Source organism: Salinimonas marina (assembly GCF_015644725.1).
Lineage (GTDB): Bacteria > Pseudomonadota > Gammaproteobacteria > Enterobacterales > Alteromonadaceae > Alteromonas.
In genome coordinates this window covers 3,429,829-3,487,499 of sequence record NZ_CP064795.1, presented here as the reverse complement: position 1 = coordinate 3,487,499, position 57,671 = coordinate 3,429,829, and the positions used below count along the sequence as shown (strand labels likewise).

The 57,671-nt window shown below is 49.8% G+C and carries 53 protein-coding genes (2 of these 53 only partly in view); 33 read left to right on the top strand and 20 right to left on the bottom strand.

The annotated features are described in order from the left end of the window. The 3 genes in view from IT774_RS15665 to arsB are tightly spaced (at most 14 nt apart) and all read left to right on the top strand, a layout consistent with a single transcriptional unit that may run on beyond the window. Positions 1–125, top strand: partial view of a metalloregulator ArsR/SmtB family transcription factor gene (locus IT774_RS15665; RefSeq protein WP_195810597.1) — the end only. Its footprint begins 220 nt before the window's first position; 125 of the gene's 345 nt are visible here — the last part of the coding sequence; its start codon lies off the left edge, out of view; the stop codon is at positions 123–125. Continuing rightward, positions 122–592, top strand: coding sequence for an arsenate reductase ArsC (locus IT774_RS15660; RefSeq protein ID WP_195810596.1), 471 nt, complete (start codon positions 122–124; stop codon positions 590–592). The genes IT774_RS15665 and IT774_RS15660 overlap by 4 nt, the downstream gene beginning before the upstream one ends. A 14-nt stretch (positions 593–606) precedes the next feature. Continuing rightward, entirely contained in the window at positions 607–1,620 is a 1,014-nt protein-coding gene (arsB, locus tag IT774_RS15655; protein ID WP_195810595.1) for an ACR3 family arsenite efflux transporter, read from the top strand. 53 nt (positions 1,621–1,673) lie between these two features. Here the strand turns inward: arsB and IT774_RS15650 are convergent, their stop codons facing one another. Next, the gene (locus IT774_RS15650) at positions 1,674–2,246 is read right to left on the bottom strand and encodes a flavodoxin family protein (protein WP_195810594.1); all 573 of its coding nucleotides are present in this window, start codon (positions 2,244–2,246) and stop codon (positions 1,674–1,676) included. Between the two features lie 228 nt (positions 2,247–2,474). Between IT774_RS15650 and IT774_RS15645 the strand changes: the two genes are divergently transcribed. Further along, positions 2,475–4,970: a PKD domain-containing protein gene (locus IT774_RS15645; RefSeq protein WP_195810593.1), complete on the top strand. Its 2,496-nt coding sequence runs from the start codon at positions 2,475–2,477 to the stop codon at positions 4,968–4,970. 52 nt (positions 4,971–5,022) lie between these two features. Here the strand turns inward: IT774_RS15645 and gpmA are convergent, their stop codons facing one another. After that, positions 5,023–5,775 carry a 2,3-diphosphoglycerate-dependent phosphoglycerate mutase gene (gene gpmA, locus IT774_RS15640; protein WP_195810592.1) on the bottom strand — a complete coding sequence of 251 codons (753 nt, stop codon included), beginning with the start codon at positions 5,773–5,775 and terminating at the stop codon, positions 5,023–5,025. A gap of 452 nt (positions 5,776–6,227) precedes the next feature. Continuing rightward, the gene (locus IT774_RS15635; RefSeq protein ID WP_195810591.1) at positions 6,228–7,280 is read right to left on the bottom strand and encodes an alpha/beta fold hydrolase; all 1,053 of its coding nucleotides are present in this window, start codon (positions 7,278–7,280) and stop codon (positions 6,228–6,230) included. 194 nt (positions 7,281–7,474) lie between these two features. On the opposite strand from IT774_RS15635, the gene IT774_RS15630 reads away from it, so the two are divergent. Then, positions 7,475–8,095: a flavin reductase family protein gene (locus tag IT774_RS15630; RefSeq protein ID WP_195810590.1), complete on the top strand. Its 621-nt coding sequence runs from the start codon at positions 7,475–7,477 to the stop codon at positions 8,093–8,095. A 48-nt stretch (positions 8,096–8,143) separates the two neighbouring features. Here the strand turns inward: IT774_RS15630 and IT774_RS15625 are convergent, their stop codons facing one another. After that, positions 8,144–8,626, bottom strand: coding sequence for a DUF2721 domain-containing protein (locus tag IT774_RS15625; RefSeq protein WP_195810589.1), 483 nt, complete (start codon positions 8,624–8,626; stop codon positions 8,144–8,146). 456 nt (positions 8,627–9,082) lie between these two features. On the opposite strand from IT774_RS15625, the gene IT774_RS15620 reads away from it, so the two are divergent. Both IT774_RS15620 and IT774_RS15615 read left to right on the top strand, forming a co-directional pair. Next, the gene (locus IT774_RS15620; RefSeq protein ID WP_195810588.1) at positions 9,083–10,375 is read left to right on the top strand and encodes an NAD(P)/FAD-dependent oxidoreductase; all 1,293 of its coding nucleotides are present in this window, start codon (positions 9,083–9,085) and stop codon (positions 10,373–10,375) included. A 151-nt stretch (positions 10,376–10,526) separates the two neighbouring features. Next, on the top strand, positions 10,527–10,952 hold the full coding sequence (locus tag IT774_RS15615) for a hypothetical protein (RefSeq protein ID WP_195810587.1): 426 nt from the start codon (positions 10,527–10,529) through the stop codon (positions 10,950–10,952). 57 nt (positions 10,953–11,009) lie between these two features. Here the strand turns inward: IT774_RS15615 and IT774_RS15610 are convergent, their stop codons facing one another. Together IT774_RS15610 and IT774_RS15605 are read right to left on the bottom strand one after the other, a co-directional pair. Continuing rightward, a complete protein-coding gene (locus IT774_RS15610) occupies positions 11,010–11,525 on the bottom strand; it encodes a GNAT family N-acetyltransferase (protein ID WP_195810586.1) in 516 nt (171 codons plus the stop codon). Positions 11,526–11,558: 33 nt separating this feature from the next. Next, entirely contained in the window at positions 11,559–12,347 is a 789-nt protein-coding gene (locus IT774_RS15605; RefSeq protein ID WP_195810585.1) for a siderophore-interacting protein, read from the bottom strand. A 955-nt stretch (positions 12,348–13,302) separates the two neighbouring features. Here IT774_RS15605 and IT774_RS15600 point away from each other — a divergent pair. Together IT774_RS15600 and IT774_RS15595 are read left to right on the top strand one after the other, a co-directional pair. After that, positions 13,303–14,556: a sensor domain-containing phosphodiesterase gene (locus IT774_RS15600; RefSeq protein ID WP_195810584.1), complete on the top strand. Its 1,254-nt coding sequence runs from the start codon at positions 13,303–13,305 to the stop codon at positions 14,554–14,556. A gap of 104 nt (positions 14,557–14,660) precedes the next feature. Continuing rightward, positions 14,661–15,143 (top strand): hypothetical protein, encoded by a 483-nt coding sequence (locus IT774_RS15595; protein ID WP_195810583.1) that lies wholly within the window; start codon positions 14,661–14,663, stop codon positions 15,141–15,143. A 49-nt stretch (positions 15,144–15,192) separates the two neighbouring features. Here the strand turns inward: IT774_RS15595 and IT774_RS15590 are convergent, their stop codons facing one another. Continuing rightward, complete coding sequence (locus tag IT774_RS15590; RefSeq protein ID WP_195810582.1) at positions 15,193–16,377, bottom strand: MFS transporter; 1,185 nt, start codon at positions 16,375–16,377, stop codon at positions 15,193–15,195. On the opposite strand from IT774_RS15590, the gene IT774_RS17060 reads away from it, so the two are divergent. The 4 genes from IT774_RS17060 to IT774_RS17825 all read left to right on the top strand — a co-directional run bounded on the left by IT774_RS17060 (position 16,376) and on the right by IT774_RS17825 (position 19,791). Beyond that, entirely contained in the window at positions 16,376–16,636 is a 261-nt protein-coding gene (locus tag IT774_RS17060) for a hypothetical protein (protein WP_218958924.1), read from the top strand. The genes IT774_RS15590 and IT774_RS17060 overlap by 2 nt on opposite strands. A 743-nt stretch (positions 16,637–17,379) precedes the next feature. Further along, positions 17,380–17,541, top strand: a complete 162-nt coding sequence (locus IT774_RS15585; RefSeq protein WP_195810581.1) for a hypothetical protein — start codon at positions 17,380–17,382, stop codon at positions 17,539–17,541. Between the two features lie 81 nt (positions 17,542–17,622). Next, positions 17,623–18,237 carry a hypothetical protein gene (locus tag IT774_RS15580; protein WP_195810580.1) on the top strand — a complete coding sequence of 205 codons (615 nt, stop codon included), beginning with the start codon at positions 17,623–17,625 and terminating at the stop codon, positions 18,235–18,237. Between the two features lie 459 nt (positions 18,238–18,696). Then, positions 18,697–19,791 (top strand): methyl-accepting chemotaxis protein, encoded by a 1,095-nt coding sequence (locus tag IT774_RS17825; RefSeq protein ID WP_195810579.1) that lies wholly within the window; start codon positions 18,697–18,699, stop codon positions 19,789–19,791. A gap of 1,332 nt (positions 19,792–21,123) precedes the next feature. Here IT774_RS17825 and IT774_RS15570 read toward each other — a convergent pair. From IT774_RS15570 to IT774_RS15550, 5 genes are all read right to left on the bottom strand, one after another. Beyond that, positions 21,124–22,458 carry an ABC transporter permease gene (locus tag IT774_RS15570; RefSeq protein WP_195810578.1) on the bottom strand — a complete coding sequence of 445 codons (1,335 nt, stop codon included), beginning with the start codon at positions 22,456–22,458 and terminating at the stop codon, positions 21,124–21,126. Then, a complete protein-coding gene (locus IT774_RS15565) occupies positions 22,452–23,099 on the bottom strand; it encodes an ATP-binding cassette domain-containing protein (RefSeq protein ID WP_195810577.1) in 648 nt (215 codons plus the stop codon). Before IT774_RS15565 ends, IT774_RS15570 begins: the two co-directional genes overlap by 7 nt. Before the next feature lie 170 nt (positions 23,100–23,269). Beyond that, a complete protein-coding gene (locus tag IT774_RS15560) occupies positions 23,270–23,557 on the bottom strand; it encodes a YebG family protein (protein ID WP_195810576.1) in 288 nt (95 codons plus the stop codon). Between the two features lie 140 nt (positions 23,558–23,697). After that, complete coding sequence (locus IT774_RS15555) at positions 23,698–24,966, bottom strand: Y-family DNA polymerase (protein WP_195810575.1); 1,269 nt, start codon at positions 24,964–24,966, stop codon at positions 23,698–23,700. Continuing rightward, a complete protein-coding gene (locus IT774_RS15550) occupies positions 24,963–25,367 on the bottom strand; it encodes a LexA family protein (RefSeq protein ID WP_195810574.1) in 405 nt (134 codons plus the stop codon). The genes IT774_RS15555 and IT774_RS15550 overlap by 4 nt, the downstream gene beginning before the upstream one ends. Before the next feature lie 238 nt (positions 25,368–25,605). Here IT774_RS15550 and IT774_RS15545 point away from each other — a divergent pair, with 238 nt between their 5' ends. Beyond that, a complete protein-coding gene (locus IT774_RS15545) occupies positions 25,606–26,115 on the top strand; it encodes an HAD family hydrolase (protein WP_195810573.1) in 510 nt (169 codons plus the stop codon). 304 nt (positions 26,116–26,419) lie between these two features. After that, on the top strand, positions 26,420–30,385 hold the full coding sequence (locus IT774_RS15540; RefSeq protein WP_195810572.1) for a helix-turn-helix domain-containing protein: 3,966 nt from the start codon (positions 26,420–26,422) through the stop codon (positions 30,383–30,385). Here IT774_RS15540 and IT774_RS15535 read toward each other — a convergent pair. Next, complete coding sequence (locus tag IT774_RS15535; protein ID WP_195810571.1) at positions 30,382–30,957, bottom strand: hypothetical protein; 576 nt, start codon at positions 30,955–30,957, stop codon at positions 30,382–30,384. The genes IT774_RS15540 and IT774_RS15535 overlap by 4 nt on opposite strands. A 332-nt stretch (positions 30,958–31,289) precedes the next feature. On the opposite strand from IT774_RS15535, the gene IT774_RS15530 reads away from it, so the two are divergent. After that, positions 31,290–32,024: a sugar-binding protein gene (locus IT774_RS15530; RefSeq protein ID WP_195810570.1), complete on the top strand. Its 735-nt coding sequence runs from the start codon at positions 31,290–31,292 to the stop codon at positions 32,022–32,024. A 9-nt stretch (positions 32,025–32,033) separates the two neighbouring features. Here IT774_RS15530 and IT774_RS15525 read toward each other — a convergent pair whose 3' ends face one another. Both IT774_RS15525 and IT774_RS15520 read right to left on the bottom strand, forming a co-directional pair. Further along, positions 32,034–33,725, bottom strand: a complete 1,692-nt coding sequence (locus IT774_RS15525) for a potassium/proton antiporter (protein WP_195810569.1) — start codon at positions 33,723–33,725, stop codon at positions 32,034–32,036. 312 nt (positions 33,726–34,037) lie between these two features. Continuing rightward, complete coding sequence (locus IT774_RS15520) at positions 34,038–36,254, bottom strand: ATPase, T2SS/T4P/T4SS family (RefSeq protein ID WP_195810568.1); 2,217 nt, start codon at positions 36,252–36,254, stop codon at positions 34,038–34,040. Positions 36,255–36,961: 707 nt separating this feature from the next. On the opposite strand from IT774_RS15520, the gene rpsJ reads away from it, so the two are divergent. From rpsJ to waaA, 13 genes are all read left to right on the top strand, one after another. Then, positions 36,962–37,273, top strand: a complete 312-nt coding sequence (gene rpsJ, locus IT774_RS15515; protein ID WP_006012796.1) for a 30S ribosomal protein S10 — start codon at positions 36,962–36,964, stop codon at positions 37,271–37,273. A gap of 18 nt (positions 37,274–37,291) precedes the next feature. Then, positions 37,292–37,930, top strand: coding sequence for a 50S ribosomal protein L3 (gene rplC / locus IT774_RS15510; protein ID WP_195810567.1), 639 nt, complete (start codon positions 37,292–37,294; stop codon positions 37,928–37,930). Between the two features lie 18 nt (positions 37,931–37,948). Beyond that, on the top strand, positions 37,949–38,554 hold the full coding sequence (gene rplD, locus IT774_RS15505) for a 50S ribosomal protein L4 (protein WP_195810566.1): 606 nt from the start codon (positions 37,949–37,951) through the stop codon (positions 38,552–38,554). Beyond that, entirely contained in the window at positions 38,551–38,850 is a 300-nt protein-coding gene (gene rplW, locus IT774_RS15500; protein WP_195810565.1) for a 50S ribosomal protein L23, read from the top strand. Before rplD ends, rplW begins: the two co-directional genes overlap by 4 nt. 14 nt (positions 38,851–38,864) lie before the next feature. Further along, entirely contained in the window at positions 38,865–39,689 is an 825-nt protein-coding gene (gene rplB / locus IT774_RS15495; protein ID WP_195810564.1) for a 50S ribosomal protein L2, read from the top strand. A 14-nt stretch (positions 39,690–39,703) separates the two neighbouring features. Beyond that, positions 39,704–39,979: a 30S ribosomal protein S19 gene (gene rpsS, locus IT774_RS15490; protein ID WP_013785731.1), complete on the top strand. Its 276-nt coding sequence runs from the start codon at positions 39,704–39,706 to the stop codon at positions 39,977–39,979. 11 nt (positions 39,980–39,990) lie between these two features. After that, the gene (gene rplV, locus IT774_RS15485; protein WP_195810563.1) at positions 39,991–40,323 is read left to right on the top strand and encodes a 50S ribosomal protein L22; all 333 of its coding nucleotides are present in this window, start codon (positions 39,991–39,993) and stop codon (positions 40,321–40,323) included. 9 nt (positions 40,324–40,332) lie between these two features. Then, positions 40,333–41,034 carry a 30S ribosomal protein S3 gene (gene rpsC / locus IT774_RS15480; RefSeq protein ID WP_195810562.1) on the top strand — a complete coding sequence of 234 codons (702 nt, stop codon included), beginning with the start codon at positions 40,333–40,335 and terminating at the stop codon, positions 41,032–41,034. A gap of 2 nt (positions 41,035–41,036) precedes the next feature. Beyond that, entirely contained in the window at positions 41,037–41,450 is a 414-nt protein-coding gene (gene rplP, locus IT774_RS15475; RefSeq protein WP_195810561.1) for a 50S ribosomal protein L16, read from the top strand. After that, on the top strand, positions 41,450–41,641 hold the full coding sequence (gene rpmC / locus IT774_RS15470; protein ID WP_108565740.1) for a 50S ribosomal protein L29: 192 nt from the start codon (positions 41,450–41,452) through the stop codon (positions 41,639–41,641). Before rplP ends, rpmC begins: the two co-directional genes overlap by 1 nt. Further along, complete coding sequence (gene rpsQ, locus IT774_RS15465; protein WP_195810560.1) at positions 41,641–41,898, top strand: 30S ribosomal protein S17; 258 nt, start codon at positions 41,641–41,643, stop codon at positions 41,896–41,898. Before rpmC ends, rpsQ begins: the two co-directional genes overlap by 1 nt. A gap of 677 nt (positions 41,899–42,575) precedes the next feature. Continuing rightward, positions 42,576–43,331, top strand: coding sequence for a flocculation-associated PEP-CTERM protein PepA (pepA, locus tag IT774_RS15460; RefSeq protein ID WP_195810559.1), 756 nt, complete (start codon positions 42,576–42,578; stop codon positions 43,329–43,331). Between the two features lie 543 nt (positions 43,332–43,874). Then, on the top strand, positions 43,875–45,176 hold the full coding sequence (gene waaA / locus IT774_RS15455; protein ID WP_232365022.1) for a lipid IV(A) 3-deoxy-D-manno-octulosonic acid transferase: 1,302 nt from the start codon (positions 43,875–43,877) through the stop codon (positions 45,174–45,176). Positions 45,177–45,429: 253 nt separating this feature from the next. Here waaA and IT774_RS15450 read toward each other — a convergent pair whose 3' ends face one another. After that, positions 45,430–47,229, bottom strand: coding sequence for a cation:proton antiporter (locus IT774_RS15450; protein ID WP_195810557.1), 1,800 nt, complete (start codon positions 47,227–47,229; stop codon positions 45,430–45,432). Between the two features lie 231 nt (positions 47,230–47,460). On the opposite strand from IT774_RS15450, the gene IT774_RS15445 reads away from it, so the two are divergent. Further along, positions 47,461–48,327, top strand: a complete 867-nt coding sequence (locus IT774_RS15445) for an SdiA-regulated/phytase-like domain-containing protein (RefSeq protein WP_195810556.1) — start codon at positions 47,461–47,463, stop codon at positions 48,325–48,327. Between the two features lie 15 nt (positions 48,328–48,342). On the opposite strand, the gene IT774_RS15440 is transcribed toward IT774_RS15445, so the two are convergent. Further along, positions 48,343–50,262, bottom strand: a complete 1,920-nt coding sequence (locus IT774_RS15440) for a methyl-accepting chemotaxis protein (protein WP_195810555.1) — start codon at positions 50,260–50,262, stop codon at positions 48,343–48,345. A gap of 320 nt (positions 50,263–50,582) precedes the next feature. Beyond that, positions 50,583–52,766, bottom strand: a complete 2,184-nt coding sequence (locus IT774_RS15435) for a M3 family metallopeptidase (RefSeq protein WP_195810554.1) — start codon at positions 52,764–52,766, stop codon at positions 50,583–50,585. Between the two features lie 261 nt (positions 52,767–53,027). Between IT774_RS15435 and IT774_RS15430 the strand changes: the two genes are divergently transcribed. Then, the gene (locus IT774_RS15430; RefSeq protein ID WP_232365021.1) at positions 53,028–53,558 is read left to right on the top strand and encodes a YgjV family protein; all 531 of its coding nucleotides are present in this window, start codon (positions 53,028–53,030) and stop codon (positions 53,556–53,558) included. 26 nt (positions 53,559–53,584) lie between these two features. Here the strand turns inward: IT774_RS15430 and purU are convergent, their stop codons facing one another. Next, positions 53,585–54,439 (bottom strand): formyltetrahydrofolate deformylase, encoded by an 855-nt coding sequence (purU, locus tag IT774_RS15425; protein ID WP_195810553.1) that lies wholly within the window; start codon positions 54,437–54,439, stop codon positions 53,585–53,587. Between the two features lie 67 nt (positions 54,440–54,506). After that, positions 54,507–55,151: an RNA 2',3'-cyclic phosphodiesterase gene (gene thpR / locus IT774_RS15420; RefSeq protein ID WP_232365020.1), complete on the bottom strand. Its 645-nt coding sequence runs from the start codon at positions 55,149–55,151 to the stop codon at positions 54,507–54,509. A 101-nt stretch (positions 55,152–55,252) separates the two neighbouring features. Between thpR and IT774_RS15415 the strand changes: the two genes are divergently transcribed. Both IT774_RS15415 and IT774_RS15410 read left to right on the top strand, forming a co-directional pair. Continuing rightward, complete coding sequence (locus IT774_RS15415; protein WP_195810552.1) at positions 55,253–56,338, top strand: DEAD/DEAH box helicase; 1,086 nt, start codon at positions 55,253–55,255, stop codon at positions 56,336–56,338. Further along, positions 56,314–57,671 carry the 5' portion of an ATP-dependent helicase C-terminal domain-containing protein gene (locus IT774_RS15410; RefSeq protein ID WP_195810551.1) on the top strand. The gene runs 76 nt beyond the window's last position, so the window shows 1,358 of its 1,434 coding nt (coding positions 1–1,358); the start codon lies at positions 56,314–56,316; its stop codon lies off the right edge, out of view. Before IT774_RS15415 ends, IT774_RS15410 begins: the two co-directional genes overlap by 25 nt.

Genomic DNA, 57,671 nt, shown 5'->3' with positions numbered 1-57,671 from the left:
TTCCAGCATGGGAAAAACAAATTTTAACCACCACGGTAGAGCACCATCCGGTGTATCTGCAGGAAGCTGAATCTAATCTGGCGGCAGACGCGCAAGCGCGCTGCGTAACTCGGGAGAACCCATGAAAATTTTATTTATCTGTACGCATAACCGGTGTCGCAGCATTTTGAGCGAAGCGATATTCAACCAGCTTGGCAAAACCCATATTGAGGCAAGAAGCGCCGGCAGTCAGCCGGCGGGTGAAGTGCATCCGGCGACCTTGAAGCATTTGAAAAAGGCGGGTTACCACACCGAGGGCCTGAAAAGTGAGTCCTGGGATGATTACGAAGCGTTCGCGCCGGATGTGGTGGTGACCGTGTGTGACTCGGCCGCCGGAGAATCCTGTCCGGTTTATTTTGGGAAAACCCTGAAGGTACATTGGGGCCTGGCAGATCCTTCCAAAATACAGGACAGCGAAGAGGCGCAAAGTAAGGCCTTTGAAAACGTCATCAGAGAAATTGAGGCTCGCGCCCAAGCGATTAATCAGTTTGCGGTAGCAAATTTGGATGGTGACGCGTTACGGGTAGCGTTAAACAAACTGGGTGCAAACTAACTTTTAGGATTTTTATGGGATTTTTTGAGCGTTATTTATCGCTGTGGGTGGCTTTGTGTATTGTAGTAGGCGTCATCGCAGGCAGTCTGGCGCCGGAGGTGTTCACCGCCATTGCTTCTTTGGAAGTGGCCCATGTTAATTTAGTTGTAGCCGTACTTATCTGGCTGATGATTTACCCGATGATGATTCAGGTTGATTTTGGGGCAATGAAAGATGTGGGCAAACGGCCTAAGGGGCTGGCCCTGACGCTGGTGATCAACTGGCTGGTTAAACCTTTTACCATGGCGCTGCTGGGCTGGCTGTTCTTTAAAGGAATCTTTGCTGACTGGGTCGACCCACAAACAGCCTCAGAATATATTGCCGGTATGATTATTCTGGGCGTGGCGCCCTGTACTGCCATGGTATTTGTGTGGAGCCACCTGACCAAAGGCGATGCCAATTACACCCTGGTGCAGGTATCGGTGAATGATGTCATTATGATTTTTGCCTTTGCCCCACTGGCCGGTTTACTGCTGGGGGTCTCCGATATCACCGTGCCCTGGAATACATTAGTACTGTCGGTGGTGTTATATGTGTTATTACCTCTGATAGCCGGCGCAATTACCCGTAAAATCATGTTGCGCAAAAGCGAAAAAGCCTTGAGCAATCTGATTGATAAGCTAAAACCCTTATCCATCACCGGGCTGCTGGCCACTTTGGTATTATTGTTTAGTTTTCAGGCCAATACGATTTTAGAAAAACCACAAAGTATTGTACTGATTGCCATTCCGCTGCTGATACAAACCTATGGCATCTTTGCCATCGCCTACTATTTTGCAAAGCGGATGGGGTTGTCCCACGATATCGCCGCTCCGGCCTGTATGATTAGTACCTCAAACTTTTTTGAGTTAGCGGTGGCGGTCGCAATTTCCCTGTTTGGTCTGCACTCAGGGGCCGCTCTGGCGACGGTGGTGGGCGTACTGGTCGAAGTGCCGGTGATGCTGTCACTGGTCTGGTTTGCCAACCGAACCCGACACTGGTTTGCGTAAAGCAGCCTGGTGCAGGTTGTCATTAATAAAAAGACGACCTGCACCCACTTTTTTTACCTGAGCCATTGCCGGGTGACTTCCACCACCCGGCGCGCATAAGCCGCGGCGGTGTCCAGGTCACCCTGACACGGCGCTTCTTCTGGCGAGGCATCGGCTGGAGCCTGAGCCATCAGTCCTTCAAAAGCCCCAATATAATTGATGTCATTACGGGTGGCATTTTGGGTATTCGCTGCCTGCATGCCCATATTGGCCCACACCATGCCGTGTTGGCAGGCCAGGGTGAAAAAATAATGCAGGGTAGAGTGCTTATCGCCATTCATGGCGGCGGAAATGGTCATCCCACCGGCCACCTTGTTACGCCAGGTGGCGTTTAACCAGCGCTCGCTGGTGTCATCAGCAAATTTTTTGAACTGCCACGGTGCCATGCCCATATAGGTGGGAGCACCAAAAATAATCGCATCAGCCTCATCCAGCAAGCTCCACTGACCCTCAGTGATATTGCCGCCATCATCAATGGTGACCAGCAATGGCTCCACCTCTTCGGACTCCTCCAGCTCATGATGAAAGGCCTCGGCCAGCTGCTGCGTATGCCCATACCCGCTGTAATACAACGTCACTATTTTCATAAAATACCTTGTGCGTGGATAGGCAGTAGATACGTGAAAAGTGCCAGTTTCCGGTCAATTTGTTGCGTTTTGTTACAAAAAGCAGCTAAATATAATCTCACGTATTATATTCGTAGCATGTTATATAAACATCCGGCGATTACCTGCCAACTCACCAACAATAATAATTTCAGCCGCAGACCAGGAGTTTTCCCGGCTGCAGGCTGGTACACAAAGAAGAAGAATATTTTGAAAGCACTCCCCTGGTTATTAGCCTCTGGCAGTCTGTTTCTTATTGGCTGCGGCGGCAGCGATGAAGACAATGGTGTTAAGGAGAATCTGCTCCCGCGTATCACCTTGCAAAGCAACAGCTCCGCAAAGGAAAACACCATTTTTACCCTTAGCGCCACTGCCACCGATCCCGACGGTACTATTAGCGCCTATGCCTGGCAAAGCGCTAACCCGGAGGTTGAGTTTATTCGCGGCCAGGATCAGGCCGAGGCGCAAGTGCGATTGCCCGCCGTTACTGAAGATAAAGAAGTGCTTTTTTCATTATCGGTCACTGACAATCAGGGTGAGTCGGCGATGGCCGAAAGTGTGATAACGGTGGTTCAGGTTGCGCCTGAAATAGCACCTATCCCAGCGCAAACCGCGGCAGAAAAATCTCAAGTTAGCATTGGCGCAGAGGTTATGCTGGAGTCGGGCACAATCAGCCAATACCAGTGGCGCCAGACCAGTGGCCCACAAGTGAGTCTGGGCGGCGCCGATACAGACACACTTGAGGTGACCTTGCCTGAAGTGGACAGTGCTCAAGCAGCGCTCTTTGAACTTCGGGTAACCGATGATGATGGAGATGAAGCCACCACCACAGCGCAAATTAATATCACTCAGTCTACCTTGTCGCTCACAGTGAACGGACTGGCCACGGATGCCCCGCTTGCCAACGCCAATATTGTAGTGATGCTCAATGGAGAAGACTACCTGGAGGCAGGCCCTACCGACAGCCAGGGCAACTTCGGGTTTGAGTTGGTGGTCGATGATTCCATGGCCGATGCGTTTGTTTCAATTCGCGCTAAAGGTACCGGCGATCAGGCCGCGGCCGGGCTGATTTCTTTGTTATCAAACTTTAATACGCTGATGGAAAAAAGTGGGGATGATGGCGTGTTAGATGCCAGTGAGGAAGCTGCTACCACGGTGTCCAATGTCACCACCGCTAAATATGCGTTATTGAAACGGGCAGCGGATACTCAAAATATCTTCACGGAAGAAGCCGTCAAAGTTTTCAGTGAGCAGGTGAATGCACAAGAGGTATTTACGCTGGCCACCGCCATCAAGGTGGCCATTGATAAGGCCAGCAGCGAGCAGACCCGGTTGCCAGCTGATATCGTCGATACCCTGGCACTTATTGAGGATGCTACCGCCACTGATGCGTTTGTCACGAGCGTCGTCCAAACCGTTGAGTTTGCTGAAGCCCGGCAGGAAATTATCGACGATCCCACCTTGTTTGCCACCACCGCCAGCTTTGATGAGGCCTTTGCCTTTTATCATTTGCCAGCGTCTGACTTACAAAGCTTTTCCCCGGTGCTGCATTTTTTTGCAAATGGCACCGGTCGCGAGGGTATAACAACATTTTCCTGGCTGGCGGATGGGGCCACCTTGCAGGTAACCTACGATGGCGAGTCCACCAGCACCTCGTATCCGCAACGAGAAATTGACGGTGTCTTAGTGCAGGTGCGAGAAGACCATGTGCCGGTGACGCGTCACTATACCCTGATAACAGAAAATGCCACCAGTCAGGATTATCTGGTGACCTACACCTCGGAGTATCAATACCCCGAGACGCCGCAGCTTGCCACTGAGCCCTACAGCAGCACCTCGGTGGTGACCGTAAAGCAACAACCCCAAGCCCTTGCGGTTGAGCCACCAGCCAAAGTTTATATCACGCTGCCTTCAACCTCAGGTCGTGGAAGTATGATCCTTCAGGATGATGAAGAAGCATTTGTGGTTTCTCGTTATGAAGCGTTCATCCTCAATCAGGATGGCACTGGGTTGGCGGAACTGACCAACCAGGCAATTCGCTGGAGTACAGCAGATGATGCCTTAGTTATTCAGGACTTTTCGGGCTCACATTTGCCCGCAGGGGCCCTGGTAGCGCAAGGGGTCGCTAAGCGCCGAGGACTCGATTTATTGGCTGTGTCTGTGGTGGAAGCGCCGAACACACGCCTGTATGAGTATGATGCGGTGGTTAAAGCCGTTATAGAACCGGACGAAATACGCTGGGAGGATGTGCAGATTCCCGGAACATATGGGTACGATACCATTCTGGGTGAATCACAGCTGGATGCATTTTGGATTGAGCTTACCGAAGAGGGGGCAGCTTATACTGTCTTTACTAACGATAATAATCAGGATGGCGTGTTAGAAGAAAGTGAGGTGCTTGTTTATGGAGGGAACTGGCTGCTTGATGAAACCAATCATCTTGTTATCAACCGGTATCTTGATGCCCAAACGCTAGGATCGGCGCCCGCCTGTGTCAGCTCGTCGGCTTCGTGTGTGCTGTACAATAAACGCACCTGGCAGTTACTTAATCAGCAGGACGATCTACTTACGGTTATTAATGTTCATGATTTCAATATCGGCATTAGAAGTGATCAGCCCCAGCCACGTGATGTCACTCAGGACATCCGGACTATTCAAAAGATCACTGAGGTGCCGTTTGACATCTCAGACATGATCGGACGCTAGCCGATACAAAAAAACCGCACAAAATTGTGCGGTTTTTTTATGCGTCTATTGGTTACTGGTTTTTGGCCGCGCCTTGCTGGGCGACGGCTTCTTCCATCTTTTTGATTTCGTCCGCATCGCCCAGATAGTTTTTCGAAATGGGCTTTAGATTTTCATCCAGCTCATACACCAACGGCACTCCGGTGGGGATATTCAGCTCCAGGACTTCCTCTTCGCTCATGCCATCCAGATATTTCACTAGAGCACGTAAACTGTTCCCATGGGCAGCAATAATAATCCGCTGACCGTTTTGAATACTGGGCCGGATCACATCATGCCAGTAGGGCAATACCCGCTCAATGGTCAGTTTGAGGCTCTCGGCTTTAGGCAAAATCGAGGCATCGATAGTGTTGTAACGCTTGTCGTTACCAGGGAAGTGCTCGCTGTTGTCATCCACTGCCGGCGGTGGCACATCAAAGCTACGACGCCAGATTTTCACCTGATCAGCACCATGTTTTTCGGCTGTTTCGGCTTTATCCAGACCTGTCAGCGCCCCGTAATGACGCTCATTCAGGCGCCAGTGACGCTGAACCGGCAAGTAATGCTGACCCATCTCTTCAAGCGCCAGATTCAGCGTTTTGATTGCGCGCAGCAGTACCGATGTATAAGCCAAATCAAATTCGAAACCTGCGTCTTTGAGTAGCTTGCCAGCATTGATGGCCTGAGCCACACCCGTCTCGGTCAGATCAACATCGTGCCAGCCCGTGAAACGGTTTTCCAGATTCCATTGGCTTTCACCATGGCGAATAAGTACCAGTTTATACATATAAAAGTTACCTTTAAGGCTAATTACTTAAAAAGTGAATGCGGTGCTGGTCGCGCAGACCAGTTGTATCCTGTGAGCCACATTATCATCCATTATCAGCCGCAAAAAATCCACCCGCTGACCATATAAGCTAACTGGTAAGAGGATTCAGGCTGATTGGCATACCTTGTGCTTGCCTTATACTTTAGTAAAGCAGCAACCCCATCACCACGATTTTTTACGACGAAGAAAAGGTAGCCGTATGTGTTTTAAAACCAATATAACCAAAACTCGTAAAAGCCCGCCCCGGCCAGTGACTGCCGCCGAACCCGAGGTCGGCGCAGCTAAACAGTATCGCTACAAGGTTCGTGGTACACGTACGCCCGCTCTGTTGAATAAGCCCAAGCGTATAGTGCATTAATGCTAAGGCCGGAGTTCCGGCCATGCTTATTGTTATCCGCGAGCAGTCTTGTCTAGGGCGTTGGCTTTTTTTCTGCCTTCGACGATTTGCGTGCGATGGCTTCTAAAAAGGGGCCTTTAAAACGATTAAAATTTTCAATATGGGGCAGATGGCCCAAATCCTTTAATTCAGTCAGTTGAATCTGAGGGTTGCGCGCCTGAACTTCTTCGCCCAGCTTGTCATACCGGCCAAACGCTCTTTCCACACCGTCTTTTTTACGGTCGCGACCTGGTCCGGTGCGATCACGATTACCAATAATCAAACTCACCGGCATCGACAGGTACTGTATTTCTTCAATCACCGGCTGGGTAAAAATCATGTCATAGGTTAATGCACTGACCTTCGCCAGGATGGGCCAGTCCGTACCCTGCACCCATCCCATCAGAAATTCAGCATGCTGAGCAAAGTCAGCATTCCACTGACCAGCATAATAATTTTCTTTCTGATACTGGATGATATCTTCCGGGGTGGTTTTCAGCTCGCGACGATAATGACTATCAATATCTTTATAGTGTTGATACACAAGGTAGTTTTCCAGTCCAATAGGGTTAACCAGTATCAGTCTTTGGGTAATGTTCTCGTGCAGCAGCGCAAACCGGGTGGCCAGCATGCCGCCCATGGAATGTCCCACCACTATTGTCTTTCGGATGCCCAATTTTTCCATAAGCTGGTGAGTATTGGTCGCCAGAGCGGCAAAGCTGTATTGATAATCCGTAGGTTTGGATGACTTACCAAACCCTATCTGGTCGGGCATCAACACCCCATAACCCTGGTCATGCAGCCACTGGGCGGTTTGCTGCCAGTACGCAGCTGTGAAATTTTTACCGTGTAACAAGGTGACCACCGGAAAATCTTCTTTGGCCGGCAAATACATATAGGCCATTTCCAAATCGCTGCCCTGGGCCTCAAAACGATAAGTTTTTACATCAAAGGGGTAGGTAACTCCGGTGAGCCTGCCGTCATACTTCAGGCTGTCAAAATCCTCCGCGGTGGGCGCGTCGGGGGCCGCGTTCGTCAGGCTGCTAATCAATAGCAACAGGCTGGCAGCAAAGCTTACTGTTTTCATTGTTGTTCTCGCTTTGTAGGTTAGTTCCAGTGACATACGCAAAATGCCGATAAGCGGCTCAAAGCATAACAAATTACCGGTGCAATGATGTGGCCGGCAAGCCTGGTCCGGCCGTTAAGGATTCTTCATTACCCATCTATTCTTTGTTCGCGTGCGTAGCTACCCTATCAAAAGTGAACCAGGTACGTGTTTTTATGTCTCGAGATTATCATTACTATGAACCCAAAAATGGCCACGGTCTGGCCCATGAACCTTTCAATGCCATTATTGCTCCACGTCCTATAGGCTGGATTTCAACGCGAAGCCGAGAGGGGCAGGTGAACCTGGCACCTTACAGCTTTTTCAATGCCTTTAACTACACACCACCGATTATTGGCTTTGCCAGTGTGGGCTACAAGGATACCGTAAAAAACATCGAAGAAACCGGTGAATTTTGCTGGAACCTGGTCAGTGAGCCGCTGATGGAATCAATGAACCAGACCAGCGCTAAGGTCGATGCGGATACCGATGAATTTGGTTTGAGCGGATTACGCAAAGGCAGGGCTAAACAGATCGCGGTACCTTTTGTGGCAGATAGTCCGGCGATTATGGAATGCCGCAAAACCCAAATTGTCCGGTTACAGGACAAAGAGGGCCAGCCGTGCGATAGCTGGATGGTGTTCGGAGAAGTGGTGGCGGTTCATTTGCATCCTGATACGCTTCAGGATGGCAGTTACCAGACCCTGGCCGGGCAGCCGGTATCCCGGGGCGGCGGCCCGGGCGATTACTTCACCATCAGTAAAGCTGATAAACGTATTATGCCGCGCCCCGACTAGTTAACCCTGCACTGCCGCGCGCTGGTGTTTGAGGTTAACAGGCAATCTTTACAGCGGTGGCGGTGGGCCGTGACGGTACTTTTGAGGCTTGTGAATGGTGCGCACAATATCTACCGCCCGGGTGGCCAGGCGCACTTCCACTAAAAACAAAATCAGTGCACAAATCAAAAATAGCATGGCGGCCACGAACAGCATCACGATGGGAAGCTTTAAATCAATTACCAACAAGGAGCCGGCAAAGAGTAACCCGATGACCAGACAAATCATCAAACCGGAGGCCACACAAAAACCGATGGCCCAGTTAGTCGCCCGTACCCGGCTCCACAATAGGATAATCTCTTGTTTTGAGCGCTCCACCAGCTGCGGGTCGGCCAGAGTTTGAATGCGTCGCTCGGCAACTCTGACCCGGTCAGAAATACGCCCCAGACGGCCTGACATAACACTAAGAAACCCGGCCACACCGGTCAGTAGAAATACCGGCGCAACGGCAAATTCAATAAGCTGAGAAAGACTGGGTATTAATGTATCCACTGCAAAACTCACGTTGTTTGTTGATATTTATTAGCGTTGCTATGCAAATGCTTCGCCGGTTTTTGATAAAAAAGTATTACCCTTCCCGACAGCGCATATACGGTACTCTGAGCATCCAGATAAATAGAATCACAGCAACAACTTACACCACTGACAGTCAGCGCCAACAAGCTCCGTTTTTCTGTCTTGGGTTGGGTACTGCACTCCCTGCGTCTAAGTTTAAATCCAAAACGAGTCTGACGCCCGACTTCGTTGTAGTTAATTTCCGTCACCAGGGTAGCCAAGGCCCTGCGGATTCACCACAATCTGAGGTATAATGAGCACCAACCAGTGTTATGGCGTACAAGCACCGACACCCTCTTAGATCATGGGTTAGCATAGTCTTACCAGCCATCAATATTAGCGGTCTGAAAACCTGGTATTGATGGCTGGAAGGATTACATTAAGGCACGTGATATGAAAAAAATTGTGGTAGTTGGCGGAGGCGCCGGCGGACTTGAACTGGTCACCCGGTTGAGCAAATCGTTGGGTAAATCCAAACAGGCTGAAATCATTCTTATCGACAAGTCCCGAACCCATGTCTGGAAGCCCTTGTTGCACGAAGTGGCGGCGGGGGTTATCGACAAAAACTCCGATGGCGTAGATTACCGCATGCATGCGGTTCGGCATCACTATCAGTTTCAGCTGGGCAATCTGAGTCAGATTAACCGCGACCAGAAAAAGCTGCTTCTCGACCCCTTATATGATGAGCATCAGCAGCTTATTTTGCCCGAGCGCGAAATTGACTATGATTATCTGGTCCTGGCCATGGGCAGTGTTTGTAATGATTTTGGCACGCCCGGCGTAAAAGAGTACTGCTACGCCCTGGACTCATTGCCGCAGGCCGAGAAATTTCATCGGGCGCTGTTGAATCAGCTGCTCAAAGTAAATCAATCCGCTGCCGATAAAAATCAGCTGCAGGTAAGTATTGTGGGGGCCGGGGCTACCGGCACCGAATTAGCCGCCCAGCTGCATCATGTTGCCAATTTGGCGCGCGCTTATGGCATGCCGGAAATGTCCTCTGACCGATTAAAGGTGACCATCCTGGAAGCCGGCGATCGTATTTTGCCAGCCTTACCAGAAAAAATAGCGCTATCAGCCCGTAAAGCACTGGTGAATCTGGGTATTGAAGTACGTGAATCGACGATGGTGGCTGAGGCGACACGAAAGGGGTTTATCACCAGTGAGGGCAATCATATTGATGCCGATTTGCTGGTGTGGTCGGCGGGCGTGAAAGCCCCGGACTTTCTGACCGAGATGGATATTTTTGAAACTAACCGCGCCAACCAGATTCTGGTGACGGCGGAGCTTCGCAGTACCGTGGATGACACCATTTTTGTGATAGGCGACTGTTGTGGTTTTAAACAGCCCGATGGCAGCTGGGTACCGCCCAGAGCACAATCGGCGCATCAGATGGCCAGCACCGCCGCGAAAAACCTGGAGGCGGTGTTTAATGATAAGCCGTTAACACAGTACGAATACAAAGATTATGGCTCGTTGGTCCATCTAAGCAAATACAGCACCGTGGGCAGTTTGATGGGTGGCTTGTCCAAAGGCAGCATGTTTGTAGAAGGACGGCTGGCTAAACTGGTGTATGTGTCGCTGTATAACAATCACCAGTTTACCGTTCATGGGTGGTTAAAAGGGATCGCTACCTTGTTCAGTCGTAAGCTTAGCAATATTGTCGGGCCTAAATTCAAATTACATTAAACCTGCCCACCGGTAGTTGAAAAAGGCGCAGCAGGCGCCTTTTTTTATCGGTAAAAGCCAGTGTTAACTTTTATTTTACAAATTGCGGCATTGTGGAACAAATTTCGCACAACCTGAGCTGGTATCCAAAACCTTAGAGGGCCAAAAACGTATGATACTAGCAAATAACCCCCCGGCAGTAGTGATGAAAGCCTTTACCTGGGCTTACGAAGAATTAGGTCTGACCAGCACCGAAGCTGCACAAATTCTGGGCATTAGCGAACGCGGCTTGCGTGAAACGGCACTGGTAGGCTTTGAAGTTGCTTCGGTTGAGTCGGAACTGCAAATCAGCTTTATTAAAATGTACCATTTACTCTATGCTATGTCAGATGGGGACAATGATGCGTTGCTGGATTGGTTCAATCATTATAATCCCCACCTGGATGTGGTCCCCAAACAAGCCTGTACTAACTTACCGGGCATCTGTTATGTCAGTGATTATCTGCAAAGCCTGCAAAGTGAACCTGCCACTCCGGTACCTTCAATGGTAACCAACTCGCCATTGGAGCAAAACGAACCGGAGATGGTGGCCAGATGAACGTTGGTATGAATTATTGATGGCAAGGGAGTTGCCGACTCTGGTGTTATGGGTCGCTTAAGACGTAGCCAGCTCGCTGTGAAATGCCGGTGGGTAAGTGACGGAGCCGCGTGGATAATGCCCGTCAAACGACAATGCCATGAAAAATCCCTGAGGAATCCCTGCATACGTCAGCGTACTGATATGCTTAAACCCGAACCGGGTATAATAAGCCGGGTCGCCCACCAATACACAGCCTTTCGCGCCAGATTCTTTTAACTGATGTAATGTACTTTCCATAAGTTTTGAACCGCCGCCATGCCCTTGTACTTTAGGCAAGACCGATACCGGCCCAATTCCATACCAGCCTTTGGCATTGTTACTGATGGCTACCGGACATACCGCAATATGGCCAATCAATTCACCATCCAGCTCCGCCACTTTTGATAATGACAAAGCCCCATCATGGCGTAATGTATCTACGATTTGCTGTTCATTTCCCTGTCCATGATTACTACTGGCAAAGGCCTGTTGAATAACTTCAAAAATAGCCGCTTCGTCTCCGGGCTGTTCGGGGCGTATGGTTAAAATCATGAGCGTAATTTCCTTTTATCAGTGTTGCGCCGCTTAACTGGCGGCCCGCAAAACATCTGCGGGCCCCTGATTATCATAGGCGGTAATAGACAACGCGTCGTCCGGAACCCCTAAACTTTGTTCAAGCCATTGGGACAGGGGCGCTACATCCTGCTCCCGGGCGCCAATCCAGGCAGCGGGTGAGCCAGCGGGATGAGGAATGTTTTGCAATAGCTGTGGCAGCGAGGCAAACCGGCCATTGTTCCAAACCACTTCCATATTCACCGGCTTGCTCAACAGGATATTTTCAGACATACCACTGTTGTTGATGGCTACTACACCCCGGGTGGCCGGGTGCAGCGCCTCCAGGTGATGGGCAATAGCGGGAATCGCCGGGACTTCACCCCCCAGCAACACCCAATCTGTACTGGCTTTTAAGGCGGGAGAAAACCATGGCCCTTTGATATGGATCTCTTCACCCAACTGAGCACGATTCGCCCACTGGCGTGCCGGTCCATCCGGTAGATGGCCGCCCAGCATCACATCAATGGTAACCAGCAACATGTTAGTGTCACAAAAGCGCACAGTAAACGGCCGCTCTAAGAGCGTTTCCTCCGCCCCTGCCGGGCGTTGCAAAGGTTTACCATCGGCTTCAAACAACAACCTGATACAGCCGCCCGGGCGCAGCATGGGTAACTGGCGCACTGCGGCGCCTCCCAGGGTAATCCGACGCACATGCTCGCTGACATGGGTAATTTTTTGTACCGTCAGACTAAAGCTTTGTGCCGTAGCAGTTTTAGGCTTTGACCCAAATAGTCTTTTCAGATGTTGCCAGTACGTCACCGAAGTACGCCTTATAAAAATAAATGTATATTTCTAATATGCCAGAATTGATCCAGCTTGAACGAATCTTCAACAGGCAATAACATTTTTTTCTGTTTACCAATTCAGGGTTGCTATGGCGGGGCTGCACATCCCTCGCCAACCCCCAGTTTTGTTGACGAAAGGCGCATCTTGAGAGCAACCAGCCGAGCCATATTAATAGCGGCCAGAAAAGCCTGCTTCCCGGCAATGAAAAAAATTCAGAGCACATAGTCTCAGTGGGTGATATCTCAAACTGGTGAAAATGTCGGCATCAGGCGACAGCAAAGAATATTGGCAACAAAATTATAGAACAAAACGCGGGGTGGGAAAGTGAAGCGATCAGATAAACAACGTATTGAAGCCGGGTTATCAAGCATAACCTGGTGAAAAGCAGATTTTTTGTTATTGAAACGGTCGGTGCATTTGCATCAGCCATAAAAAAACCGGGGCAAAAGCCCCGGTCAAAGAATTGGAATACACTTGGTTACTGAAAGCAAATGACTAGATCAGTGGGATAACCTTACCAAGACTCGTCGAACTAAACACTCTGGTTAGTTATAAACCGGTATGTGTTTAAATACCCAAAACTTTTTTAAAAGTGATAGCTTGCAGATATGGGCTATACCGCTTCGACAAAAGCACAAGATTTGGTTTGCTTTAGTCGACGCATTTACGCGGTGCAAAGCACCCATTGTTACATGTTAATAGCTTCCAGTGATGAAAAACCAGCATGTCTCTATGACACATTGGCACTGGCCAGCGCATGCTGCTAGTAAAAAACAGGCGCAGCGGCTAGGTGTGTGTGCCTGGTGATTATCTACGGTAAACCCTCATCACAGGGAGAGTTGTGTACAACCGGGGTGAGTGTCACCAAAATTTTTCTGGCTGCACTCGTTAAAAGCCACCTTGGAATGTTGATGCCAGAGACCACATAATGCAGCAGGATATAACCAACTTATTAGAGGGAATGGGTGCGGAGCAGTCAAGCAGCACGGTCGATTTGTCGATGCTGTTAGAAGCCATACGCCAGTTCCTGAACATGGATGTCGCGTTTACCTCGCGCTTTGCCCAGGGGCAACGCAAAGTGGAGCTGGTGAGCGCAAATGATGAAGTCAGCTTTTCACGTCCTTTGACTTCCGGCCTTACCGTGCCGCTGGAACAATCTTACTGTTTTAGCATTGTCAGCGGCGAACTGACGAATATTATTGCCGATACGGCCGGCAATGAAATTACCTGTTCTATGTCGCTAACCCACGAAATGGAAATTGGCGCCTTTATTGGCGTGCCGATTACGCTTCAAAATGGCGATACTTACGGTACCTTATGTTGTTATGACCAGGCACCAAACCCAACATTAAACCACCGGGATGTGGAGTTACTGCATATCATTGCCTCGTATGCAGGACAGGTTCTAGGTCGTAATCTGGCCACTCAGCAGCATAAAGATGAGTTGCGCTCGACGGTACGGGAAGTGATTGACAACAATCGAATCGAAGTCGTGTTTCAACCAATCTATGGCAAGCAAAGTAACTCTTATGAATATTATGAAGTCCTTGCGCGGTTTAATACCCAGCCGTATCGTCCCCCTAATGAATGGTTGGAGGATGCCGACTTTGTTGGGTTAGGTCTGGAAGTTGAAAGTGCCATTATAAAACAGGTGGTCACTCGCTTGCAGCTGGCTGGCGACCAGGACCTGGATCTTAAAGCCTCTATCAATGTGAGTCCGCGCATGGTGGAAAGTGGTTTGTTGCCCGGCCTGCTCACCGAGGTTAGCAGCGACCAGGTTCGAATTGAACTTACCGAACATGTCGGTGTGACTAACTACGAAACCTTTCGTTCGTATCTGAAGCCGCTGGTTCAGCGTGGTTTTAAAATCTGTATTGATGATGTCGGCGCCGGGTTCGCCAGTCTTAAACACATTCTGGAAATAGAACCGGATGTTATTAAGCTTGACCTTAGTCTGGCCAGCAACATTCACCTGGATCCCAAACGTCAGGCGCTGGTCACCGGCTTGCTGGCCTTCGCCCGCAGTTTTAATTGTGAAGTGGTGGCCGAGGGGGTTGAAACTGCCCAGGAGTTTCAGGCATTGAAAGCCCTTGGGGTAACCTTTTTCCAGGGCTGGTTTTTCTCCAGGCCGGTCAAATTTGAACAACTCGACAGCAATTTGGCGGTGGCGGCCGTAGTATAGAGGGTGGGTATTCAGTACTATGCGCTTGCTGAGTTTATAATCATCTATGGTCTTTGGCAAAATACCCGGCATAACGATGATGCAATAAAATCAATGTGGGGTTCATGTCAAAGTCTCTGGCGTCGGCGGCGCTGATATTGCTGGTCAGCGGGTGCACACAAAAACCTGATTACGACTTTATGCAAACCAATTTCAAAGAAAATCGCGCAACGTTTTCGATGTTGGCGGCTGTGGCCTGCGAAGTGGGTGAGCAAACCCCGGCCAATTCCCTGACCATTCAGCCAGACACAGATAAAACCCAGGCATTGGTTGAATTGGCTGCCACCGTTCATGTTGAACAGATTAACTATCGTGATGTAGAGGGTAAGTGCGCACTGGCGATGCCGGTATTTGACCATAACTCTTCAAAGCATCGCGAACATTTTGCCTATCGGTGTAATCTTAGCCGCCCGGTGGGGTTCGACCCTGACCGGCATGGTTATGAAGAGGCTATCGAACAAGTGCAAAATGGGATAAAACAAAAGGTCGTATTTGATATGCGGCTGGCCCGGCGCTGGTTTTTCTCATTTGTGTATCAGAAAAATTAGCCAATACCTATTGCAGCTTTTTCATCGTTAATCGCGTCCGGGACTGAATTCACGCAGCTCGCACTGGCAAACGCCACCACACCGCCAGCGTCGCCAGCCCCATCAGCAATGCCGCCGCTAAAAAGGGCAGCCTTTCATCAATGCCATACAACGCCGCCGATAGCGGTGGGCCGGTTATATACCCCATAGCGGGCGAAGCAGTGATCAGTCCGGTTACTTTGGCCTGACGTTCAGAGGCACAACGGGACGTGGCCACCGCGGCAATTGAGGGATAGGCCGCCCCAAAGCCAGCACCCATGAGCGCCATTCCCAGGTACAGGCTTACAGACCCTGGCTGAAGATACAATGTCAGATAACCCACAGCTGCCAGCGGCAGGGCGCTATAAATCAGAATGGGCGCGCTGAGCCAGCGCCGCTGTACCGCGCTAAACTGAATCACTAACGACAAAACAGCCATGACCATCATGGCCAACCCGGCCTGACGCGCAGCGCCTACCGCATCATATCCTTGTGTATCTATCAGATAAAACGCCAGGCTTTGCTGCATGATAGCCATACACCCGAATAAGCACACACAGCACCCTACCAGCAGCAGGGTACTGGATTTTACCGGCGCTGCGCTGCTATCCGGTTGCGAGTTGGCCGCCCTTCGCTGAGCAGGATCCAGTTCAGGCAATTTCCTGGCGACCAGCACTATGGCCAGCAGCGTAAACACAATGACAAAATAAAAAGGTGCCAGGATACCAGCTGCCACCAGTAACCCTGCCAGGGGCGGCCCCAATATCTGACCTAAATTGTTAGCGGAGGTGACTTTGCTAATGGAGGCCGCACGTTGTTCTGAGCCGCTGATGGCCACGACATAACCTACCACCGACGGCGGGGTCGCCGACATTACCGAGGACTGCAAACATCGACTGAGCAACAGGCCGGCAAAAAGCAGGGTGCCGGATAACCCGCTGTGCAAACCGGCCCACCAGATAGTAGCAAATACAAGGGTGCCCAGGGTGTAGCCACTTAACCCCAGTAGTAATAATTTTTTATAACCATACCGAAGGTTGTAGCGGCTCCAGATGTTCGCGCCAATGGCAAATACCAGCGCAGAAGAAGACATCATTATGGCCACCTGCATTTCTGACAACCCGGCCAGACGCCCCAGTGACGGTACCGTTGTTAAAAACACGCTCTGACCAATAGCCGTGGCCAGCAAGGCGCAAAATAATATGGGATAGATCATGAAAACCGAATTAATAGAAGATAAAGAAAATCAGGCAGTGCTGAATTTGCCTGTATCACACTCTGGCAGTTGTGGGTGGCAGTATACCATCGTTCACAAACAAAAACGGAGGGTAAAAAAAAACTCCCGCCAAATGACGGGAGAAATCAGAGGTATTGGTTGGGTCATAGGGGACCCGGGGGAGAATAACTGTCATACGACCTCGAATATTTATCCACCTGGAAAAATACCCATCGAATCAAGCACTGCGGTCAAATGATCGAGACTTCATTCGTGGTCAGATAGACTATGAATACCTGGGAAACACAAACCCGGTCACACAAACACTATCTAAAAAACAGTTACTTATAACAAAGCCAGTATCGTGCCATTATTTTTATTTTATTTAAGTGTATGAAAATTATGGTTTTATAGATTTTGAGGGCGGCATTGTTAATAAAAGGTGTCGCTGCCTGGAAAATTTTACCCACTATTACGTCGTATATTACATACACCGGCATACATTTCTTTCTATTTGCCTGAAATTTACATCACCTATATCAGCGGCATCGCCACCCCGGCCGAAAAATTATTTTTTTGAACCCCGATTGCGGAAGGGGCAGATAGGGTGAATGAAGCTAAGCAAAAAGCAGACGAAGGCCTGGCTTTAGCGGATGACGCTGGACGCGTTATTGTCGATATTCATCAGGGCGCATAGGAAGCAGTGGCGTCGTTCGGTCAGTTTACTCAGCAGTTAAATCAGTAAATGCCAGGCAGAAAAACCCGGCGCCAGTGATGGCCCCGAGGCGCCTGCTATAGGCGTATATTGGTGTCATTACCCCCCGCACTATTATTCGCGCTACTATCCGCGCTATTATCGCGCCTGTGCTGGGGCTGGCCTGGCCAGGAGGGCGGGTTAGCCGGGGTTTTCACAATACAGGCTGTTACATTTTTTCATACCGTATTTTGTAAAGAAATGCGCTATGCTTAATCATACAGGCAGAATAATTAAGGCGTCTTCTTATGGCCAGAGCAATCGTGCTAACCATTGTGGTGCTGGCGGCTATCGCCAGTTATGCTGCGGGCTTTCATACCGGTGTTTTCGTATTAATCGTGCTGGCGATGGCGCTGGAGTTAATCGTGTGGCTGAGTCTGCGTTATCCACGCAAACCCAACCAAAAATAACATCTGTTATTCACTGATACTTTTTATTTCCCGGGATATCTCGTATGGTTGTGGGACTAAGTATTCACGTACCCGCATGATATGTTTTCCAGATTTAACTTTTTACTCCTTGTTGTCCTACTCACTGCCTGTAGCAGTCAGTCTGCGCCATCGGCGTCATCTGCTTCCGTAAACGCCACCTCTGGCCCAGCTAAGTCGGGCTCGGCAACGCTTCAGTGTAAAGGCGTGGCCGATGCTTACTGCACCGCCCAAACCCAGCCCTGGTTTGTTAAGCTGGATGTCCTGAATAAACGGTTGGTGAGCAAAAATATCCCTCGCGTGGCTCAAAAGCATGCGCGCTGGAGCGCCTCATTAAAAACGTGTCTTGGTAAACCTGACCAGCAGGCATGCATAGAGCAACGTACTAAACAGCGTATAAGCTACCTTAAAATTCATCACAAGCTGCAACCCGTCTCACACTCCATGCATTTTAAATGTGCAGTATCGATGATTGAGGTGAAATGGTACGACACACCTACCAACGCCGTCTGGGTTAAATCCGAGTATGTTTCTCAGCTGATGTACAACATTCCAAGCAGCCAGGGTCTCAAATACGAAAACACCCGCAGTCGACTGTGGGTATATGATCAAAAAGCTATGATCTGGATTGCCCGGCATATGCCCCATCAGGAATGCCAGCGGGTGGCTGCGGACTAACCTGCTAACCCCATCGTTGGCGGTCACCAAGACGCAGAATTGTTTACGTGGGGGTGTCCGCCTTGTCACTTTTTATAATGGTGGTACCCGACATTCGCCGTGCAGGAAAATGTCAGGGGCAGCCGGTTTCTGATAGCGCGTTTTTCTTTACTTGCGCCCCTGCTTAGCTTTAGGTAAATGCCGTGTGGTCATCAGGGTATGTTACGCCGCTGACAAGCCTGACGCTGCGCCACTCACCGTTGATATGGGCAAACCCGGGCGATATCTACTTATTATTTTGTAACGTAAAAATATTGTTAAGTTCTGACGTCACGGTCCGATAATAAGGAGTGACACCGTAAAGCTCACTTTTAAGAAAGCCGGGTTTTCACACTTAAAGCTTTGTACTATTGGCCAATAGTATTTATCCAGAGAAGTCAGTATAACAAGGCGTTTTTTTACGTTTATTCAGAGGCGGTTATGCTCGTTTTAAAGTCCAGATACACCGATACACAACAAGAATTGTCGCGCCTTGATGCCGAAAAAATAGCCATGCAAGATAAAATCGATGCGCTGGAGTTGGCGCTGGATGCTGAGCGTCGTCGTGCCGATGAGCTGGAAGCACGCATTGCCGCGAACGGCGAAGATAGCTTGTATAGCGGCTTACTGGATTCTATGCAGCAGGTTGCCAATATTCGCGAAGGCGTATTGCAGTCCTACGAGCAAATTGATGCCGAAAGTACTGCGCTTGCTGACATCAATGAGCTGTTTTCTACCAGCGCAGCCTCGTTACAGGGCATTAGCCAACATATGGCCGCGCTAAACGACAGAATGGGGCAGATGAGTGAACGTATTTCCGGACTTTCCGATACCGCCGACAGCATCAACAAATTTGTCAGCACCATCACCAGCATTTCGGACCAGACTAATTTACTGGCGCTAAATGCCGCCATTGAAGCCGCCCGTGCCGGTGATGCAGGTCGGGGATTCAGTGTAGTGGCGGATGAAGTAAGGGCGCTGGCCAATGAAACCAACAAATCTGCCAGTGAGGTAGCCGAGCTGGTGCAGGGAATCATTCAGTCTACTAAAGCGGCGGTGGGCGCGGTTTCCCAGTTACAGGAAAATAATACCCAGCTGGCTGGTGGGGTCGACGACCTGAATGTTAGTTACGACAAGATGGTGGATCATTGTGAAAGCATGCGCCAAACCATTAACAGTGCGTCGCACCAGACATTTATCCAGTCCGTGAAGCTTGATCACGTGGTCTGGAAAAGCGAAGTGTATGCGGTGCTGGGTGGCAAAAGTAACAAAACCGCCGATGAGTTTGCTGACCACACCCAATGTCGTCTGGGACAATGGTACTACTCGCAACAAGGCACTAAAATGGGCAAAAACGATGCGTTCGCCCGGCTTGAACGACCCCATAGCCTGGTTCATAAAGCCGGTAAGAGCGCTATTGAAGCTGCAGCTGCTGGTGATGAGGCCCGTGGGCAGCGGTTAATAAGAGAAATGGAACAGGCCAGTGAAGAAGTGATGCAACAACTGGATCGTCTGGAAGCTCGTATACTGAACTAAGCGTTCTTCACCTTCATCCACCTGATTTAGCAAAATCGCCATGGTGATAGCCGTGGCGGTTTTGTTGTGATTATTCAGATCTCTTGTTCACCCTACCATGGCGCCCGAATCATTCGGGGCATCGGTTGGCCCCGCGGCTGTAGCCTTGTCACCACGGTTTTTTTTCTGAGCACCACCATCTACCACGGTAAGCCTAATAGGCTGTGGTGTGGGGTATCTGATTTACTCTTTTGCAAGCCAATAGCTGTGGACCGATCCCATAAAGTACGTCGGGCATCAGGGCCAGGCACCCGAGTCAGGCACCAAAGTCAGTACCAAAATCATGCATAAATATAAGCCTGTTAGCCAAAGCCTGTAGCAGATCCTCCGCCTTACATTCAGGTTTGTTGGTGCGCTCCATCGCGATAACCTCACGCCCCCCGCATATTGTGATAAGAAAGCTGCACGCCTACATGAGGGCAGTTGTGCCATTCTCTCTGGACAGTCACAAACGCCGGTCTCACTGGACAGTCATAAAAGGAATCTCACTCGACAGTTACAAAAAAGATGCATGAAGTCGCGAGCTCAAAGCGGCATGCAAACAAGAGTCTCATTAGACAGTCACAAACGCCGGCCTCGCTGAGCGGCCTCACTGGACAGTCACAAAAGAGATGCATGAGGTCGCGAGCCCAAAGCGCCCCGCAAACAAGGAAAACCTCCTGTGATTTGCACTGATGGTGGCTGTGCTGTTGACCGTGTTCATAACTCATACTCCGGGTGACGAGTATGATAAGAAGCTCTGCCGACCTGGCTTATTCAATAGTGAAGCTGAAAAGCAAAGGGGAGCCTGAATCTAACGTACCAGAGTCCATGGTATGCTTGCTGTACTGCTATGATTTGCGGTAGGTGGGGTGTGGTAAGAGATTGGCAGGGCTGCTAAATGATGAGGCATGCGGGGCTGCCCCACACAGCCTAGCCAGGCCACAAACAGTATCAGCGGTACCTTTGCGGCTACAGGTTGTCTCTGCTCTTGCTGGATGGCCGTGGAGAGTTGGCGGCAGTGCGCCGATTAATCAGAGATCACCAGATTTGCCTGGTCGCTAACACGTCGTGCCGGCAGACCCTATTGCAGCCAGCGATGCAACATTTGTTATCGGCAGCAGAGCAAAGCAGCGTGGCAAACCCCATAAATCAAATATGCTCTATAGAAGGCACCCTGCAAACGAAGGGTGCTGTTGATAAAACCCTAGATGTTTCTCGGGTTTGAACAGAGGCGGTCAGCAGAGCCAGGCTGGCGCCATCTGACTTTTCTTTCTGAGCCTACAAACGAAGCGCAATCCTATCCAGATAGGCTTAGCCCCGCTGGGTAAGGCCCACGTGCAGAGCCTGGCGGTAAGCGGCCATTGCCGGTACAAAACTACAAACCCAGGTCGCAGCCAAAACCAAGGCAATGATAATTCCGGTATGCATCGTCAACAGGCTACCACTGAGAAACAACCCGAACCGGGTGCTCAATGTATCGCTGAAAATGGCAAACAGCAGCGCATCCAATTCCACTGCAAGGACACAGGCAAAGGCACTTATCAATAAAGCTTCGGCCTGAATCAGCCACAAAATGGTCGCCGGGCCTGCGCCCATGGCTCGCAATACGGCGATTTCGTGGCGACGTTCACGCATACTGGCAAGCAGCATGGTCACCAGCCCTATCAGGGAGGCGACCAAAATCAGCGCCGAGACGGCGAGCAGCAACCGTTCAAGATTACTCATCAGGCTCCATAACTGCGACAGTGCCATACCAGGCAGAATTGCCAACACCGGATTGTTTTGGCGCTGGTTTAACTGATATTGCAACTGTAGCGCTGCCGCCCGACTGGTCAGGCCCACAAAGGCGGCGGTGACTTGTTCAGGGACGGTATGCTGATGTGCCTCGTTATCATTTTTTGCTTTGCCCTTGTTTGGTGATGTCGAACGGGCGGTATGATGAGAAGCCTGAGGCTGTTCCCCCGCCTCGGCAGCAGAAGCGGAGGGTTTGCGTAAGGAGCGGGGTTGGGCAGGCGCCTCGTGCATAGCTTCGATGCCTTGTAATGTAACGTGCACCGCTTTATCTACCGGCGTACCTGTGGGGGCCAGTATCCCGGTAACGACGAACGGATGCTGCTCATGCTGACGAAAGCTGACATTGCCTAAACCATGGGACAGAACCAACTTATCGCCAGGTTGATAGTTTAGCGTTGCAGCGACATTCGAACCAATAACCGCAGAATGGGCATTACTAAAAGCCGCCCCCTGGCTAAAGGTGAGCGGTTCATGGTCGCCATACTGAAAATGTTCAAAGTAGCGGTTGTCTGTACCCACTACCCGATACCCTTTATGCGCATCCCCCAAAGAAATGGGCACGACCCAGTCAACTAACTTATGCTGCTCAAGCGCCCGTACCTGTTCCCACGCTATACCACTGGTGGCATTGCCCATGCGAAATACAGAATACAGTAACAGGTTTAATTGCCCGGTAGGGGCGCCGACAATCAGGTCTACTCCAGAGATGGTGCGGGTAAAGCTTTGTTTTACCTGCCCGCGAACAAACTCTACCGCAACCAGTAAGCTTACGCTTATCACAATAGACAGCAAGGTGAGCATAACCGAGGCGCGCCGCTCGCGTAAGCTGGCATAAGCAATACGGCTTAACATACATCTCTCCGGGCTGAGTTTAATGCTTCCATCGTGTAATGGTGCGAAAAATACTCCGCCAAACTGGTGTCGTGACTCACAAAAATAAGCGTGCTGTCGGTAGCTGTTGCCAGCAACAACTGCATAAACTTGTCCCGGGCATTGGCATCCAGGGCCGAAGTCGGTTCATCAACAATCATCAGCTGAGGCTGATTTATCAGTGCCCGGGCAATGGCCACCCGTTGTTGCTGACCAACACTCAATGCACTGGCTTTTTGATGTAGCAAAGCTTTAGGTAATTGCAGTTTTTCAAGAAGCGTGGACACCGCATTTAAAGAAAAGTATTGTTGACGGCCAGCAAAATAGGCTGCGGCCTCGATATTTTGCGCGACACTGAGATAGTGAATAAGGTTAAACTGCTGGAATACTACACCAATATTCCGGGCCCGGAACTGATCTTTTTTACGCATAGACAGCGACGAAAAAGAGGTCCCCAGTAAGGAAATGGTGCCGGACTGAGGCTGCAATGTCCCGGTCAATAAGTTAAGCAGCGTGCTTTTTCCCGACCCGGAAGCGCCTTCAACAAAAACATGGCTGCCCCGGTTTATTTGCCAGTTATCAACTTTCAACACTGGCTGGGCGGCACCCTGATAACGAAACATGATACTGCGAAGGTCCACCGCCAGCGAAGGCGAGGATGTGGTATTCGGCTGTGTTACAAAACTCAGAGAAGTCACCTTGATTTGATAAAGGGGGTTTCTCCGGCTTTTATATCAAATTTAGAGACTTAAACACATTGGTAATTTATCGCCGGGTACCATCAGGCAGAGAGCTACTGACCAGCCTGAAGCTTAACCACTTCCGCTGAATTAGCATCCAGTACATTATCCAGGGCGCTACCCTTTAAAAGCTTAGTGACCGCGTCTTTGTTTTTAGCTAACAGAATAGACAGCTCTTCCATTTTGTCTTCTTCCATTTTTATTCCCATCGCAGTGAGATAACCCGCCAGATTGTCGGCGGCATCTAGCATTTTATCGTACTGGTCAGCGGCTTTTTTATCGGTGGTCACGAGTTTCTCCACATCTTTATGAGTTACAACATACTGAACGGTGATCGCCATAATTTGCTCCACATGGGTAATTTGAAATTTATAACGCAATACAAATACTGTATATGCAAACAGTATAAAATGCAACCACTTTGCTATTGTTCGACCTGTTATAGAATAACCTAATCGAGCCTGTTATGAGCAGAATTTACTCAACACTTTATGGTCGGGATTTCCTGCCAGCGGGTGGTCGGGCAGGCGGATAAAAAGTCACGGCGCATTGCAAACCCTGTTTGGGAGCCCTTACTGGCAAAATTGAGGCTGTTGCGCCCGAAACGCTGGTTTATTTTATCCAGGGTGCTCATTAAGGCACTATCATCATCAGACTGAGCAAAAAGATCGCCCTGGTGATGCGTTTCAGCCACTAAATCTATCAGGCCCACCCCACTTTTATAATACTCGACTCCAGGCTTAAACACAGTTTCCACAGAGGCCGCTACCGCCTTAAGCATTTGCCGGGTGTCAGCGGTAGGCATCGCAAATCGATGCATTACCGACTTTTTATAAAAGGGTTGAGTGTCATGCGGCGAGGACGCAGCAAAAATCATCATCGCCCCAGACAAACTGCCCTGTTGTCTGAGTTTGCGGCTAGCCACCTCAGCATGGCCGATAAGTGAGCGGTGTAATAATTGTTTGTCAGAGACACGCTGACCAAAACTACGGGTCGAATAAATCTCTTTTTTTGCTGCCCGTTGCTCATCCCAGCTGAATCGACGTTCGCCGGAAAGCTCACGTACCGTATTTTCAACCAAAACCGAAAACCGGCTGCGCATCAGGGCGGGACATTGTTGTGACAATTGCCACGCGTTCGCTATACCCATGGTGTTTAAATGCTTGCCAAGTCGTCGCCCAATGCCCCAGATATCGGTACATTGCATCTGGGTCAGAACTCTGTGTCGGGTATTTTCATTGTTAAGACACGCTACCCCCATGGCCCCTGGCAGCTTTTTCGAGGCATGATTAGCCGCCTTAGCCAACGTTAATGAGGGCCCGAACCCCACGCCTACCGGCAACCGAACCTGTCGCCAGATTGTTTTTCGAATAGTGTGACCTAGCGCTTCCAGCATGGCCATATTGTAGTGCTCGGGAAACCGCATAAAACACTCATCAATGCTGTAAATATGGGTTTCGCCAAACTGACTGCAGGTATCCATCATGCGCTGACTGATATCGGCGTACAGCTCATAATTACTGCTGCGCACCACAAACCCGGCCTGCTTGGCGGCTTTGGCGTGCATAAAGTAAGGAGCAAACTTTTTAATGCCTAATGACTCACCCAGACGTTTGGCCAGCGGACACATAGCGACAATAGCGCCATCATTGTTACTTAGCACTATCACCGGCCGCTTACGTATCGTTGGGTCAAAGATTTTTTCGGCACTGGCATACATGCTGGTGGCATCAATCAGCGCGATACTCATAGCGTCTGACGCAAAGGCTTGTGAATACGAATTGAGCGGATCACCACGCCTTCTATCTGAAAGTCATCGTCTTCAGTTAGCTGATACGGTGGAGTTCGAGGACAGCCCGAAAGTAATCGTCGATGTCGGATATCCACCCGTTTACACACAAACACACCATTAAGATTAGCCACACAAATGCACAGATCAGTGACTGGCTCCGCGCGCGAAACAATCAGCAAATCGCCATCAAAAATTCCATCCCGAGTCATGGATTCACCCTGAGCCAGTCCAATATAGGTCGCACTGGGATGTTCGATGAGCAGCGCATCAAGGTCCAGCCCCAGCTCCTTGTATTCTGTAGCCGGAGATTCGAACCCCACAATGCCGGCCTGCGCCCGTATAGGAATAAACTTTAGCATGGTAATCAGGTAAATTAACTGTATGTATGTACAGTTATTCTAAAAGGAGATGCACGACTGTGCAACAAAGGTATGACCCAAATACGGTAACCATTTGCAAACTATAAAGAAAAAAACAGATTGCTGGCGTATCGGTTTATTAAACTTAATTGAGTCAGTTCCTGAACAACTTCATGCTAAGGTAACTTTATAGCAGCGCACGTTTTTTCCGGTTCGTTTTGCCATACAGTGAGATGTAATGAATATTGATTTTAGCAATATCGATGGTGTGATTTTTGATTTAGACGGTACTTTAGTCGCCTCAGAATTAAATTTTTCGGTTATTAAATCGCATTTAGGTTGTCCTGCAGAAGGCGACATATTAGTTCACATTGATTCGCTTGCCGATAAACAACTTCAGCAGCAAGCCCATCAATATATTCTTGATCAGGAATTAGCGGATGCACAAAATGCGGCCTGGTTGGAAACCGGAAAATGGTTGGTGGAGACAGTGGCAGATCGTCAGTTACCGATGGCAATAGTTACCCGCAATAGCATTGCCGCCACCCGCCTTAAAATTAGTAACAACAGCATTCCTATCGATCTTGTGGTGACTCGTGAGGATGCTCCACCTAAGCCAAACCCCAGCGCGTTGCTATCGGTAGCCCGGCGCTGGAATATCCCGCCGGCCCGGTGTCTGTATGTCGGCGACTTTATCTACGACCAGCAAGCCGCCCAGCGCGCCGGCATGCAATTTCTAATGGTTTAAGCTTCGTGAAAAAAACACAATATAAAATAATGATTTATAAAATAAACCCCTTCTAAAACTTAGTTTTGGGTGGGTTGGGGGGAGTAGGCTTAAAAGGTAATATAAGAAAAAATTTATATTTTATATTTATTACTCCTCCGCTAATATTCTGAAGTTCACTTTCTTTTAATTCAGTCAGGGCCAGGGGGTTCTTTATCGCATTACTCTTCATGATTTGTCCTTAAGTATAATTTTATAACCTGCACTATTATGTAAGATACTTTAAATAAGTAATTATAAAATTGGGACAAGGATAAGTTCTGTAATGAAAAAATGGATATTTGTCCTTATTTTGATACTAGCGGGATTCATTCCAGGAGGTCAGGCCTCCAACCTTGTCCCCATGTCTTTCTCAAAAGTCTTTGATGGAAAGTCGACTGGAGTAATCTGGTCTATTCAAGCTGGTAGCGATGGAGTATGGCTGGGAAGCGAGAATGGACTCTTCGGCCTGATAGGTAATAAAACAATTGTGTTCGACGATGAGAACTCAATATTAAGAAGTAACTTTGTTATCGATATAGCAGAGTTCTCTTCAGGAAAATATTGGGTTAGCGTTAATGGGGATGGCATCTATGAACTTGATCGACAATCCAGAAAGATTTCTCGGGTAAGTCCAGATATAAAGGATATTGCTCATGTCCAAAGTGTTCGAACAACAGACGAAAATATTGTTATCAACACTGTTCGAAACCTCTATGTTCTTGATAAAGAAACACTTGATGTAAAGTTTTCTCTCGATGATATTGCTGCCGGTATTGATCATGAAGTTGTTGATGTCGATATTTCGGGGGACGAGGTATGGTGGCTGGATCATTATCTAGGTCTGCGCAATCTATCTATAAGCTCTAAAGCAATAAATACGTTTGATACTAAAAAGAATTTTTCAGAACTAGAGAGAGTGTCAGCATTTTTGATAGAAGACGATGCTCTAATTGTTGCCGGCCTTGAGGCTGTTTACTCCTTATCAAGAAGCACCGGAAAAGTTAACTTAGTATTGACCCGAAACCGCACGCCTTCGACCACTCCAAGGCAGCCTATTCAAAAACTAAAGCGAGATCCAGTTGGTACACTCTGGGCTGCGGCTGAAAGGTTGTTTGTTGTCGATGAAAAAAAACATAAACTCACAGCACCACCCCACCTTCATCCTCTGTTGGCGTCTTCATTAGTCGAGATTGTATTAGACTTCGATTTTGATAACGCTGGAGGATTATATGGGGCCGATACCCAAAAAGGCCTTTTTTACCTTTCTGAAAAATCCAAAGCAACGTCTTTATTAGGGCACGACCTCACACTTAGCGGTAAAAATTACTCCGATATAGAGATTGGCACTAAAGGTGACATAATATCGGGCGGGTTGGGTACACTAACCATCAGTAAGAAGAGCAGTACAAAAAATAAAGTTATAAATCTCAATACGGAAGCATTTATTTACTTACTAAATGCTACTGATGACTTTATAGATGTAATTAGTGGTGATGGTCAAATCTTTAGAGTCCGTCCGCAAGGTGAAGAGGTCTATTTGCAAGGACATCTTACTGAGTTTGATAATAGCTTCGATTATGTTGAGTCAGTAGTACGAGATGGCGAAGGACAATCGGCCATTCTGGTAGCAAGTCACACTGAGAAAAAGGTGATTTTGTATAAAAATGGGGCTATGTCGTCGGTAGCTGGTGGAGACATAAAAAGATTGAGCTTTTCTAAAGCAGGGATGCTGCTTGTAGCCATAACATCAGATGGTATTTATAAAATTGACTTTAGCGAGCATGGTAATCAAGCCACAAAGATATCAGACTTGCTCTTTTCTGACGCATCTTGTTTGTATGAAAGCCAAAGCCTGGCAATCTGGATTTGTACACCGGGCCAGGGTTTGCTTAAAATTATCGAGGGAAAACCCTTTTCTTATTCTGAGCGATTCCCCTTCAAATACATTAGAGGTTTGGCAGAAATAGATGAAAATATATACCTCATTACAACAAACTCTGGCTTATACATTTTTAATGATACGACATTTGAAACCTTAAGGATTCACACTAGCTATGGCATTTCTGATGTGGACTTTGAATACAATTCGGTCACTTCTGGAAGTGAAATAAGTGTAATCGCGGGAGATATTTTTACTTACGTCATCAATGATAAATTACTATTGCAGTATATTAATGAAGCCAGATATGAACTAAATGAGGTGGCTATAGTTGATGTTAAAACTTTTAATAAATCTATAAATAACTATCTGAACATAAAGCATCGTTTAGTCAAATACAGCAACTTTGAAGAGATAACACTAACCGCAGACGAAGCGTTTATCGACTTGCACCTGTCGATTGCAAATCTAAACGAACATATGTACCTAAATTTTGAGTATCGGCTAAAAGGAATGAATGATTTTTGGATAGTCAGTGAATATTCAAGTTCTAAGTTAGTTTTTTCTTCTTTGCCTCATGGCAACTACACTCTCGAGGCCAGGGTCACCAACCCATATCATCCGCAGCCAGTTACCCGATTACGTATTGTGGTATTGCCTCCCTGGTGGCTAAGTCCCTTAGCCTATGCGATATATGCGGCGATGTTAATGATAATGGTGGGTTACGCAGCACTTAGACTGAAGCGGCGAGATGCTGAGCAGGGCAAGGTGTTGAAGGGGCAGGTGGAAGAGAAGCACTCATTATTAGAAGACACCCAAAATTATATTCACCACATTCTTGATCGCAAACAGCAGATTTTTACAAATCTTTCTAGGCAGTTACAGACGCCCCTTACCCTGATATCCGGTCCGGTACGGCAGATTATCGAAAATCCTGAGGATGAGGAAACACCGCGACGGCTGGAAATGATAGAAGACAATACAAATCGGCTGCATTTGTTGGTAAGTCAGATTATTGAAATCGATCGTCTTGAAAGTATACAAAAATTGCCTTGCCAGAATTACAATCTGAATACTATTTTTCAGCATATTGTCGGGAATCTGCGGTCACTGGCGGAATCAAACAATCAGAGGTTGGAGGCACATATTCGCACACGGGGGGAGATTTACTTGCTCCGTGACTCCCTTGAAACGATATTACTGCATCTGGTCAGCAATGCGTTGCACTGTACACCGCCGGAAGGCAAGGTTCAGATAAGCGCACGCTGCAAAGGATTGCAACTGATTATCGCCGTGACCGACAATGTCGGGCTTATCACGCCGACGCAGGCAGAGACTATATTTCAGCGCTTTACCCAGCAAAATGAGTCAGGAGCAACCTCGGGCGGGGACATTGGTCTGGCCCTGGTGAAGGAACTGGTATTGGCAAACCAGGGATGGATAGACATTGAAACAAAATCTAAAAAGGCCACATGCTTTAATGTTTATCTGCCATTGGTTTCCCTGGAAGAGAACGGTTCGTCACCGCTCGCTGCTGCCACCAGTACGCCTCCTCGAAAGTCCTCTTCCCAAAGCTCGTTACGGCCTAACATTCTTATTGTGGATGATGATGCCGCGTTACGCAGTTATCTGAAGGAGCGTCTTGGGGCGGATTATTGCTGTATTGAAGCAAGTTCTGTGCAGGCGGCGCTTGAGGTGATGAAGCTGGTGACAGTAGCGCTGGTCGTGTGCGATTTACGAATGCCTGAAGAAAACGGTTTTAAGCTACGCGAAAAGATGCAAGATCAGGTTTTGTGGCGCGACCTTCCTTTTATTCTGCTGGCGACCCCGGCTGATGAAGCAGAGTTCGAAGGGCCGGTTTTAAATTGTATGGATGCCATTGTAAGTAAGCCGGTGGATACCGTCAGGCTGCAGCGACAGGTGGAAGGCATTCTAGCCCGTCAGAAATCACGACAGCTGTCCGGTAAAGCCCCTGCGGCTGACGAAAACACGCCGTTTACTCTGCCCACCTTTGCAAATGCCCGTGATCAGGCTTTTTATATGCGTTTTCTGAAGTTGCTGGCAGATCATTATCAGGATGACAGCTTTAGCCGAACCTTCGCCGCGCAGCAAATGGCCACCAGCGAAAGACAGATGTTGCGTAAGCTCAATGCCTTGTTTGGGTTTAATTTTACGGATACGCTGAAGCTCTATCGGTTGCACCGGGCGAAAGCCTTATTACGCGAAGGTGCTCAGGTTACGCAGGTGGCCTATGAGGTCGGGTTTGGCACCGCGTCGTATTTTAGTAGTTGCTTTAAAGCCCAGGTAAACGAATCCCCGCGCCAGTATCAGGAGCGTTGCCAGCAGGTTTCAGTAACGGCAGAGGCTTAACCATGGGCATCCAACAGATTGCCTGAACGCTGCGTAGCAGGCTGAATCTCCTGAAGCTTATGAGCCTGCTGTTCAACCTCTTGTTGCAACACTTTCTGAACTTTGTCTAACTGATTGAATAATGCCGGTGAGGGCGACTGACCCCGGCTGCGATGCTCTCGCAAAATCATCAACTGTATTATCAGCGCTTCTTCGCGTAGCAATTGAATCGTATCTTCTACCGGGGCAGAGGCGTGTCCCTCAGATAAAGCCGACGCATACTGGCGCTCGGTTTCTTCAGCGGCCATGGCCCAGCTTCCTAATGGTCCGGAAGTGTGGGCAGCATAGTGATGCATATCGCCCTGCTGATAATCGATTTTGGTTATTGCTTTTGAATGTCTTTGAGGCGTTTTACCCTGACGCTTTCTAAAGGCACTGGCAAACGCGGCCGCGGTATGACTGCCAGCTTCCAACGAGTCGGTATCAATAGCCTGAGGCGGGATGGTGCGATACCCCAAATGCGACACTTGCGGCGCCGTATATTTCGCCTGCATCAAGCGGGTAGCCAGGGTCGGAAGTTGATTGAGCGTCATAATGGTTTCAGAGTAAACACCTGGCCTACTCAGCCTTATTATTCAATTATTGCAATGTGGCCGCTTTGGCAAGAAACTATCAAAATCTTCTTGCTATCGTTTTATTTAATGCATGGTAGGTGCCAGAGGTGACAAAATTTTGACGCTTGTTGTTGGGTAATGTAAAAAGCACAAATACATCATTAGCTTAGTCATTATTTTTAAGCGGCGCCGGGTGGCCGTAAAAAGGCTGGTTGGCTTTGGTAGTATGTATTTAGAATAAAATGTGTAAAAATTACTAACAACTTTCTCTTTTTGCTGTCAGTTATTTTAACAGTCTGTAAGGACCCCCTATGCGAACTATTGCTTTACTTACCCTGCTTGGCCTGAGCTACAGCGGGACTGCTGCCCAGACAGTCCCCTATACCGCAAGAACGGTAACGGTTGACGGGGTGGCCGATGAAGCGGTGTGGAAGCTTTCTGAATGGTCGCCACTGGAGCATCAGATGGCCGGGACGGTGCCTGAAGCCAGTGATTTTTCCGGCCGTTATAAACTGGCGTGGGATGAACAGCAACTGTATTTGATGGTGGAAATCACCGATGATGTACTGATGGACACCCATCCCGATCCTAAAGAAGCTTACTGGGATGATGATTGTCTTGAAATCTTTCTGGATGAAGATGCTTCAGGGGGTGACCATCTGCACAGCTTTAATGCCTTTGCCTATCATATCGCCCTGGACGGTAATGTGGCGGACTTCGGCAATGCCCAAAACGATAAGGAGGTGATCTTACTCAATGATCACCTTGATTCGGCCTGGCGTCGTCAAACGGAAGCGCCCTACAACATTGTCTGGGAAGTCGCCGTGCGCCTGTATCCCGATACCTTTACCACCGCCCAGCCCGGGGAGCCGGTGACCTTAGAAGCCGATAAAACGCTGGGCTTCATGCTGGCCTATTGTGACAATGATGGCAGCGACACCCGCGAACACTTTATGGGTTCTCATAGCATCACCCCGGTTAATGGCGATAAAAACCGGGGCTATATTGATGCTTCGGTATTCGGCCAGCTGATTTTAAAAAAGTAACCTCGATAACTAGTAGGGGGCGGGTGTAAACCGCACCATCGTATGGGTCGCCGGAGCGTCAGTGGCACGGGCAAAAGTGCCCACCGACAACTGTACCGGGTGGCGTTGCTTACTGACCAGACGGGTAAGGGTCGTGTTATCCGCCGGACTTAAATCCAGGTCATAATAATGAGCCAGCTCGCCAATAGTGGTATACCCGTCAAACAATGCCGAGCGGCGCTCCAGGCCGCTTTTTTCCCCCCGCTCCACACTGGAGAAAAGCGTATTTACATAGCCATGGAGCCGTGGCTGGACGGTGATAAACAGGTAGTCATGGGTGGCCAGCACCGGATGGCTTTGTGGTGTTACCACCTTGTTGTCTCGCACCATCATTGCGACATCCACACCCAATGGTAACGGTAGTTCATCCAGGGCTTTGCCCACCACTTTGCATGAAGTATTAAGTTTAATCTCTATCAGGTCCACGTCCACATCGCCCAGCGACGGGATCTCCAGCTTTTTGGAAATGCTGGGCACCGGTGGTTCGATAAGTTTAAGTTTACGTGCCATCCAGGGCAGCGACGAGCCCTGTAAGGTGGCTGATATTAACACCACAAAAAAGACCACATTAAACACCAGGCCGGCTTCGGCAATGCCAAACAAGAGCGGAAAGATAGCCAGGATTATGGGCACCGAACCACGTAAGCCGACCCAGGAAATCATCGTGATTTCCCGCACATTGAAGCGGCTAAAGGCCAGCATGGGGGCCACCGCAAGCGGCCGGGCAATAAACACCAGAATAATCGCAATCAATAAGCCTTCAGCCCATACCTCCAGTAACGAGGGCGGATTAACCAATAACCCCAGCATAACGAACATAGCGATTTGGCTAAGCCAGGCCAGCCCGTCCAAAAATAAAAAGGTCGCATGCTGATACACAAAGCGGCTGTTGCCAATAATAGCCCCGGCGATAAAGGTGGCTAAAAAACCACTGCCGTCTAAAGATGCTGCCACCCCAAAGGCCAGGGTGCCACACACCGCTATCAGGACCGGATACAAACCTGCAGCAATCAGCTTCAAACGGTTGATCAGTTTGACCGCCAGCCAGCCGATAACCAGGCCCGCCAGCGCGCCAATGCCCATCTGTTTAACAAACAGCCATACCATTTCAACGCCCGGCGACATCTCGTTGGTAATCAGACCTAACAATCCTATGGTAAGGAAGATAGCCATAGGATCGTTCGAAGCACTTTCTATTTCGAGGGTGGATTTAAGCCGGGGATTTATATTAATGCCGGCACTACGAAGAATAGAAAAAACCGCGGCCGCGTCGGTGGAGCCCACAATCGCCCCCAGTAATAGCCCTACCAGGGGCGGAATGCCCAGGATGGTGGCGGCGGCAATACCGGTAATGCCGGCCGTTACTGCCACGCCCACGGTGGCCAGTAAGGAGGCTGGTTTCCAGGCCATCTTAATCGCGGCTTTGGAAGTTTGCAGGCCCCCATCAAAAAGAATAATCGCCAGCGCCAGGGTGCCCATCGCATGGGCCGCTTCGGCATCATTAAAGGCGATGCCACCAATACCAGCTTCACCCGCCAGCATGCCAACAATTAAAAACAGTACCAGCATGGGCAGACCCAGGCGGGGAGACAACATACTGGATAAGATACCGGTGAACAGCAGCAAGGCTGCTATCAGAATTTCGAAATCAACCGCAAACATTTCGTACTCTCAGATGACAGGAGTTAATTGGTACCCGACTATCGGCCATTGCAATCAGGCGAATGGGTACCGCCCACGAAAGTCTTGCAATATATCACAGACATTACGGCACAAGGCATGGGTTTGCGGCGAAGGTGGTATTGGGAAGGCTGGCTTTGTGATATCTGTTCGTAGACATGACCCGGCAGGCTAACCAGAATTGAAACCCTGGAACATCAGGAATAGTTATAAGGAATAGTTAGGAGAGACAGGCAATGTTCTTTAAAAAAAAGCAACATTGCCCATACAGTCAAACGGTGGGGCAGGAGAGGCTTAGTCGCCGCCGATGATTTGTACCTGCGCCAAATCGGTATCCCCTTTTAATGCTTTAAATATGGCATCCTGAACCAGGGTGCGCATACCATCGTCCATGGCCTGGCTTTTCATCTGGGCGACACTGCCTTCTTTATAGACCAGCGAGCGTAATTCTGGCGTCATCCCCAGCAGTTCGTGAACCCCGGTACGTCCACGATAACCTGTGCCGCCGCATTCCTCACAGCCTTTGCCTCGATACAGGGTAAGGTTCTCTCCCAGTTCAAGCTCGTTAAGGTAGCTCTCGCCGTATTGGCGACGAATGAAGGCGACCTCGTCGTCGTTGGCGGTATAGCTTTCTTTACAGCTGCCGCACAAGGTACGAATCAGACGCTGAGCCAGAATACCGACACAGGCATCCGAAAAATTGACCGGGTCCAGCCCTAAATCCAGTAACCGGGTGATGGTTTCCGGCGCCGAGTTGGTGTGTAGGGTCGACAACACCAGGTGGCCGGTTAGCGAGGCTTCGATACCCGCGTGGGCGGTTTCTTTATCCCGCATCTCACCAATCAGAATAATATCAGGGTCGGCCCGTAAGAAGGCGCGCAGTGCATTGGCAAAGGTGAAGCCAATCTTGGGGCTCACCTGCACCTGTTGCAATCCAGCCTGGGTGATCTCCACCGGGTCTTCGGCGGTCCAGATTTTCTTTTCTGGGGTATTCAGATAGCCCAGCACCGCATGCAGGGTGGTGGTTTTACCTGACCCGGTAGGACCCACGACCAGTAAGATACCGTGAGGCTTTTTGATCATCCCCTCTAATCGCTGCATATTGTTGGCAGCAAGGTTCATTTTACCAATAGGCATGGCACCACCAGAGGCCAGAATCCGCATTACGACCCCTTCACCGGCCACGGTCGGAATGGTTGCGACCCGCACCTCTACCAGCTGACCGCTCATTTTGAACGCCAGCTTGCCATCCTGGGGCACACGCTTTTCTGCGATGTTAAGGTTGGACATGATTTTGATCCGCGCTATCACCGCACTGTGGTGGGAGTTAGGTACCTGACTCATGTCCCGGCAGACCCCGTCGATACGCATGCGCACCCGGGTCGGGCCGTTCTTTTCCGGGTCAATATGGATATCAGAAGCATTGAGGCGTTTGGCATCGTGTAAAATACGACTTACCAGACGCACAACCGCAGGGGCATCATCAGATAGCTCGTCCACCTGCTCATCATGATCTTCTGCCGAGGTGCCTATCTCATCCAGAATTTCGCTCATCTCGCCCGGCGCTGAACCGCCCGAACCTTCACCCAGATATTGCAGAACATGATTGGGCAGACCCACCGCGATGTCGTAGACATCAATCCCCATGGCACTTTCAATTTCCATCAACAGTGCCGCATTGTTCGGCTCGGTCATCAACACTATCGGGTTGTCTCTGACATCAGCCACTACCGCCACAAAGTTGCGTTTGAGGTACGACAGGTTCAGCTTGCTGTCGGTTTGATACAAATGATACTTATCGGGCTGATAGGTAAAAAATGGCACCTGATAATGGGTCGACAGCGAATTGCCAATTTGCGCTTCAGTGATACGGTATTCGCTCATCAGCCGCTGTATCGCCTGGCGATGATCCTGTGAAGATTTAAGAATATCTTCCAAAGCGGTGTCGCTGATAACCCCCTGATGCAGCAATGAATCAAACGGGTTCGCCGTGCCGCCAAGTTCATAACGAAACTTTTTGCCCAGAATGTCGGAGACTTCGTTAGCCAGTTCCAGGTCAGCTTCTTCAAAGGTGCCGTTGTTCTTGTTGATAATTTGCATTACCCCCAACAACACGCCGGCATTTAATATCGGCACACATAAAATATTATGGGTGCGAAAAGAACCGGTTTTATCGAATTTATCGGCAAAGCGTAAGCGCGGATGGATGCTTTGCAACTCATCCGTACTATAAGGGTTACGAATGAGTAACGGACGTTGGGCTAAGGCCACATAGCCGGCGATAGATAATGGGCTAATGGGGACCTTTATTTCAGTAGTTTCCATACCGGTTTTAAACCGGGCCACCAGGTCCTGATGCTGACGGCGCCGCTGAAAAATACTCATACGTGTGGCGTCGAATAATTTCAGCAATATACCTTCAAGCTGTGAGTAGGCGCCCATTAATGTAGAGTGACTACCCAGAGTGGTTTTTATCTCATCCAGCAACTGCTGGTTATTATTCGCTATCATAGCAATCTTACTGACTGTTCCCTGAAACCGCTATATTACTACTTTGCTGAAAAGCCAGCAGTGGCACAATATATACGATCATGCAGTTTCTTTTGTGTTAAGAATAGGCCTCACCTTATACGGTTCACTGGCGCTCAGCAATAACAATTAGGCTAGAGCAGGGCAGCATAACCATGTGGCAAAACCGTTAGTAGGTACTCAGTATAGGCAATAACGCCGTTCATTTTAACTCATCCTTTGGCGTAGGCCGGTGCGCGGCAAAGATAAACCTTAAGCGTGGCTTGCATCACGGCGGCCCACTGGCCTTGCTATTTACCCGCAAAAATGTTGTCCTGTGCAGCCTCATCGTAAGTCAGCAAGCGCGTACCGGTAGTACGTTCTCGTGGCCGAAAATAGAGTGGGTACGACATTCACAGTGCGTTCACTTTTTCTGCAGATAGAGCTTGCAAAAAGTAATCAACTGTATATAATGCGCGCCTCTGCTCAGTAATGGGCATAAAGAAATTTTAGCCGCAACCACACTGTTTTTAGGGTGGATGCCAACGTGACGGGTAGGGTCCTGGTGGATTCAAAGCTGTTACCGGCGCGCTAGAAGAAGAACAGGGTTCCGATTTGGAACCACCGGTTTACGCACATCTTTTCTTCCCAAGTACAAAAAAGGGAGAGAAAAGGTGAATTTTTTTGTTCTTTCGATTGGAGCTTAATCGATGCCAAATCAAAGAATTCGTATTCGTTTGAAAGCGTTTGATCACAAGTTGATCGATCAGTCTACGGCTGAAATCGTTGAAACGGCGAAACGTACTGGTGCTCAGGTCAGCGGTCCAATTCCTCTGCCTACTCGCAAAGAACGCTATACGGTGTTGACATCTCCTCACGTGAATAAAGACGCACGTGATCAATATGAGATTCGTACTCACAAGCGTTTGGTAGACATCATTGAGCCAACTGATAAAACAGTTGACGCGCTGATGCGTTTGGACTTGGCTGCCGGCGTTGATGTTCAAATCAGCCTGGGCTAACAAGAGAGGGTTATAACAATGGCGATTGGTCTAGTCGGTCGTAAAGTGGGTATGACTCGCATCTTCACTGAAGATGGTACGTCTATCCCTGTGACTGTTATCGAAGCGACCCCGAACCGTGTTACTCAGTTACGCACTGATGAAACTGACGGTTATCGCGCTCTTCAGGTTACTGCTGGAACCAAGAAAGCGAACCGTGTCAACAAAGCTGCAGCAGGTCATTTTGCTAAAGCCGGTGTTGAAGCAGGTCGTTCTCTGGTGGAATTCCGCCTTGAAGAAAACGAAGGTGGCGAAATTGAAGTGGGCAGTGAAATCACTGTTGAAATCTTCAACGACACCAAAAAGATTGATGTGACTGGCACCTCAAAGGGTAAAGGTTTCGCGGGTGCAATTAAGCGTTGGAACTTCACCGCGCAACGTGCTACTCACGGTAACTCTTTGTCTCACCGTGCGCCTGGTTCGATTGGTCAAAACCAATCACCTGGTAAAGTTTTCAAAGGCAAGAAAATGGCAGGTCAGCTTGGTAACAAGAAAGTGACTACGCAGTCTTTGGAAGTTGTACGTGTAGACGTAGAAAACAACCTTATCCTGGTTAAAGGTGCCGTACCTGGCGCAACAGGCGGCGATGTAATCGTTAAGCCTGCTGTTAAAGCGTAACGTCTGGGGAGTGAACTGATGGAATTAACATTGAAAGACGCGCAAAGCGCTCTTGAAGTATCCGAAGCGACCTTTGGACGTGAATTCAACGAAGCCCTGGTACACCAGGTAGTTGTTGCTTACGGCGCCGGCGCTCGTCAGGGTACAAAAGCACAAAAGACTCGTGCTGAAGTTCGTGGTGGTGGTAAGAAACCATGGCGTCAAAAAGGTACTGGCCGTGCACGTGCTGGTACTATCCGCAGCCCAATCTGGGTTGGTGGTGGCCGTGCGTTTGCTGCAAAGCCTCGTGATCACGAGCAAAAAGTTAACAAGAAAATGTACCGTGGTGCGATCAAAAGCATCCTATCTGAGCTGATCCGTCAGGATCGCCTGGTAGTGGTAGAAAAGTTCGGTGTTGATACACCTAAAACTAAAGCCCTTGTTGGCAAGCTAAACGAACTAGAACTGAAAGATGTTCTAATCGTAACGTCAGAAGTAGAAGAAAATCTGTTTCTGGCCGCACGTAACCTATACAAGGTTGACGTTCGTGACGTAGCTGGTATCGACCCGGTAAGCCTGATTGCATTTGAAAAAGTGCTAATCACTGCAGATGCAGTGAAACAGCTTGAGGAGTCGTTAGCATGAACGAAGAACGTCTACTTAAGGTGCTGGTAGCACCTCACGTATCGGAAAAATCGACTCTGGCTGCTGAAGCAGGCAACACAGTTGTATTTAAGGTAGCGAAAGACGCGACTAAAGCTGAAGTTAAAGCAGCCGTACAAAAGCTGTTTGAAGTTGAAGTTGAAGGTGTTCGTACTGTGAATGTTAAGGGTAAAACCAAGCGTCACGGTTCGTCTTTCGGTAAACGCAGCGACTGGAAAAAAGCGTATGTTTCGCTTAAAGAAGGTCAGGACATCGACTTTGTCGGTGGCGCTGAGTAAGAAGGGGATTAGAAATGCCATTAATGAAAGCTAAGCCAACTTCTGCCGGTCGTCGTCACGTTGTTAAGGTCATTAATCATGACCTTCACAAAGGTGCACCTTATGCACCCCTGCTGGAAAAAAACAGCAAGTCTGGCGGTCGTAACAACAATGGTCGTATTACAGTACGTCACGTTGGTGGTGGTCATAAACATCACTACCGCCTGATTGACTTTAAACGCAACAAAGACGGCATTGTCGGCACAGTTGAGCGTTTAGAATATGATCCGAACCGTTCTGCAAACATTGCATTGGTTCTGTATGCAGACGGTGAGCGTCGTTACATCCTGGCACCTAAAGGCATCAAGTCTGGCGACCAGATTCAATCTGGTACGCAGTCGCCTATTAAAGCTGGTAACACATTGCCAATGCGCAATATTCCAGTAGGTACCGTAGTACACGCTATCGAAATGAAGCCTGGCAAAGGTGCACAAATTGCACGTTCTGCTGGTGCTTACGCTCAGATCCTGGCCCGTGACGGAAATTACGTTACACTGCGTCTGCGTTCTGGCGAAATGCGTAAAGTATTGTCTGATTGCCGCGCCACCATTGGTGAAGTGGGTAATGCAGAGCATATGCTACGTTCACTGGGTAAAGCAGGCGCAAGCCGCTGGCGTGGTGTTCGTCCTACCGTTCGTGGTGTTGCCATGAACCCGGTTGATCACCCACACGGTGGTGGTGAAGGACGTACATCGGGTGGCCGTCACCCAGTATCACCTTGGGGTACTCCTACTAAAGGTAAGAAGACCCGAAGCAACAAGCGTACTGATAAACTTATCGTACGTCGTCGTAACAAATAAAGCGAGGATTCACCATGCCACGTTCTCTCAAGAAAGGTCCATTTATCGACCTTCACTTGCTGAAGAAGGTAGAGGCTGCAGTGGAAAAGAATGAGCGTAAACCAATTAAGACTTGGTCACGCCGTTCTATGATCATCCCAGATATGATTGGGTTGACCATTGCGGTCCATAACGGTCGCCAGCACGTTCCAGTCATCATCAGCGATGAAATGGTCGGCCATAAGTTGGGCGAATTTGCGCCAACGCGTACTTACCGCGGCCATGTCGCGGATAAGAAAAGCAAACGTTAAGGGGTAGGAAGATGGAAGCATTAGCTAAACACCGTTTCGCCCGCACGTCTGCTCAAAAAGCACGCTTGGTTGCGGATCAGGTTCGCGGGATGCATGTAGAAAAAGCCCTTGAGCTTTTAACATACAGCCCTAAGAAAAGCGCTGCGCTTGTCAAGAAAGTACTGGAGTCTGCTGTTGCTAACGCAGAGCATAACGAAGGTGCTGACATTGATGAACTGCGCGTTGCAAAGATTTTTGTTGACGAAGGTCCAACAATGAAACGTATCAAGCCACGTGCCAAAGGCCGTGCTGACCGTATCTTTAAACGCAGCAGTCACATCACTGTGGTTGTAGCGGATAACTAGGAGTAGATAATGGGACAGAAGGTACATCCTACAGGTATACGCCTGGGTATCAGCAAACCATGGACTTCTACCTGGTACGCTAATACCGCAGATTATGCAGATAACCTGTACAACGATCATTTGGTACGTCAGTACCTGACAAAGAAACTGAAAAACGCTTCACTGTCAAAAATCGTTATCGAGCGTCCAGCGAAGAGCATCCGTGTGACTATTCACACCGCTCGTCCGGGTGTTGTTATCGGTAAAAAAGGTGAAGACGTAGAAAAGCTGCGTAACCATGTATCTAAGCTGGCCGGCGTGCCTGCTCAGATTAACATTGCTGAAGTACGCAAGCCTGAGCTAGATGGTCAGCTAGTAGCTGATAGCATCTCAAGCCAGCTTGAGCGTCGTGTAATGTTCCGTCGTGCTATGAAGCGTGCGGTACAAAATGCAATGCGTCTTGGTGCTAAAGGTATCAAAGTAGAAGTTAGCGGTCGTTTAGGCGGTGCAGAGATTGCCCGTACTGAATGGTATCGCGAAGGTCGTGTTCCTCTGCACACATTCCGTGCAGACATCGACTATGCAACATCAGAAGCAGCGACTACTTACGGTATCATCGGCGTTAAAGTATGGATCTTCAAAGGTGAGGTTCTGGGCGGTCTGCCTACAAACCAAGAGCAGCCTCCTGCTCAACCTAAGAAGAAAGGCCGCAGCGCTAAGCGAGAGGGCTAATCATGTTACAACCTAAGCGTACGAAATTTCGTAAACAGCATAAAGGTCGTAACCGTGGTCTTGCTGTTGCTGGTAGCAAAGTAAGCTTCGGTACGTATGGCCTGAAAGCAGTTGGTCGTGGTCGTATGACTGCGCGCCAAATCGAAGCAGCGCGTCGTGCTATGACTCGTCACGTTAAGCGTCAAGGTAAAATCTGGATTCGGGTTTTCCCTGACAAGCCAATTACTGAGAAGCCTCTTGAGGTTCGTCAAGGTAAAGGTAAAGGTAACGTTGAGTACTGGGTATGCCAGATTCAACCTGGCCGTGTTCTTTATGAGATGGAAGGTGTTCCTGAAGCTCTGGCACGCGAGGCGTTTGAACTGGCAGCGGCAAAACTGCCATTTAAAACAACCTTTGTAACTCGGACGGTGATGTAATGAAAGCGACTGAACTGAAAGACAAAAGCGTAGAAGAGCTGAATGCAGAGTTATTAAACCTGCTACGCGAACAGTTCAATCTGCGCATGCAGCACTCGACCGGTCAGCTTGAAAAATCTGACCAGTTGAAAAAAGTGCGTCGTAACATCGCGCGTGTTAAAACCATTCTGACTCAAAAGGCTGATGCGTAATGACTGAAAAAAATATTCGTACAGTTCAAGGTCGTGTGGTTAGCAACAAAATGGATAAAACCATCACAGTTGTGGTTGAGCGTTTCGTAAAGCATCCTATCTATGGGAAGTTCATGAAGCGTTCTACTAAGTTGCACGCTCACGACGAAGACAATGTATGTAACCAAGGCGATCTTGTGACTATTCGCGAGTGTCGTCCTTTGTCCAAGAATAAAACCTGGGCACTGGTTAACGTTGTAGAAAAAGCTGGCGTTTAAGCGCTGACTCTTTCTTAAAAGGCCGCTCCATGGTGAGCGGCTTTTTTGTGTCTGGTGATCAGGTAAGAGGGCCCGTAACTAAAGACATGGGCATAAACAGAGCGGCTTTATGGCAATCATCATAAGCACAAGATGTGCGTGTCCGGCGTGATTAGACCTTGGCCTTTAAAGCAGGCGTGGTGGATGTGTGATGAACACTCCCACAAGGCAGAAGGAGGTACCAATGAGCACAGTAGCATTTTAGCTATTCACGCGCCGCGACTGCGCGCCCCCGCAAAAAACCTGTGATTTGGCTACTACTAATAGCGCGCCTTTGTTCCTTTGTTAGCGCCTGGGACTAACCCTGCAGGTTATGCCTTACAGTGTTTTCACCATCCCCTTTTAGGCCTCATCGCCATTCACCCCCACCAATTACTTCTCAGCATTCGTCATGCCACCATTAGAAGATGGGATCTTAGCTAGTACAGTACTGATGGTGCATTAGTCAAAATAAATGCAAAATTTTACAGGCTTAAATAGCTTTGACCCCTAAAGTGTCGACAAATTTAACACGGCATTTAGATCAGATCTTAATTTAACCATATATCAGTGAGTTATATGTTGGCACGCTTGCTGCAATGTCTTAGGTCAGAGGCTTACTGAAGCTTCACTCTTAATTGGAATATGGAGTACGGAATATGAAACTTAAAACATTAGTAAAATCTTTAGCACTGACCGCGGGTATCGCAGCATCTTTTTCTAGCCACGCTGATTTTCTGGATTTTCAGATTGATGAAACTCCTTATGGTGGTGAAGTGATCACTGCTGATAAACTGAATGGCGGTTACACTGAAATCATTAACTTTGATGATGCCGGTAACTTCACTGCTACTGCATTTGCATCAATGAACCAACTTTTTGGTAACGACGGCACAGCCAACAGCTCACAAATTGGTTCTGTTATCGGTGCTAACTACAACCTGTATGCCACATTCTCTGCCACCGGTACCGTAATGACCCCGGGCGCAATGGGTTCTAACTCATCATTGTCAGCAGAGTCTGGTTCGTTCTCTTTGTTCCTTGATGCCAATCAGGATACTACGGCGAACGACGTAGCCACATTAGATCTGGCTAACACCTCAGATGACATGCTGTTGGGTTCAAGTGACAATCTGGCACAAAATGTCGGTCTGCTGTATGGCTTCGGTGGGGTGTTTGATTTCATGTTCCGTGACTTCGAACTGACTGCACAGGGCGATACTTACTTTGTATCTCCTACGCCTTTCTACATGAGTGTTCGTGTAGACGGTGATTTTGACACCATTCCTTTGGAAGGTGAGCAAACAGTAACGGGTGACGTAAGCGCGGTATTTGAAGTACCAGAGCCGTCAACCATTGCGGTACTGTCTTTAGGCCTGTTAGGTCTTGGCGCTACCAGCCGTCGTAAATCTTAATTTTACGCCCGCTATGTAAATGAAAAAGGCGACCTTCGGGTCGTCTTTTTTGTATCCCCTGCCGTTAAGCCCGGCGAGCTTGCGTTGACAAAGCTCAGATTGTTGCGGCGTAGGTAACTCGCCATACCAATATCTCTACTCTTGTGTTTCTACCGCTTATTCATCTGCTTGTAGCGTACGTCATTCGACTTTAGATCTCATGGACCACGGGCCTTTGTATCTTTACCTTGTAGCTATATTTTGTGGTTAAACATTGTGGTTGCAGCAACAGTGATGCTGGTGGTTTCCTGTTACAGGTTCAGCCCGGCTCCAGAGCACCAAAGTCACGGTAGCGAGGTGGGTAAAGGCTGGTGAGCACCCTCTCGACTGCCATGGCTGTGCTCACTTTTACAGAGGCTTTTTACAAAGCACTGGACGCGGCATTCTTTCCCATTACAATACTTTGCTCAATACACAAGACTGAAAATTACGTATAAGCGAATCGCAACCTGCTGACGAAGGTTTACGAGCCACACGCGTATATGTTTTGCCAAAAGGATGTTTGTGAGCACTTCAACCCGTACCCCCCAGTTTACCCCTTCATGGTCTCAGTCTTTAATGCGTGGGGTCTATTCGGTGGCGATGCTGCTGGTCATTCCGTTTATGCTGTTAAAGCTGTTCAGACGCAATACCGACACTACGCAATCGGTCTGGGTGCAGCTGGCTCAACGTTTTGGCGCAGTACCCAGACCCGCCCAGAGCGGCGGCTACTTGTTTCATTGTGTCTCGGTAGGTGAAGTGGTCGCTGCATCCTGTGTGATTAAAGCATTACAGCAGCAGTCACCCGACACCCCGGTCATGGTCACCACCACCACCACGACCGGGGCGGAACGGGTGCGGGCCATTTTTGGCAATAGCGTACAACATAGCTACCTGCCTGCCGACCTGCCCTTTACCATGGGTCGAATGCTGGCAAGGGTCAAGCCACAGGCAGTGATTATCACCGAAGTGGAACTATGGCCTAACTTACTGCATCGTTGTTGCCAACAGCATATTCCGGTGATCCTGATTAATGCCCGGATGACAGACCGCTCAGCCAGACGTTATCAAAAGGTGCCGGCGTTGTTTGCCCCAATGATGCAGCAGCTTACTCAGGTGTGTGCCCAGGGACAGCGGGACTACGACAATTACCTGCTGTTAGGGATGCCCGCGGAACGGCTATTGCTGACCCACAATATAAAATTCGATCAGGCGGTCGACAGCAGCACGACTGAGCCGTTATTGACGTTAATGTCTTCACGTAGGGTAGTGGTGGCGGGCAGTACGCATGAGCCCGAAGAGCAGGTGTTACTGGATACGGTGGCAGCACATCGTAAACGGTTTCCCGAGTTACTACTGGTACTGGTACCGCGTCATCCCGACCGGTTTGAGGCTGTGGCAACAATGCTCAATGAGCAAAATGTCAGGTTTGTTCGCAGCAGCGTCACCCGCCAAATTGAGCATGACTGTCAGGTGGTGTTAGTCGATGAAATGGGTCTGCTGACCGCGGCCTATCAACAGGCGCATATCACCTTTGTCGGGGGCTCACTGGCCGACCGGGGCGGACATAATGCCCTGGAGCCGGCCGCCGCCTCAAAGCCGGTGATTATGGGGCCACATATCTATAACAACCCGGTTATTTGTGCCTATTTGCAAGAGCAGGGGGCGCTTAAATTAGTTACCGGAACCCCCGAGCTCATCACGGTGCTGGATAAATGGCTAAGCAAGCCGACAGCAGCTGAAGCGGCGGGGCAGGCCGGCTATCAGGTATTGCAAAACAACAAAGGGGCACTAGCTAAAACCCTGGCGTGCATTACCTCTCTTTGACCGGCATTATGCAAAAACTGACATTGCCTGAAGTATTGAGATGTCTACCGGATGGCGCATTATAGAATCAATATTATGCTTTTTCATGGTATTTTTCATCTAAAGTCTAATTCAACCGAACCTGGGGTTTGTTATGATTATCACCAGCAGCCCAGCAGGCAAATAATAACAAGATCGCTACCTGATTAGCGCGTGAAAGCTGCTTGTTACAGGGAGACTGCCCTCTGTCGAAGCCCGACAGAGGGCCATTTTTTCACACCGTTTTGTTTTCGGGTTGGACCAGGCTTACCAGCCGCCAGTTCGCCTCTGCTTTAATATCCTGACCAAACAATACCACATGGGTCTTATTCGCCGGCTCAATGACAATCAAGGGAGTGACCCGGCCGCCGTAGGTTTCCAGATAATCTTCGTAGGTAAACTCTTCGGTAAGACGCGTGGTTTTGATTACGGCACCCTGTTCCACAGACCTGGCAAGATAGCCATACGTTACTCCCTCATCAAACAAGGTCATTCGTTTGGCATAGTGTTGTCCTACCTGATGGCTGGGCCGGGTTGCCTGTTCATTGTTGGTCAGCCCCCAGACCTTATCTTTGCCTAGCGTATATTCAAAATGATAGGAAATCAGCGGGTTAAGCTGTTTGTAGGGGGACATGACCAGCACCGTGCCGATACGACTCATGTCCATATGACGGGCAGCGTGATCGGAAGCCGGATTGCCAAAATAGGCCGGGGTTTCCTGCATCCGGGTCGCCTTAATGGCATCCCAGTTGGTATCGGCCACGATAACCGGTATGTTCTGGTTCTGCATTTCCTTAGCCAGCCTTCGGTTAAACTGACTGCCTCCAAAAATAAGAAAGCCGTTAGGCGGCGGGGCCCGCATTTTCAACATTTGAGCGACCGGTTTGGCGGTCAGACTCTGAATGACCACCGTGGTAATAATCACCAAAAATACGATAGGCACGATAACGCCGGCGCCTTCATACCCGATCTCTTCAAGCTTGATAGAAAACAGCGCAGAAACGGCGGCCGCTACAATCCCCCGAGGTGCAATCCAGCTCAGCAGAGCCAGTTCCCGCCAATTCAGACCGGTACCAATCGCGGAGATGGCCACTGATAACGGGCGGGCGACAAACATAATAGAGACCAGCACGATGATAACGCCGCTGCCCAGATTCGTAATTGCGTCTAACTGTAGCCGCGAAGCCAGCAGGATAAACAGACCTGATATAAGCAGCACACTCAGGGTTTCCTTGAACTCAAGAATGTCTTCCACTTCAACATTTTTCATATTGGCCAGCACCATGCCGACAATGGTTACCGCCAGTAACCCGGACTCGTGGGCGACATAATTAGAAGCGGCAAACACGCCTAAAATAATCGTCAATACGGCGGTATTTTGCAGATAGTGAGGGATCCATTTTTTGCGTAAACACACCCCTAGCGCATAACCACTTAACACCCCCAGACAGACGCCTATGCCGATGGTTTTGCCGAAGATAAACAGCGTATGCATAACCGCTTCAGACTGCGCCGCCACGATGTACTCATAAACCAGTACCGCTAGCAGCGCGCCAATGGGATCGATAATAATACCTTCCCAGCGCAGGATATTGGCTGTATTGGTTTGCGGACGCACCGTGCGAATCATAGGCACAATGACCGTAGGTCCGGTCACCGTTACAATCGCACCGAATAAAAATGCCAGCTGCCAGGACAGATCCAACGCATAGCTGGCCACCACCGTAGACACCATCCATGTTACCAGCACCCCGATGCTGCAGAGGTTTCGCACCATATTGCCATGCCCGCGGATATCGCTGAGCTTAAGGGTTAGTGAGCCTTCAAATAAGATAATCGCCACCGATAGTGAGACTACCGGAAAAAACAAATCGTCGAACAGTTCATCGGCATTAAGCAGGCCCATTACCGGTCCCACCAGGATACCGGCAATCAGTAAGGGCAAAATGGCGGGCAATCGTATTTTATATGCCAGAAATTGGCAGGCAATTGACAGCAGGCCTACGCCTACCAGGCTAATAAGAGGATCGGACAAGGCAGATTTTCCTTATGCTTGAAAGCCGTCCTAAGATATTGGAAATGACTACGGCTTGGTTTTTTATTATGGCTTTCTCTTAATACTGACTAAAGGCTCAGACGGATGACATTTGGGGCGCGACGATCTGAACTAATGCAGGTGGTCTGCGGTAGATATCTGGTGTTCTGCTGGCTTTCGTTCATACTGGCCACGGTTTATAGGTAAATGTAAAAAAAGGCGAAATGTTTGATGCAAAAAATACAATCTGGCTATTGGTTTAGGATGGTAACCCTATGGTTGGCGGTGTTCACTTTACCGGCCTGCAGCGCCTCCGATCCATTACCTAAGCTTACCGTGGAAGTGCTGCACAGTCAGCGGCTGGATACCATTTTAGAAGAGACCTCAGGGTTGGTTTGTACCGGCGACAGTGCCATCACCTTAAATGATTCAGGCAACGCCGCAGCGCTGTTTAGAATTGATAAGCAGGGCCAGATTCAAAACCGCTATCCGCTGGACTTTGCCAATAAAGATTTTGAAGCGGTTACCGCCGATGACAACTATTTCTATATTGGTGATATTGGCAATAATCGCGGTCAGCGTCCGTATGTGAATATTCGCCAGGTGGCCCGTGATGATGCAAAAAAACAGCAAACCTTGCGCCTGACCTATGCGGATAATAACCCACAAAACAATCTGCCTTATGCCCACGATTACGATGCCGAAGCGCTGGTCAATCAGGATGATCACCTGCTGCTTTTCTCCAAAAGCTGGGCCAGTAAAAGGGTAAAGGTGTACCGCATTGCCAAGGATAAGAAAAACCAGATCCTGACCCCGGTGGCGCATATTGACGGGCTACCGGGTCTGGTTACCGGTGCGGACTGGGATGCTGAGCAGCGCCGGTTTGTTGTAGTTGGGTATGAGCACAGTCCCATCGGCTTATTTCAGCCCTTTGTCGCGCTGATTGCAGCAGACTTTACCATTGAAGGTGTCGCCCGGCTGGAGCAGTTCGGGCAGGTAGAGGGTGTCTGTGTTAACAATGCATCGCAAATCTGGCTAACTCAGGAAAGCACGCCGCTGGATTCGGCGCGCTTAGGGATTATTTCGGTAAACCTGTAATGCTGGCTAACCGCTTTAATAGCGAAATTTTGCGACCTGGCTGGTCAGTTCGCTGGCCAGTTCATCCAGTTGCGCAGAAACTTCCACCAACCGACTGGCGGTTGCTAAATTTTCGTCACTGTTAACACTGATATCGCTAATATTTTTATTGATATCATCCACCACCAAATGTTGCTGCTCAGTAGCGGTCGCCACCTGCGTGTTCATATCGTTGATGCTGGTGATGCCCTGGGAAATTTGTTGTAACAAGGCATCAATTTCGTTGGCGGCATTAACCACTAATCCGGTTTGTTCACGACTGGCCTGCATCTGACTCACCGCTTGTACGGAATCCTGTCTGAAGCTGTCAATTTTTTCCTGAATCTCATCGGTGGCACCAGCGGCGCGTTGAGCCAGAGTGCGCACTTCATCGGCTACTACCGAAAACCCCCGACCATGTTCGCCGGCGCGTGCTGCTTCAATGGCCGCATTTAAGGCCAGCAGGTTGGTCTGCTCTGAAATACTACGAATGGTATCGAGGATCCCGCCAATGGCAGAAGTATGCTCATCCAGCGCCCCAATGGTGTTCGAAGCGCTTTGTACATGACCGGCCAGAATATCAATGGCGGACACCGCGCTGCGGGTTTGTTCGCGTCCCTGCAGCGTGGTGGCGGTGGAAGCATGAGCATCGGTGGCGGCCTGATTGGCAGAGCGGGCAATTTCGGCCACCGAGCTGCCCATTTCTGTCAAGGCCGTGGCCACCTGTATCGTGCGGTCGCGCTGAGTCTTGCTGTTTTGTTCGGTTACTTTTGAGCGTTCCGCTACGCCGGCGGCTGAATCACGCAGTTGCTGAGAGGTGTTGGCCACCGCCACAATGGTGTTGTGCAGCGATTCCACAAAGCGGTTAAAGCCTTCTACCAGTTGGCGCATTTCCTGCTGCGCCGGAGGCGGTAAACGCGTGGTCAGGTCACCATCGCCACGGCCCAGTTGCACGAAGGTGTTGGATAACTGCTCAATGGGGCGCGTAATTGAGCCTGCCAGCAGCACCCCCAGCCCGGCAAAAAGGAGCGCTACTGCCACCGCCCAGAGGATTAGCTGACGCATTGCACTGTTTAAACCTGTGTACAGTTCAGCTTCGGGTACCTGGGCCACCACATACCAGTTAGCGCTGGGCACAAAGGAGCTTGCCAGAATATGTTGTTCACCATCGATACTGTGCTGAGCCAGGTTAAACTCACCGGGATTCAGCAACGTTGCAGCTACCTGCGAAGAGCTGAAATCGGCTAAAGAGGCTTTACCCACCTGCCGGGTATCCGGGTGCGCAATAATAGCGCCGTTTTTATCCACTAAATACACCAGGCCGGAGTCGGCGATATGGACATTATTGAGGATACTGACCAGTTCATCTACGGATTTTGCTACCCCAGACATGCCCCGGCCGTTTAGCTGCTGATAGTTAGCAAACAGCCGATAGCCTACCCCTGCTTCGCTGTACAAGCTCAGTGAAACCGGCTCGCCACTATCTTTGTAGGAAAAAAACCAGCCATCCCGCTCATCGTTTTTCAAAGTGCGTAAAAAGCCCTCCAGGTTCCAGTACTTAAATGTCTGACGGTCCACAAACGACGCGGCAGCCAGGCCATTAAATTCAGCCAGCTCATTTAAGTAGCGTACCACCTTTTGCTCTTCGCGATTATCGGCGCCCGCTGCCGACCAGGCCAGAATATCCGGGTTGGTGGCGATGGCATGGGCCACGGTGGTCATCATGGTCGCTTCCTTGTCTACCCGGTTACCCAGTTGCTTAACAATATTGGGGAGCTGAGTTTGTTCAACACTGGTGCGCAGCAGATCGCGCGTAATGTACTGGCTTAACAGCCCCACCAGCGCCGTGGACAGTAATACCGCCACCATCAAAATAACGATAAGTTTTTGCTTGATGCTAAATGTACTGATATTCATTGTTTGACCTGACTTAATCGCAAAACGGTATGGGCTACGCCGAGTGGGCCCTGTTTCAATGATGGCTTACGCCGGCTGACAAGCATCATCGCTGGCTATGACACAATCTCCATCAATGTTTACTGCAGAATGAATTCCTGCCATATCAACGACGCTGCCGAGACGGGCTATCAGGATGAAGAGTATTCTACAAGCCCGGCAATTATACCGGTTCGAAAGCGGCTGAAGATGATTTTTAGGTATGCAGAATGCAACCTGGGGATAGTAAAAAGGCCTTGTCAGCGGCACCGACAAGGCCTTTGGTTGTTAACGCGTCAAGCTTATTGCTGTTGGTCTTGCGGAACCGGGAAACCGCGGTCACGCATCAGCGCATCTACCTTAGCATCACGACCACGGAACTTACGGTATGCTTCTGCCGGCTCCATGGCGTTGCGTACCGAGAACAGATACTTCACCAGCTTATCGGCCAGTTCTTCATCGTAAAAACCGCCCGGCGCGTCGGCAAAGGCTTCGGCTGCATCTGCGGTCAGCACTTCGGCCCACATATAGCCATAATAGGCGGCGGCATAACCTTCGCCTGAGAACACATGACCAAACTGCGGACTACGGTGACGCATGACCACCTCTTCCGGCATATCCAGCTTTTCCAGCTCCGTTTTTTCAAAGCTGTCGGGATCAATATTGTCTGGATCGGTAGTATGGTATTTCAAATCCATGATGGCCGAGGCCATATATTCGGTGGTTTTGAATCCTTCATTGAAGGTAGACGCCTTTTTAATCTTTTCTACCAGTTCAGCCGGAATCGGCTCACCCGTTTTATAATGCACCAGGTAGTTGTTGATCACCTCGTCGGTGGTCAACCAGCGCTCCAGTAACTGCGACTGGAACTCGGTGTAATCACGCACCCCTGAGTGGGAAGTAGGATAAGCCACATCGGCGGATAAAAAGTGCAACGCGTGACCAAATTCATGGAAATAGGTTTCCGCATCATCCCACGAAATCAGCGAGGGCTCGCCTTCGGGACCTTTTACAAAGTTAGAGTTGTTTGAAGCCAGCACCGTTTCTTTACCATCAAACGTGGTGTAACTGCGATAGGTCGTAGCCCATGCGCCTGAACGCTTACCTTTACGGGCAAATGGGTCCAGATACCAGAGTCCGATGTGTTCGCCAGTGGTCTTGTCGGTAACTTCCCACACATCTACGTCCGGGTGGAAGACCGGAACTTTGCCCGCTTCGATCGGCGCAAACTCAAAGTTAAACAAACGGCCTGCAACATAGAACATGGCTTCGCGCAGCTTGCCCAGCTGCAGATATTGCTTTACCTCGTTTGAGTCCAGGTCGTATTTGGCTTTACGGACCTTTTCGGCATAAAACCGATAATCCCAGGGCTCAATGGTAATATCCGCGCCTTCTTTATCGGCGATGGCCTGCATATCGGCCACTTCTTCTTCCACCCGGGCAATCGCCGCAGGCCAGACTTTCATCATCAGATCCATGGCATTGTCAGGATTCTTGGCCATCCGGTCTTCTAAACGCCATTGCGCATAGTTTTCGTAGCCCAGCAACTCAACACGCTCATCACGCAGCTTCAGAATCTGTTTGATAATGTCATTATTGTCCTGCGCATCGCCATTGTCGCCGCGGTTGTAATAGGTGCGCCAAACCTGTTCACGCAATTTGCGGTTGGTGGAATAGGTTAAAAACGGATCCATCGACGAGCGGGTATTGGTGATGGCATACTGGCCCTCTTTGCCCCGTTCTGCTGCCGCGGCGGCAGCTGCTTTTACAAATGAGTCAGGCAGACCGTTAAGTTCATCTTCGCCAATAAACGTGACATAGTCTTCTTCATCGGCCAGCACGTTGGTCGAAAATTTGGTGTACAGCTTGGCCAGCTCATTATTGATCTCACCATAACGTTGCTTGGCTTCCCCGGCCAATGTGGCGCCATTATGGGCAAAGCGGTTGTAGGTTAACCAGGTTACCCGCTGCTGTTCTGGGGTCAGCGTCTCCAGCTCATCACTTTCATACACCGCTTTTACACGTTCAAATAATTTGCTGTTTTGAATAATTTTGGTAGAAAACGCCGACAACTTAGGCGACATCTCTGCCTGAATTTCACGAAATTCGGGGCTTGATTTGTTCGCGCTCCAGATGCCGTAGTAGGTAAATACCCGGCCCAGGGCATCGCCCGCCCGTTCCATTGCGGCAATGGTATTTTCAAACGTGGGCGGCTCAGGGTTATTAGCAATGTCGTCTATTTCGGCCAGGTTCAGCTCCATGCCTTTTTCTAAAGCTGGTTTAAGATCGGCCAGCTGCATGCTATCAAAGGCAGGCACGCCGCTGTAAGGCCCCTGATAAGGCTTGAGCAGCGGGTTTTCAAATTGCTGGGTTTGAGTGTCGGCGACGGGGGTCTTGGTCGAGGCGGTGGTCTCACTGTTGCCCGAACAACCTGCCAGTCCCAGAACAACCGCTGCGGCCGTCAGCGACGCAGTAAATTTATGCATAATACTTCCTGTCTATCGTTATCATTTTGTTAGGAAAAACCATACTAGTGGATAGCAGCAGGAAGTAAATCATTGCAGCCCGGATAACGCGCTTTTTTAGTGTAAAAAATCGCGAAAAATCGACACTTTATCGCACGTGAAATCACACCCCCAAAATAGTCACAAAATGATAACAAAAAACCGCTTGAGCCCAGTATTCATAAGGGTTTACACTCCGCTCGCATTTTAAACAATAAGCTGAATTTAAGGGTTGGAGAGACAATGCTGACAGAGATTTTGATGCATGGTTTGCCGATGGTGATGGCGGTGCTGTCTTTCTGGTCAAACACTGAACGAAAAGTGCTGTTTTTAAACTTGGGGTTGTGTATTACGATTTCTACATCGATGGCCTTACAGGATGCCTGGGCAGGTATGCTGGTCATGGCGATGGCAGGAATGAGTACCAGTTACCGACTGATTACCAATAAGCTGGTGGATCAAAGGCTTACCGCAGTACTGATTGTGCTGATGTCCTCGTTGATCGGCTATCTGAATACCGTTACCGGGAATACCAGCTGGCTGGAAATTTTGCCGGTTATGACCTTTATTCTGTATCGCTTTGGTGAACTGCATTGTCGTGAAGCTGGCTTGCGCTTATGCATGATCAGCGGTTCGCTGTTATTTGCCACCTATGCGCTTATCAATCACAGCTGGGGCGTGGCGGCCACCGAAAGTCTGTTTGCGGTGTCTAACAGCTGGTTTTTGATGCAGCTGCATCGGCGCAATCGTCAGGCGGTAGCGCAAACTTACTAACCGTGGGTGGTGGTGGGAGCCGGCTATCAGGCAAACACCACCGTTTTGTTGCGATGAATAATCACCCGGTCTTCTAAATGATAGCGTACCCCATGGGCCAGGGCTGTCACTTCACAATCCTTACCTTTTCTGACCATATCCTGGGCGGTATCGCTATGGCTGATACGCTTCACCGCCTGTTCGATAATCGGGCCTTCGTCCAGGTCCCGGGTAACGTAATGGCAGGTGGCGCCAATGAGCTTTACGCCTCGATCGTAAGCCTGCTGATAAGGCCGGGCGCCCGCAAAAGACGGCAAAAAGCTGTGATGAATATTGATAGCACGACCCAGCCACTGCCGGCAGAGGGTGTCGGGCAGTATTTGCATAAACCTGGCAAGCACAGTTAAATCAACCTGGTATTCGTCCAGTATCGTAGCAATCTGGGCAAACGCCTGTTCTTTACTTTGTCCTTTAAAATTCACCCAATGAAACGGCACCTTGTACCAGTCGGCAAATTGTTTTAGCTGAGGATGGTTGGCAATAATACAGGGAATATCACAATACAACTCCTGAGTGTGCCAGCGATGCAGCAAGTCCACCAGACAATGTGAATCCAGGCTGGCCAACAGGGCTACCCGCTGTTTACGGGCCGAGTCGGTGAGCTTCCATTGCATATCGTATTGTTCGGCCAGGGGAGTGAACGCTTCAACAAACTGCTGATGATCCAGCGCCAGTTTATCGGTGCCGATTTCGTGGCGCATAAAAAAGCGCCCGGTTTGCTGGTCGGTATGATGACTGGCTTCAACGATGGTGGCCTGGTGGTCGGCCAGAAATTGCGAGACACTGGCGACCAGGCCAATTTGGTCGGGACAATCAATGATAAGTCGGAAAGTATGCTGCATACGGTATCATTCCTATAAACCCAGCTGTTCTTTGTACCCACCCGCTAGGTGAATGTAAAGCACATCTCTATTCCAGTCCCCGGCGCAAGCGTTCACGTACTGACAGAGTTTCTCTAAGCGGCCAGCTGTGACGGATGGGATAGGTAACCCCCGAGGCCGTGCTAAAAGACTCAAACAGATGAAACCGGGTAAACCGGCAGTCGAGCTGGGGAGCAAGCAAGGGCGGCGGCAGTTCCGGGCCAGCTTTGCGCACCAGCGTCACGTGCGGCTGGTAAGGACGCTGATCGGTCTGAATACCGGCGCTGCGCGCCGCTTTTTTCACCTGCCGTACCAGTTCGCTCAAACTATCAGGCACCTGGGTGGGAGCACAAAATACAATTTTCGGTCCGGCCCACCAGCCAGTGGTATTCAGACAAAGCGCTATCGGGGGCAACTGGATGGTTTCCAGCGCGCTGATAAGTGCTTCATGCTGGCGGGCGTCCACCGTGCCCAGAAATGCCAGGGTAAGATGAAAGTTCGCCGCCGGTACAGGCACCGGGGTGCTGGCCGGCGAGGGGCTAGCGGTTGTGCGTGAGGACTTGGTACCGCGTCCCGGCTCGGTGCGTGTCGGTATGGGCGAGGTCAGTCCCGGCAATGCGACACTGCGCCAGTGCTCCAGATCTAATTTGTTGCGAGGCGATAAATCCAGCCCGACAAAACAGCGCATGTTCATAACTTCTCCTTTTTGTGTGACCGGGTTAATGGGCTATGGGCATTTGCTTAATGTCTACGTAAAATAGCCTGTCTTTGATTGTTGTTTGCCTGCGAGGTGTAATGTCTTCATCTGCTTCTGCTTTTCCTGCCCAGGCTATTGCTGGTCCTTTGTGCGCAGCGGTGCGCCAGCACAATGCGATTGTAGCGGCCCCGCCGGGAGCGGGTAAGTCTACTGTACTGCCGCTGGCGCTGCTGAGCTGTTTTCCGGACAAAAAAATACTGTTGATGCAGCCACGGCGGGTGGTGGTGCGCAGCCTGGCGGGTTTTCTGGCAGCGCAATTGGGTGAAGAGGTTGGCCAGCAGGTGGGTTACCGCATCCGCGGAGAGCAACAAGTCAGTTCAGCCACCCGGCTGGAGATTATTACCGAAGGTATTTTAAGCCGGCGTATCCAGCAGGATCCGGAACTTAGCGGGGTGGATATCATTGTGTTCGATGAATTTCATGAACGCAGTATTCATACTGACTTCGGGTTGGCGCTGGCGCTGGAAGTACAGCAGGGCTTACGAGAAGACTTGCGACTGGTGGTTATGTCGGCCACTCTGGACACCCAGGCTGTGGCGGGCCTGTTGCCAGACGCACAGCTGCTCGCCTCAGAAGGTAAAATGTATCCGGTGGCGGAGGTGTATTGTGGTCAGGTAACCGGACATCAGTTACACCAGCGTATTTGTCAGATCGCGCTGCAGGCTTGTAGTGAGTCGCAGCAGGATGTGCTGGTATTTTTACCCGGCGCCGGGGGCATCAATAAAGTGGCCCGGTTGCTGGGTGAGCGTACCCGCCCCGACCAGGTGGTGCACCGTTTATATGGGGCTTTGGACAAAGCTGAGCAGGATGCGGCGTTGCAGCCCGATGCCCAGGGGCGGCAAAAAATTATTCTGGCTACCAATATTGCCGAAACCTCGTTGACCATTGCCAATATCGGGGCAGTGGTCGATAGCGGACTTGAAAATGTCGCCCAGTTTCATCCCGGGACTGGTCTTACTCAGCTGACGACGCAGATGATCTCCCAGGCGTCGGCGGCCCAGCGTAAGGGCCGGGCCGGAAGACTGGGCCCGGGACAGTCTACCGGCTGTGGCCAAAAGAACAGCACGAACGTCTGGCCAGACACAGCAGCGCGCAAATTTTGCTTGAAGATATCACCCCACTGATGCTTGAAACGCTGGCCTGGGGCTCCCGTATTGAAGATCTGGCTTTGCTGGATATACCTTCAGCGGCACAATGTGAGGCCGCCCGGACGGTGTTGCAACAACTGGGGGCCACCGATCCGCAGCATCAGCTTACCGCCTATGGCCGTCGCCTGGCGCTGCTTCCCTGTCATCCCAGACTGGGGCACATGTTATTGCAGGCCCACCAGTACAAGCATGCCGGGTCTTCGCCACTGCTGCAGGCTGCAGTATGGGTGGCGGCTCTGGCCCAGGACAGTGTTAAACCTAAAGCTGAGACCACGGTGCGTGAAACCCTGATGAATCTCGAACACCACCAGTATCAGCGGCTGCAGCGTCAGGCAAGCCGTTATTTGCATCAGCTTGAGCCCGGACTGGCCCTGGCCAGCCCCAAGACCTTATCTTCCCGGGAAATTGGTGTGGCCGTCGCGCTGGCGTACACCGACCTGATTGCGTATCAGACCGATCACAGTCAATACAAGCTGGCCAGTGGTAAAGGGGCTACGGTAGCTCCTTTACTGGCAGGTTCACCCTGGTTGGCGGTATTGAACGGGCAACAACGGGACGGCAAAATGGTGGTGAGTCTGGCCGAACCTATCGCTCAGACAGAGGTGGAAAGCTGGTTTGCCGCCCGGTTTCATCAAACTGAGAAGGTGGGGTATAACCGTGTTCAGCAGCGAATGGAGGCCCGTCAGGTAAACCGCTTTGCGGCGATTGAACTAGCGAGTAAGCCGCTGCCGGCACCAACGCCTAAACACCTGACCCGGGCGTGGCGCACGTATCTGCAAAACCTGCCGGTTGCCGAGTGGCCGCTGGAGCCCCGGGCGCTGCAGTGGTTGCAACGTCTGGCTCTGGCCCACCGTCTGCATTTACCGCAACCCCAGGCATTTGATGAGCCGCAGGCCTGGCCTGACAGTGATAACCCATTGGCCTTAATCGAACCGACGGTCCTTGATCGGGCGCTAAGCCGATGTCGCACCTGGCGTCAGCTTAGCGAACTGGGTTGGGAGCAACGATTACAACAGTCGCTGCCATGGCCGATGCAACAGGCGCTGGATACGTTGTTGCCGGTACGTTATACCGTACCCTCCGGGCAGCAGCATCCGCTGGATTATCAAAGCGATGGACAGGTGGTGCTGGCGGTCAGAATGCAGGAAATGTATGGCCAAACTGAGGTCATTCGTGTGGCCCAGGGCCGCCAGAATGTGGTGGTGTCGTTACTGTCTCCGGCCGGAAGGCCGTTACAAATGACCGCCGATTTGGGCCAGTTCTGGCAAGGCAGTTATCAGGAGATTAAAAAAGAAATGAAAGGCCGTTA

Bases quoted from the DNA above. Each gene is read 5' to 3' on its own strand.
- rplB (WP_195810564.1), top strand. From the start codon at position 38,865: ATGCCATTAATGAAAGCTAAGCCAACTTCTGCCGGTCGTCGTCACGTT.
- IT774_RS15660 (WP_195810596.1), top strand. From the start codon at position 122: ATGAAAATTTTATTTATCTGTACGCATAACCGGTGTCGCAGCATTTTG.
- IT774_RS15540 (WP_195810572.1), top strand. From the start codon at position 26,420: ATGAAAAAATGGATATTTGTCCTTATTTTGATACTAGCGGGATTCATT.
- IT774_RS15580 (WP_195810580.1), top strand. From the start codon at position 17,623: ATGTTTTCCAGATTTAACTTTTTACTCCTTGTTGTCCTACTCACTGCC.
- IT774_RS15565 (WP_195810577.1), bottom strand. From the start codon at position 23,099: ATGTTTCGTTATCAGGGTGCCGCCCAGCCAGTGTTGAAAGTTGATAAC.
- rplD (WP_195810566.1), top strand. From the start codon at position 37,949: ATGGAATTAACATTGAAAGACGCGCAAAGCGCTCTTGAAGTATCCGAA.
- rpsQ (WP_195810560.1), top strand. From the start codon at position 41,641: ATGACTGAAAAAAATATTCGTACAGTTCAAGGTCGTGTGGTTAGCAAC.
- IT774_RS15415 (WP_195810552.1), top strand. From the start codon at position 55,253: ATGTCTTCATCTGCTTCTGCTTTTCCTGCCCAGGCTATTGCTGGTCCT.
- IT774_RS15595 (WP_195810583.1), top strand. From the start codon at position 14,661: ATGTCAAAGTCTCTGGCGTCGGCGGCGCTGATATTGCTGGTCAGCGGG.
- IT774_RS15585 (WP_195810581.1), top strand. From the start codon at position 17,380: ATGGCCAGAGCAATCGTGCTAACCATTGTGGTGCTGGCGGCTATCGCC.
- IT774_RS15630 (WP_195810590.1), top strand. From the start codon at position 7,475: ATGTCTCGAGATTATCATTACTATGAACCCAAAAATGGCCACGGTCTG.
- IT774_RS17060 (WP_218958924.1), top strand. From the start codon at position 16,376: ATGAAAACCGAATTAATAGAAGATAAAGAAAATCAGGCAGTGCTGAAT.
- IT774_RS15530 (WP_195810570.1), top strand. From the start codon at position 31,290: ATGCGAACTATTGCTTTACTTACCCTGCTTGGCCTGAGCTACAGCGGG.
- arsB (WP_195810595.1), top strand. From the start codon at position 607: ATGGGATTTTTTGAGCGTTATTTATCGCTGTGGGTGGCTTTGTGTATT.
- rplV (WP_195810563.1), top strand. From the start codon at position 39,991: ATGGAAGCATTAGCTAAACACCGTTTCGCCCGCACGTCTGCTCAAAAA.
- IT774_RS15525 (WP_195810569.1), bottom strand. From the start codon at position 33,725: ATGTTTGCGGTTGATTTCGAAATTCTGATAGCAGCCTTGCTGCTGTTC.
- IT774_RS15535 (WP_195810571.1), bottom strand. From the start codon at position 30,957: ATGACGCTCAATCAACTTCCGACCCTGGCTACCCGCTTGATGCAGGCG.
- gpmA (WP_195810592.1), bottom strand. From the start codon at position 5,775: ATGTATAAACTGGTACTTATTCGCCATGGTGAAAGCCAATGGAATCTG.
- IT774_RS15435 (WP_195810554.1), bottom strand. From the start codon at position 52,766: ATGCATAAATTTACTGCGTCGCTGACGGCCGCAGCGGTTGTTCTGGGA.
- IT774_RS15545 (WP_195810573.1), top strand. From the start codon at position 25,606: ATGAATATTGATTTTAGCAATATCGATGGTGTGATTTTTGATTTAGAC.
- rpsS (WP_013785731.1), top strand. From the start codon at position 39,704: ATGCCACGTTCTCTCAAGAAAGGTCCATTTATCGACCTTCACTTGCTG.
- IT774_RS15570 (WP_195810578.1), bottom strand. From the start codon at position 22,458: ATGTTAAGCCGTATTGCTTATGCCAGCTTACGCGAGCGGCGCGCCTCG.
- purU (WP_195810553.1), bottom strand. From the start codon at position 54,439: ATGCAGCATACTTTCCGACTTATCATTGATTGTCCCGACCAAATTGGC.
- IT774_RS15430 (WP_232365021.1), top strand. From the start codon at position 53,028: ATGCTGACAGAGATTTTGATGCATGGTTTGCCGATGGTGATGGCGGTG.
- rplP (WP_195810561.1), top strand. From the start codon at position 41,037: ATGTTACAACCTAAGCGTACGAAATTTCGTAAACAGCATAAAGGTCGT.
- rpsC (WP_195810562.1), top strand. From the start codon at position 40,333: ATGGGACAGAAGGTACATCCTACAGGTATACGCCTGGGTATCAGCAAA.
- rplC (WP_195810567.1), top strand. From the start codon at position 37,292: ATGGCGATTGGTCTAGTCGGTCGTAAAGTGGGTATGACTCGCATCTTC.
- IT774_RS15610 (WP_195810586.1), bottom strand. From the start codon at position 11,525: ATGATTTTAACCATACGCCCCGAACAGCCCGGAGACGAAGCGGCTATT.
- IT774_RS15620 (WP_195810588.1), top strand. From the start codon at position 9,083: ATGAAAAAAATTGTGGTAGTTGGCGGAGGCGCCGGCGGACTTGAACTG.
- IT774_RS15555 (WP_195810575.1), bottom strand. From the start codon at position 24,966: ATGAGTATCGCGCTGATTGATGCCACCAGCATGTATGCCAGTGCCGAA.
- pepA (WP_195810559.1), top strand. From the start codon at position 42,576: ATGAAACTTAAAACATTAGTAAAATCTTTAGCACTGACCGCGGGTATC.
- IT774_RS15550 (WP_195810574.1), bottom strand. From the start codon at position 25,367: ATGCTAAAGTTTATTCCTATACGGGCGCAGGCCGGCATTGTGGGGTTC.
- IT774_RS15590 (WP_195810582.1), bottom strand. From the start codon at position 16,377: ATGATCTATCCCATATTATTTTGCGCCTTGCTGGCCACGGCTATTGGT.
- IT774_RS15635 (WP_195810591.1), bottom strand. From the start codon at position 7,280: ATGAAAACAGTAAGCTTTGCTGCCAGCCTGTTGCTATTGATTAGCAGC.
- rpsJ (WP_006012796.1), top strand. From the start codon at position 36,962: ATGCCAAATCAAAGAATTCGTATTCGTTTGAAAGCGTTTGATCACAAG.
- IT774_RS15520 (WP_195810568.1), bottom strand. From the start codon at position 36,254: ATGATAGCGAATAATAACCAGCAGTTGCTGGATGAGATAAAAACCACT.
- IT774_RS17825 (WP_195810579.1), top strand. From the start codon at position 18,697: ATGCTCGTTTTAAAGTCCAGATACACCGATACACAACAAGAATTGTCG.
- rpmC (WP_108565740.1), top strand. From the start codon at position 41,450: ATGAAAGCGACTGAACTGAAAGACAAAAGCGTAGAAGAGCTGAATGCA.
- IT774_RS15440 (WP_195810555.1), bottom strand. From the start codon at position 50,262: ATGAATATCAGTACATTTAGCATCAAGCAAAAACTTATCGTTATTTTG.
- IT774_RS15615 (WP_195810587.1), top strand. From the start codon at position 10,527: ATGATACTAGCAAATAACCCCCCGGCAGTAGTGATGAAAGCCTTTACC.
- IT774_RS15560 (WP_195810576.1), bottom strand. From the start codon at position 23,557: ATGGCGATCACCGTTCAGTATGTTGTAACTCATAAAGATGTGGAGAAA.
- IT774_RS15445 (WP_195810556.1), top strand. From the start codon at position 47,461: ATGCAAAAAATACAATCTGGCTATTGGTTTAGGATGGTAACCCTATGG.
- IT774_RS15600 (WP_195810584.1), top strand. From the start codon at position 13,303: ATGCAGCAGGATATAACCAACTTATTAGAGGGAATGGGTGCGGAGCAG.
- thpR (WP_232365020.1), bottom strand. From the start codon at position 55,151: ATGAACATGCGCTGTTTTGTCGGGCTGGATTTATCGCCTCGCAACAAA.
- IT774_RS15650 (WP_195810594.1), bottom strand. From the start codon at position 2,246: ATGAAAATAGTGACGTTGTATTACAGCGGGTATGGGCATACGCAGCAG.
- rplW (WP_195810565.1), top strand. From the start codon at position 38,551: ATGAACGAAGAACGTCTACTTAAGGTGCTGGTAGCACCTCACGTATCG.